Annotated in this window: 50 protein-coding genes (2 of these 50 cut by a window edge); 26 read left to right on the top strand and 24 right to left on the bottom strand. The window is 71.9% G+C overall.

Annotated features, from left to right (window positions below; translation table 11 throughout):
* Positions 1–238 carry the 5' end (the start) of a DNA helicase PcrA gene (gene pcrA, locus CHC11_RS28155; protein ID WP_218826282.1) on the bottom strand. It extends 2,018 nt beyond the left edge of the window, so the window shows 238 of its 2,256 coding nt (coding positions 1–238); its start codon is at positions 236–238; its stop codon lies off the left edge, out of view.
* 362 nt (positions 239–600) lie between these two features.
* Here pcrA and CHC11_RS28160 point away from each other — a divergent pair, with 362 nt between their 5' ends.
* Both CHC11_RS28160 and CHC11_RS28165 read left to right on the top strand, forming a co-directional pair.
* Positions 601–2,046 carry a gluzincin family metallopeptidase gene (locus tag CHC11_RS28160; protein WP_089314859.1) on the top strand — a complete coding sequence of 482 codons (1,446 nt, stop codon included), beginning with the start codon at positions 601–603 and terminating at the stop codon, positions 2,044–2,046.
* Positions 2,047–2,127: 81 nt separating this feature from the next.
* Positions 2,128–2,448: a protealysin inhibitor emfourin gene (locus CHC11_RS28165; protein WP_089314860.1), complete on the top strand. Its 321-nt coding sequence runs from the start codon at positions 2,128–2,130 to the stop codon at positions 2,446–2,448.
* 70 nt (positions 2,449–2,518) lie between these two features.
* Here the strand turns inward: CHC11_RS28165 and dhaM are convergent, their stop codons facing one another.
* The 3 genes from dhaM to dhaK are packed head-to-tail and all read right to left on the bottom strand — an operon-like array spanning position 2,519 to position 4,552.
* Complete coding sequence (gene dhaM, locus CHC11_RS28170) at positions 2,519–2,905, bottom strand: dihydroxyacetone kinase phosphoryl donor subunit DhaM (RefSeq protein WP_218826283.1); 387 nt, start codon at positions 2,903–2,905, stop codon at positions 2,519–2,521.
* Between the two features lies 1 nt (position 2,906).
* Entirely contained in the window at positions 2,907–3,560 is a 654-nt protein-coding gene (gene dhaL / locus CHC11_RS28175) for a dihydroxyacetone kinase subunit DhaL (protein WP_179279045.1), read from the bottom strand.
* Positions 3,557–4,552 carry a dihydroxyacetone kinase subunit DhaK gene (dhaK, locus tag CHC11_RS28180; RefSeq protein ID WP_089314863.1) on the bottom strand — a complete coding sequence of 332 codons (996 nt, stop codon included), beginning with the start codon at positions 4,550–4,552 and terminating at the stop codon, positions 3,557–3,559. The genes dhaL and dhaK overlap by 4 nt, the downstream gene beginning before the upstream one ends.
* Positions 4,553–4,654: 102 nt before the next feature.
* Here dhaK and CHC11_RS28185 point away from each other — a divergent pair, with 102 nt between their 5' ends.
* From CHC11_RS28185 to CHC11_RS28205, 5 genes are all read left to right on the top strand, one after another.
* Positions 4,655–5,635, top strand: coding sequence for a nucleoside hydrolase (locus CHC11_RS28185; RefSeq protein WP_245919884.1), 981 nt, complete (start codon positions 4,655–4,657; stop codon positions 5,633–5,635).
* A gap of 112 nt (positions 5,636–5,747) precedes the next feature.
* Positions 5,748–6,503 (top strand): PIG-L deacetylase family protein, encoded by a 756-nt coding sequence (locus CHC11_RS28190; protein WP_089314992.1) that lies wholly within the window; start codon positions 5,748–5,750, stop codon positions 6,501–6,503.
* Between the two features lie 174 nt (positions 6,504–6,677).
* Positions 6,678–7,133: an SRPBCC family protein gene (locus tag CHC11_RS28195; RefSeq protein WP_089314864.1), complete on the top strand. Its 456-nt coding sequence runs from the start codon at positions 6,678–6,680 to the stop codon at positions 7,131–7,133.
* A 363-nt stretch (positions 7,134–7,496) separates the two neighbouring features.
* Positions 7,497–8,201: a serine hydrolase gene (locus CHC11_RS28200; RefSeq protein WP_089314865.1), complete on the top strand. Its 705-nt coding sequence runs from the start codon at positions 7,497–7,499 to the stop codon at positions 8,199–8,201.
* Positions 8,192–8,395: a hypothetical protein gene (locus CHC11_RS28205; RefSeq protein ID WP_089314866.1), complete on the top strand. Its 204-nt coding sequence runs from the start codon at positions 8,192–8,194 to the stop codon at positions 8,393–8,395. Before CHC11_RS28200 ends, CHC11_RS28205 begins: the two co-directional genes overlap by 10 nt.
* Positions 8,396–8,537: 142 nt before the next feature.
* Here the strand turns inward: CHC11_RS28205 and CHC11_RS28210 are convergent, their stop codons facing one another.
* From CHC11_RS28210 to CHC11_RS28220, 3 genes are all read right to left on the bottom strand, one after another.
* Positions 8,538–9,290, bottom strand: coding sequence for a DUF4190 domain-containing protein (locus tag CHC11_RS28210; protein WP_143227351.1), 753 nt, complete (start codon positions 9,288–9,290; stop codon positions 8,538–8,540).
* Positions 9,291–9,419: 129 nt separating this feature from the next.
* Positions 9,420–10,061: a LuxR C-terminal-related transcriptional regulator gene (locus tag CHC11_RS28215; protein WP_089314993.1), complete on the bottom strand. Its 642-nt coding sequence runs from the start codon at positions 10,059–10,061 to the stop codon at positions 9,420–9,422.
* Positions 10,062–10,128: 67 nt separating this feature from the next.
* Positions 10,129–11,346, bottom strand: a complete 1,218-nt coding sequence (locus tag CHC11_RS28220) for an ATP-binding protein (RefSeq protein WP_425427351.1) — start codon at positions 11,344–11,346, stop codon at positions 10,129–10,131.
* A gap of 150 nt (positions 11,347–11,496) precedes the next feature.
* Between CHC11_RS28220 and CHC11_RS28225 the strand changes: the two genes are divergently transcribed.
* The 3 genes from CHC11_RS28225 (at position 11,497) to CHC11_RS28235 (ending at position 14,132) form a co-directional block, all read left to right on the top strand.
* Positions 11,497–12,996 carry a PspC domain-containing protein gene (locus tag CHC11_RS28225; RefSeq protein WP_143227352.1) on the top strand — a complete coding sequence of 500 codons (1,500 nt, stop codon included), beginning with the start codon at positions 11,497–11,499 and terminating at the stop codon, positions 12,994–12,996.
* A gap of 96 nt (positions 12,997–13,092) precedes the next feature.
* Complete coding sequence (locus tag CHC11_RS28230; protein WP_089314869.1) at positions 13,093–13,317, top strand: hypothetical protein; 225 nt, start codon at positions 13,093–13,095, stop codon at positions 13,315–13,317.
* A gap of 77 nt (positions 13,318–13,394) precedes the next feature.
* Positions 13,395–14,132, top strand: coding sequence for a TetR/AcrR family transcriptional regulator (locus tag CHC11_RS28235; RefSeq protein ID WP_179279046.1), 738 nt, complete (start codon positions 13,395–13,397; stop codon positions 14,130–14,132).
* Positions 14,133–14,313: 181 nt separating this feature from the next.
* Here the strand turns inward: CHC11_RS28235 and CHC11_RS28240 are convergent, their stop codons facing one another.
* Positions 14,314–14,748, bottom strand: a complete 435-nt coding sequence (locus CHC11_RS28240; RefSeq protein ID WP_089314871.1) for a cysteine dioxygenase — start codon at positions 14,746–14,748, stop codon at positions 14,314–14,316.
* 721 nt (positions 14,749–15,469) lie between these two features.
* Between CHC11_RS28240 and CHC11_RS40620 the strand changes: the two genes are divergently transcribed.
* From CHC11_RS40620 to CHC11_RS28270, 7 genes are all read left to right on the top strand, one after another.
* Positions 15,470–15,685 (top strand): hypothetical protein, encoded by a 216-nt coding sequence (locus CHC11_RS40620; RefSeq protein WP_143227353.1) that lies wholly within the window; start codon positions 15,470–15,472, stop codon positions 15,683–15,685.
* Complete coding sequence (locus tag CHC11_RS28245) at positions 15,682–16,389, top strand: peptidoglycan-binding protein (protein WP_089314872.1); 708 nt, start codon at positions 15,682–15,684, stop codon at positions 16,387–16,389. The genes CHC11_RS40620 and CHC11_RS28245 overlap by 4 nt, the downstream gene beginning before the upstream one ends.
* A 184-nt stretch (positions 16,390–16,573) precedes the next feature.
* Entirely contained in the window at positions 16,574–17,077 is a 504-nt protein-coding gene (locus tag CHC11_RS28250) for a (2Fe-2S)-binding protein (protein WP_089314873.1), read from the top strand.
* A complete protein-coding gene (locus CHC11_RS28255) occupies positions 17,074–19,473 on the top strand; it encodes a xanthine dehydrogenase family protein molybdopterin-binding subunit (RefSeq protein ID WP_089314874.1) in 2,400 nt (799 codons plus the stop codon). Before CHC11_RS28250 ends, CHC11_RS28255 begins: the two co-directional genes overlap by 4 nt.
* Positions 19,470–20,324 (top strand): FAD binding domain-containing protein, encoded by an 855-nt coding sequence (locus CHC11_RS28260; RefSeq protein ID WP_089314875.1) that lies wholly within the window; start codon positions 19,470–19,472, stop codon positions 20,322–20,324. Before CHC11_RS28255 ends, CHC11_RS28260 begins: the two co-directional genes overlap by 4 nt.
* Positions 20,325–20,522: 198 nt before the next feature.
* Positions 20,523–21,458, top strand: coding sequence for an SRPBCC family protein (locus CHC11_RS28265; protein ID WP_089314876.1), 936 nt, complete (start codon positions 20,523–20,525; stop codon positions 21,456–21,458).
* 102 nt (positions 21,459–21,560) lie between these two features.
* Positions 21,561–22,262, top strand: a complete 702-nt coding sequence (locus CHC11_RS28270) for a class I SAM-dependent methyltransferase (protein WP_089314877.1) — start codon at positions 21,561–21,563, stop codon at positions 22,260–22,262.
* Between the two features lie 19 nt (positions 22,263–22,281).
* Here CHC11_RS28270 and CHC11_RS28275 read toward each other — a convergent pair whose 3' ends face one another.
* From CHC11_RS28275 to CHC11_RS28295, 5 genes are all read right to left on the bottom strand, one after another.
* The gene (locus CHC11_RS28275; RefSeq protein WP_089314878.1) at positions 22,282–25,869 is read right to left on the bottom strand and encodes a bifunctional glycosyltransferase/CDP-glycerol:glycerophosphate glycerophosphotransferase; all 3,588 of its coding nucleotides are present in this window, start codon (positions 25,867–25,869) and stop codon (positions 22,282–22,284) included.
* Between the two features lie 57 nt (positions 25,870–25,926).
* Entirely contained in the window at positions 25,927–29,361 is a 3,435-nt protein-coding gene (locus CHC11_RS28280) for a bifunctional glycosyltransferase/CDP-glycerol:glycerophosphate glycerophosphotransferase (protein ID WP_089314879.1), read from the bottom strand.
* A gap of 150 nt (positions 29,362–29,511) precedes the next feature.
* The gene (locus tag CHC11_RS28285; RefSeq protein ID WP_089314880.1) at positions 29,512–30,438 is read right to left on the bottom strand and encodes a hydrogen peroxide-inducible genes activator; all 927 of its coding nucleotides are present in this window, start codon (positions 30,436–30,438) and stop codon (positions 29,512–29,514) included.
* Positions 30,439–30,625: 187 nt separating this feature from the next.
* Positions 30,626–32,116, bottom strand: a complete 1,491-nt coding sequence (locus CHC11_RS28290) for a carotenoid oxygenase family protein (RefSeq protein WP_218826284.1) — start codon at positions 32,114–32,116, stop codon at positions 30,626–30,628.
* A gap of 154 nt (positions 32,117–32,270) precedes the next feature.
* A complete protein-coding gene (locus CHC11_RS28295; protein WP_089314881.1) occupies positions 32,271–32,705 on the bottom strand; it encodes a hydrolase in 435 nt (144 codons plus the stop codon).
* 474 nt (positions 32,706–33,179) lie between these two features.
* On the opposite strand from CHC11_RS28295, the gene CHC11_RS28300 reads away from it, so the two are divergent.
* Positions 33,180–33,734: a peroxiredoxin gene (locus tag CHC11_RS28300; protein WP_089314996.1), complete on the top strand. Its 555-nt coding sequence runs from the start codon at positions 33,180–33,182 to the stop codon at positions 33,732–33,734.
* 100 nt (positions 33,735–33,834) lie between these two features.
* Positions 33,835–34,377: an alkylhydroperoxidase, AhpD family gene (ahpD, locus tag CHC11_RS28305; protein ID WP_089314997.1), complete on the top strand. Its 543-nt coding sequence runs from the start codon at positions 33,835–33,837 to the stop codon at positions 34,375–34,377.
* Positions 34,378–34,551: 174 nt separating this feature from the next.
* Here ahpD and guaA read toward each other — a convergent pair whose 3' ends face one another.
* Positions 34,552–36,138 (bottom strand): glutamine-hydrolyzing GMP synthase, encoded by a 1,587-nt coding sequence (gene guaA / locus CHC11_RS28310; protein ID WP_245919886.1) that lies wholly within the window; start codon positions 36,136–36,138, stop codon positions 34,552–34,554.
* Positions 36,139–36,642: 504 nt separating this feature from the next.
* Here guaA and CHC11_RS28315 point away from each other — a divergent pair.
* On the top strand, positions 36,643–37,422 hold the full coding sequence (locus tag CHC11_RS28315; RefSeq protein WP_245919888.1) for a zinc metalloprotease: 780 nt from the start codon (positions 36,643–36,645) through the stop codon (positions 37,420–37,422).
* A 75-nt stretch (positions 37,423–37,497) separates the two neighbouring features.
* Here the strand turns inward: CHC11_RS28315 and CHC11_RS28320 are convergent, their stop codons facing one another.
* Positions 37,498–38,253, bottom strand: coding sequence for a DNA alkylation repair protein (locus CHC11_RS28320; RefSeq protein WP_179279048.1), 756 nt, complete (start codon positions 38,251–38,253; stop codon positions 37,498–37,500).
* Positions 38,254–38,422: 169 nt separating this feature from the next.
* On the opposite strand from CHC11_RS28320, the gene CHC11_RS28325 reads away from it, so the two are divergent.
* Positions 38,423–39,370, top strand: coding sequence for a zinc metalloprotease (locus CHC11_RS28325; protein WP_179279049.1), 948 nt, complete (start codon positions 38,423–38,425; stop codon positions 39,368–39,370).
* A 55-nt stretch (positions 39,371–39,425) separates the two neighbouring features.
* Here CHC11_RS28325 and CHC11_RS28330 read toward each other — a convergent pair whose 3' ends face one another.
* Complete coding sequence (locus CHC11_RS28330) at positions 39,426–41,177, bottom strand: FAD-dependent oxidoreductase (protein WP_089314885.1); 1,752 nt, start codon at positions 41,175–41,177, stop codon at positions 39,426–39,428.
* A 9-nt stretch (positions 41,178–41,186) separates the two neighbouring features.
* Complete coding sequence (locus CHC11_RS28335; RefSeq protein ID WP_089314886.1) at positions 41,187–42,830, bottom strand: succinic semialdehyde dehydrogenase; 1,644 nt, start codon at positions 42,828–42,830, stop codon at positions 41,187–41,189.
* Between the two features lie 264 nt (positions 42,831–43,094).
* Between CHC11_RS28335 and CHC11_RS28340 the strand changes: the two genes are divergently transcribed.
* Positions 43,095–43,727, top strand: a complete 633-nt coding sequence (locus CHC11_RS28340; RefSeq protein ID WP_089314887.1) for a TetR/AcrR family transcriptional regulator — start codon at positions 43,095–43,097, stop codon at positions 43,725–43,727.
* Positions 43,728–43,743: 16 nt separating this feature from the next.
* On the opposite strand, the gene glpD is transcribed toward CHC11_RS28340, so the two are convergent.
* From glpD to guaB, 3 genes are all read right to left on the bottom strand, one after another.
* Entirely contained in the window at positions 43,744–45,483 is a 1,740-nt protein-coding gene (glpD, locus tag CHC11_RS28345; RefSeq protein WP_089314888.1) for a glycerol-3-phosphate dehydrogenase, read from the bottom strand.
* A 99-nt stretch (positions 45,484–45,582) separates the two neighbouring features.
* Entirely contained in the window at positions 45,583–46,698 is a 1,116-nt protein-coding gene (locus CHC11_RS28350) for a GuaB3 family IMP dehydrogenase-related protein (protein WP_089314889.1), read from the bottom strand.
* A gap of 84 nt (positions 46,699–46,782) precedes the next feature.
* Positions 46,783–48,279 carry an IMP dehydrogenase gene (guaB, locus tag CHC11_RS28355; RefSeq protein WP_089314890.1) on the bottom strand — a complete coding sequence of 499 codons (1,497 nt, stop codon included), beginning with the start codon at positions 48,277–48,279 and terminating at the stop codon, positions 46,783–46,785.
* Positions 48,280–48,525: 246 nt separating this feature from the next.
* On the opposite strand from guaB, the gene CHC11_RS28360 reads away from it, so the two are divergent.
* Positions 48,526–48,915 carry a DUF5319 domain-containing protein gene (locus CHC11_RS28360; protein ID WP_089314891.1) on the top strand — a complete coding sequence of 130 codons (390 nt, stop codon included), beginning with the start codon at positions 48,526–48,528 and terminating at the stop codon, positions 48,913–48,915.
* 69 nt (positions 48,916–48,984) lie between these two features.
* Here CHC11_RS28360 and CHC11_RS28365 read toward each other — a convergent pair whose 3' ends face one another.
* The 4 genes from CHC11_RS28365 to groES all read right to left on the bottom strand — a co-directional run bounded on the left by CHC11_RS28365 (position 48,985) and on the right by groES (position 52,830).
* Positions 48,985–49,821: a hypothetical protein gene (locus tag CHC11_RS28365; protein ID WP_089314892.1), complete on the bottom strand. Its 837-nt coding sequence runs from the start codon at positions 49,819–49,821 to the stop codon at positions 48,985–48,987.
* Positions 49,818–50,510, bottom strand: a complete 693-nt coding sequence (locus CHC11_RS28370) for a sigma-70 family RNA polymerase sigma factor (RefSeq protein WP_425427352.1) — start codon at positions 50,508–50,510, stop codon at positions 49,818–49,820. The genes CHC11_RS28365 and CHC11_RS28370 overlap by 4 nt, the downstream gene beginning before the upstream one ends.
* A 297-nt stretch (positions 50,511–50,807) precedes the next feature.
* Positions 50,808–52,436 (bottom strand): chaperonin GroEL, encoded by a 1,629-nt coding sequence (gene groL, locus CHC11_RS28375; RefSeq protein ID WP_089314893.1) that lies wholly within the window; start codon positions 52,434–52,436, stop codon positions 50,808–50,810.
* Positions 52,437–52,521: 85 nt separating this feature from the next.
* Positions 52,522–52,830, bottom strand: coding sequence for a co-chaperone GroES (gene groES / locus CHC11_RS28380; RefSeq protein WP_089314894.1), 309 nt, complete (start codon positions 52,828–52,830; stop codon positions 52,522–52,524).
* Positions 52,831–53,096: 266 nt separating this feature from the next.
* Between groES and CHC11_RS28385 the strand changes: the two genes are divergently transcribed.
* The 3 genes from CHC11_RS28385 to CHC11_RS28395 form a co-directional block, all read left to right on the top strand.
* Positions 53,097–54,332 carry a class I SAM-dependent methyltransferase gene (locus CHC11_RS28385; protein WP_089314895.1) on the top strand — a complete coding sequence of 412 codons (1,236 nt, stop codon included), beginning with the start codon at positions 53,097–53,099 and terminating at the stop codon, positions 54,330–54,332.
* A gap of 684 nt (positions 54,333–55,016) precedes the next feature.
* Positions 55,017–56,666 (top strand): apolipoprotein A-IV repeat region-like domain-containing protein, encoded by a 1,650-nt coding sequence (locus tag CHC11_RS28390; RefSeq protein WP_089314896.1) that lies wholly within the window; start codon positions 55,017–55,019, stop codon positions 56,664–56,666.
* Positions 56,667–56,852: 186 nt separating this feature from the next.
* Positions 56,853–57,671: the 5' portion of an aminoglycoside phosphotransferase family protein gene (locus tag CHC11_RS28395; RefSeq protein WP_089314897.1), read on the top strand. It continues 120 nt past the right edge of the window; the window shows 819 of its 939 coding nt (coding positions 1–819); it begins with the start codon at positions 56,853–56,855; its stop codon lies off the right edge, out of view.

Below are 57,671 nucleotides of genomic sequence, written 5' to 3' on the forward strand. Positions count from 1 at the left end.
GGGCGTCCACCCGCTCCTTCATCTCGGCGGCGGCCTTGTTGGTGAAGGTGATCGCGAGGATCTGGCCGGGGTGCACCTCCCGCTCGCCGAGCAGGTGGGCGATGCGGTGGGTGAGCACCCGGGTCTTGCCCGAGCCTGCGCCGGCGACGATCAGCAGGGGGCTGCCGGAGTGCACGACGGCGGCGCGCTGCTGCGGGTTGAGGCCGTCCAGCAAGGGGTGAGCTTCGGTCTTCGACATCACGTGCGAGTCTACGGCGCCGCACGGACGTTTTCGGCGCGTCCGCCGAGCCGGGGTGTCCCGTCCCCGCCCGCCCGCGCTCGGGACGACCCCCTGCGCGGCCCTCGCCCGGCGCCCGGCGGACACCCCCGGTCACCTTGATCGGGGGTCCGGCGGCAGCATGTGGACAGATGGGGTGCCTTTTGGACACGGTGGGTTGACTCGATCTCACGTTCCGGCGGACGTTGGAGACGAAGCGGATACCGGTCGGGCCCCGGCCCGTTCTCGGAGTGCAAGTGCTCCGTATTGCATCCCCGCATGTCCGCGTACAGCGGCGCAGAGTCAGCAGGGACTCGCGCACTGTCACAGGGGAGGTGGCTTCAATGACCCATCCGCAAGAGCTCCAGACGCAACTGGACGCCGAGGTCGTGATACCCGCGCAGTGGCCGGGACGGGCATCGCAGGCGGCGGCTCCGCCGCTTCCGCAGTCCGTCCCGCGGCCGGTGCCGGTTCCGGTTCCGGAACAGCCCGGCCACAGATTCCTGATCTACAAGCAGGACCCGTCGGTCGCCGAACTGGGCGCGCGGCTGACCTACCTCCCGACGGTGGTGCTGAACGGCCCTATGGACGTGCGCGTCCAGACCGAGTTGCAGGGCGTCACCCCGGTCGCGCGCAACATCAGCGGCGACTTCATCTTCACCCCCGGAACCCCGCAGTTCGACTGCGCGCACACGTTCGCCGTCGTCCGGGAGACGATGGCCATGTACGAGCGGCACAACGGCGGAGTTCCGATCCCGTTCGCGTGGAACGTCGGGGGCAACACCGAGCGCATCACCGTGTTCCCGCACGCCGCCGAGGGCGCGAACGCGTTCTACACGCGAACGGCCAAGGCGTTGAAGTTCCTCTTCTTCACGCCGAAGGGGCAGCCCACGTCGAACGTCCTCTTCACGTGCCAGTCCCTCGACATCGTCGCGCACGAGACGGGCCACGCGATCCTGGACGGGCTCAAGCCCGGCTGGCTGTCGGCGGACGCCCCGCCGCAGACCGGCGGCCTGCACGAGGCGTTCGGCGACATCACGGCGATCTTCCTGGCCCTGGCCCAACCGGACCAGGCGGAGGCGCTCGTCTCGCTCACCAAGGCGAACCTGCACGACAGGTCGTTCCTGGCGGACCTGGCCGAGCAGTTCGGCAAGGCGCTCGGCATGCCGGCCGGGCTCCGCAACGCCGACAACGACCTCAAGCTCAGCGAGGTCGGCAACGAGGTGCACTCGATCTCGCAGGTGTTCACCGGCGCGATCTACGACATCCTCGCCGACGTCTACACCTTCGAGCTGAGCCGGCAGCAGCGCACGAAGGACGCCACGATCGTGCTGATCGAGACGGCGTCCGCGCTGTGCAGACTCGTGTTCGACGCGATCGTCGCGTCCCCCGCGACCGGCGCCCGGTACGTGGACGTGGCGAACAAGATGCTGCAGGCCTCGGCGACCCGCGGCGACCCGGCCGTCTACCGGACGTTCATCCGCAACCGGTTCGCCGTCCGGGAGATCACGACGGCGGCGACGCCGCTGCGCGACCTGATGAGCGGGCGGATGGCGATGACCGAGGCCGCCTACACCGGAGACGGTCAGGACGTCACCGAGGTCGAGCCGCACGACGAGAACTCGGCGAGCCTGCTGGCCGCCCAGGACAGGTCGCGCTGCTGCGGGACGATGCAGATGCCCGAGTACCAGGCCATCTCCGCGGAGAAGCTGGCCCAGGGCGGCTCGCTGGAGGACGACGACATCCTCCGCAGCCAACTGGACGAGCTGCGCAGCGCGTTCAGCAAGTAGCACCGCCCACCGAGCAGGGAGGTAGCGACCCGCGCAGGCGGGTAGCGAGAGAGCAGGCGAGTCGACGGGGAGGTGCGCGGCATGCGCGTGACGATCGAGAGCACCGGCGGTTTCAGCGGGCGCAGCGCGGTCGTCGCGCAGTACGACACCGCGGCCCTCCCCGCCGGGCAGGCCGGCCGCGTCCGCGAGGCCGTGGACGCGCTGGCCGCCGCGCACGCCCGCGGCGAGCCGGGCGAGATCGGCGCCGACCTGCCCGCGTACCGCATCACGGTCTCCGGGGACGGGGCGGAGGAGTACGGGGCGGCGGGGGAGTCGCGCGTCTTCGAGGTACGAGGCGACCCGACCACGGGAGTCGCCTCCGTCCTCGGCACCCTCCTCGAAGGCCCCGACGCCACCCCCTAGCTGTACTGCCCGCGGGCGGCCGGGGCCGCGTCATGGCGGCCGGGGCCGCTGGCGGCCCGGGGCGCGGAGGTCAGTTCGTCTTGCGGTGGTCGCGGGCGGATTCGGCCGCGGCGTGGACGGCGGCGAGGTCCGCGCCGGTCGCGGCCATGGACGCGGCGGCCACCGCGCCCTCGACCAGCGGGGCGTCCGCGAGCAGCACGTCCTCGCCCTCGGCGTCCTCGATGAGCATCTTGGCGGTCAGCACGGAGCTGCCGAGGTCCGCGAGCAGCACGACCCCGTCGCCGCCGTCCGCCGCGGCGACCGCCTGCTCGACGAGGTCGATGCTCGTCCCGAGGCGTCCTTCGGAGTCGCCGCCGGCGGGTTCGACGACGGCCTTGCCGACGCCCATGGCGCGGGCGACCTCGGCGACGCCTTCGGCGAGCGTCCGGCTGTGGGAGATGATGACGATCCCGACCATGTCACCCCTCCCCCGCGGCGCCGGATCCCGCGACATCGGCGAGGGTTTCGAGCAGCAGTGCGGTGGACGAGGCGCCGGGGTCCATGTGTCCCTCGCTGCGCTCGCCCAGGTAGCTGGCCCGGCCCTTGCGCGCCCGCATCGGGACGGTGCCTTCCGCGCCCTTCGCGGCGGCCTCGGCGGCGGCCCGCGCGCATCCGGCGAGGCCGGAGCCGTCCGCCAGGGCCGCCTCGTACGCCGCGACGGCCGGAGCCAGCGCGTCGACCATCGTCTTGTCGCCCTCGGCGGCCTTCCCGAGATCCTGGACGCCCCCAAGGGCGGCCCGGAGCGCGGCGCCGAGCGCGGCGGCGTCCACATCGGCGGCGTCGCCGAGCACCTTGCCCGCGCGGCGCAGCGCCGTCCCGTAGAGGGGGCCGGACGCGCCGCCGGTCTTCGACACGACGGCCCGACCTGCGGCGATCAGCACCTTGCCCGGCGGCACGTCCCCGGGGAGCGCCTCCACGGCCGCGCGAAAGCCCCGGTCGAGGTTGAGGCCGTGGTCGCCGTCGCCGATCGCCGCGTCGAGCCGGGTCAGCCGCTCGGCGTCGGCGGACACCCGTTCGGCCGTAAGCCTGATCCAGGCCGCGAAGTCCCCCGCGTCCATCGGACCCGCGCTCATCGGCCCCACCGCAGCCCCGGAGTCTCGACGGGCGCGTCCCACAGGCGGATCAGCTCGGGCGTCACCCGGCACACGCTGATCATGCAGCCCGCCATCTCCAGACTGGTCACGTACGGCCCGACCAGGCGGCGGACGACGGTCGCGCCGTGCCCCTCCAGCCATTCGGCCGCGGCCGCGTAGGCGACGTACTGCTCGATCAGCGGGGTGCCGCCCATCCCGTTGACCAGCACGAGCAGCTCCGAACCCGACAGCGGCATGTCCGCGTCGATCGCGCTGAGGGCGGCGTCCACGATCTGCGCGGCGGTGCCGACCCCGACGCGTTCGCGGCCGGGCTCGCCGTGGATGCCGATGCCGAGCTCCATCTCGTCCTCGCCCAGGTCGAACGTCGGCGTCCCGGCCGCCGGGACCGTGCAGGACGACAGCGCCACGCCGAACGACCTGCTGCGCTCGTTCACCTCCCGCGCCACGGCCGCCACGTCCGCGAGGGACCCGCCCTCCTCGGCGAGCGCCCCGGCGATCTTCTCGGCGAACAGGGTGGCGCCGGTGCCGCGCCGGCCGGCGGTGAACGTGCTGTCCTCCACCGCGACGTCGTCGTCGACGATGACGGACACGACCTCGATGTCCTCGTCCTCGGCGAGTTCGGCGGCCATCTGGAAGTTCATGACGTCGCCGGTGTAGTTCTTCACCAGGTGCAGCACGCCGGCGCCGCCGTCCACCGCCATCGTCGCGGCGATGATCTGGTCGGGGACGGGAGAGGTGAAGACCTCGCCGCAGCAGGCCGCGTCCAGCATCCCGTGGCCGACGAAGCCGGCGTGCAGGGGTTCGTGACCGGATCCGCCGCCCGAGACCAGGGCGACCTTCCCGGTGCGCGGGGCGTCCCCCCGTATGACGGTCCCGTTTCCCGGGTCGACCTTCAACGACGGGTGTGCGGCGGCCAGTCCGCGCAGGGCGTCGGACACCACGTCCGCCGGAGCGTTGATGAGTTTGCGCATGTCTCAGCTCTACCCCGGCGGAGCGTCCCGTCCCAGACCCAATCGCCGATCATGCGATTCGGGGGGGTGCCCGGACGGTCCGCGCCCGCATAGGTTGCCTCCGTGACGAAGGCACCGAAGATTCTTTACGACTGCGACACCGGCATCGACGACGCGATGACGCTGCTCTACCTGGCCTCGCTGGTCCAGGCGGGGGAGGCGGAGCTGGCGGCGGTCGGCACGGTGCACGGCAACATCGACCCGATGACCGGCGCGCTGAACACGCTGCGCGTGCTGGAGGCCGCGGGAATCCACTCGGGCGGGCGGGAGGCGGACGGTCCGGTGGTGCCGGTCGCGGTCGGCGCCGCCCGGCCGATGGCGCAGGACGTCCACTACGCGCTGGACTGGCACGGCACCGACGGCCTCGGCGACACGCGCCTTCCCGAGCCCGCGGGACGCCCGGTCGCCGAGCCCGCCGCCGCGCAGATCGTCCGGCTGGCCCGCGCGATGCCCGGCGAGCTGACCCTGCTCGCGACCGGCCCGCTGACCAACCTCGGCTCGGCGCTGCTGCTGGACGGCGAACTGCCGTCGCTGATCCGCGAGGTCGTGGTGATGGGCGGCGCGTTCGACCACCCCGGCAACATCACCACGCACGCCGAGGCGAACATCTGGCACGACCCCGAGGCCGCCGACCTGGTGTTCGCGGCGGACTGGCCGATCGTCCTGGTGCCGCTGGACGCCACGCACCCGACCGCCGTCCACGACGACTGGCTGGACCGGCTGGCCGCGCACGACACCCCCGTCGCCCGGTTCGCCGCGAGCATCCTGGAGTTCTACGCGGACGCCTACACGCCCACCCTGAAGCGCCGGGGCGCGGTGATCCACGACGCCCTCGCGGCGATGCTGGTCGTCGACCCGGACCTGGGCGAGTACGTCCAGCGTCCGGTGCGGGTGGAGCTGCGGGGCGAGCTGACGCGGGGCACGACCGTGTGGGACGCCCGGTCGCTGCCCGCCGAGGACACCCGCCGCCCGGTGAAGGTGGCCGTCGGCAGCGACGTCGCGCGGTTCCAGGAGCGCCTGCTGTCGGCCCTCCTCACCTTCTGAGCAGGGCGCGCATCCCGCCTGCCTTCGCCCCCGGCCCCCGGTGCGGGCGCGCGGCCGTCCGACGCACCCGGAACGTTCGCTGAAAGCACGATATCCGGGTATGCCGGAACCGATGTCCGACCTTATTGTTGAAGATGTGACCAACCTTCTGGACGACAGCGAAGTGCAGCGGATCCTCGCCGTGATGGCCCATCCCGACGACGTCGACTTCGGCGCGGCCGGAACGGTGGCGGGCTGGACGGATCGCGGCATCGAGGTCGCCTACCTCATGGTCACCGACGGCGACGCGGGCGGCTTCGACGACGGCGTCACCCGCGAGGAGATGGCCGAGCTGCGCCGTGAGGAGCAGCGCGCCGCGGCCAAGTGCGTCGGGGTGAGCGACGTCCGGTTCCTCGGCTACCCGGACGGGCGGGTCGAGGTGAGCTTCGATCTGCGCCGCGACATCGCCCGCGTCATCCGGCAGGTGCGCCCGGACCGGGTGCTGATGCCGAGTCCCGAGCGCAACTACGAGCGGATCTACCCCAGCCACCCCGACCACCGGGCGGTCGGGGCGGCCGCGCTCGACGCCGTCTACCCCGACGCCCGCAATCCCTACGCGTTCCCGGAACTGCTCGCCGACGAGGGCCTGGAGGCGTGGACGGCGCGGGAGGTGTGGCTGTCCGGCGGCCCCGTCGTCGACCACTACGTGGACATCACCGACCGGTTCGACCGGAAGGTGAACGCGCTGCGGGCGCACGCCAGCCAGACCGCGCACATGGGGGACGGCCTGCTGGAGATGCTGCGCGGCTGGCTCGGGGGCAACGCCGCCGCCGCGGGGCTGCCCGAGGGACGTCTCGCCGAGTCGTTCCAGGTCATCGACACCGCCTGAGCCCCGCCGCTCGCGCGGACACCCGACCGCGAGGCAAAAGGCGCCCTCGCGAGGGCGCACCGGAGCGGCCAGGTCGCCCAAGTATCGGTCACGCAGCAAATACAGTCTCTTACAAGCCGTAATCGGCCTCCGAGCGGGCATGTACCCCCTTGTGACAGAACTCGGGGGGTCGTCATGCCGCGTGAGATCGAGGCCACCGCCACATCCGCCGCCGCGCCTGAGGTGATCTTCAAGCACCTGTGCGTGCCGGAGGCATGGGACGAGTGGGGCGGTTTCTGGACCAGGGTGCGGCGGGAGACCGCCGGTCAGGAGCACCCGAACGGGCTCGGGGCCGTCCGGTACGTCCGGTCGTGGCGCGAGGAGGTCGTGGCCTGGGATCCGCCACGCCACTACGGCTACATCGCGCTGGCCGGCCACCCGGAGCGGCGCCTTCGGGCGGACGTCACGCTGGAGCCGCACTTCGCGGGAACGCTGATCCGCTGGCGCGGCGAGGTGGACGGCTTCCCGGGCACCGGACCGCTCACCAGCGCCGTCCTGCGCCGCCGGCTCGACACCTACGCACGCCGGGTGGCGCGGCATTCCGAGCGCTGCGAACCGGGCTGCCCAGCCCGCCTACCGGGCGCCCTCTAGGCCCCGCCCGCACCCGGGCGCGCACGGCCGCCGGGACATGCGCGCCCGCCGGGTGAAGCACCACCCGCGGAGTCGTGCACGCCGCCAGGTCATGCACGCCCAGTGGGCCGTTACGCGTCCATCAGGTCATGCACGGCCAGGGGGTCACGCACGGCTGGGGAGCCGTGCGGGGCCGTCCGGTGAATGCACGCCCGCCAGGTGATGAGCGGCCGGTGAGTGATGCACGGCCGGTGGGTCACGCACGGGGCCGGCAGGTCACGCGTGCGCGTGGGGGCGCGGCGCGGGGGTGCGTGCGCTCGGCTTGGGCGCTCGCCGGTTCGGGTCGGACGTTGGTTTCGGGTCGCATGACATTCGGGGGAATCGATGCGGCGTCATCTGATCGTGCTCGCTCTGGTGGCGGGCGGCGGGGCGGGGTCGGCCGCCTACTGGTTCATGGCGGACGGGGAGCCGCGTGGGCGCCGGGTCGTCGCGAGCGCGGGAGAGTCCGCGGCGGCGGGACGGGACGTGTCCACGGTCCGGCTGGCGCTCCGCCCGTTCGACTCCGAGGCGCTGCGCCGGGACCTGCGGGCCTATATCCGGAAACGTCCGGGCAGGGCGGGGGTGATGGTGACGGACCTGCGGACGGGGCGGTCGTTCGGCGAGAACGCGGACGGCCGGTTCGTCACCGCCAGCATCATGAAGGTCGACATCCTGGCGAGCCTCCTCCTGCGGCGGCAGCGCGACGGGCGGGGGCTGACCGGCACGGAGCGGGCGCTGGCCGGAACGATGATCCGGGAGAGCGACAACGCGGCGGCGAACGCCCTGTACGCCGAGGCCGGGTACGGTCCCGGCGTCACCAGGGCGAACAGGGCCTTCGGGCTGAAGCACACGAAACCGTTCCCCACCTCGTGGGGTTCGTCCGTGACGAGCCCCACCGACCAGGTGCGCCTGCTGACGAACCTGGTGTCGGACGGGAGCCCGTTGAAGGCGCGCGGACGCCGCTACGTCCTCGGCCTGATGGGTTCCGTGCTGGACGAGCAGGCGTGGGGCATCAGCTCGGCGGCGGGCCGGGAGAGAGGGTGGCGCTGAAGAACGGCTGGGTACCGCTCCGCTTCCAGGGGCACGGCTGGGCGGTCAACAGCATCGGCCGCGTCAGCGGACGCGACCACGACTTCCTCATCGCGGTGTGCAGCAGCGGCAACCCGACGATGGAGACGGGGGTGTCCACCGTCGAACACGTCGCCGACATGGTCGTCGACGGCTTCCGCGCGTCGGGGCCGTGAGCGGGTTCGTGCGGCGTGAGTGCACCCGTAAGGGGCTTGTGATTCGGGGAAACCGGCAGGGAAATCGGCGGGGTGCGCAGAACCGGGGAGCCGCGCTCCCGGACCGGGCGGCGGGCCGGCCGCCCAGCGTGCGCCGGGAACGTCAGCGGTGCAGGGGCCGGGTGAGCTTCTTGCCGTCGGCGGCGGCCACGGCGACGCAGGTGACGGTGCGGTCGCCGGACTTCCACGAGTCGGCCGTCGGGTAGTAGTAGGAGTTCGCGATGCCCCGCGCGGCCGGGTCGCGCCGGATCCGCGCCTGCGTGCGGAGCTTGCATCCGTTCGAGGCGAGCTGCTGGAGCCGCGACTCGGGCGGGATGACGAAGCCCTTCAGCCGGAAGACGGCCATCACCTCGCCGTCATGCGGCCCCGCGCAAGGGACGATCTTGACGCTCTCCACCTCGACCGGTTCCTCGGTCGCGGAGCTGGCGGCGCCCGAGTTGTCGTTGATGCAGTCGCCGACCTTCATCTTCTTGGCGTCCACCTCCTTGGGCTTGGTCTGGGTGACCTTGGGCGTCGCCCCGGCGCCGTCGGACGAGCCGTCCCCGCTCAGCACGAAGCCGACGATGCCGCCCACGATCCACAGGCAGGACAGGACGATCCCCGCGATCGCGAGGCCGCGGCCCTTGCCGCCCTTCTTCGCGATCTGGTTGAGGGAGATGGCACCGAGGACGAGGCCGACGATGCCGAAGCATCCGAGGAGGCCGGTCACGAACGCGGCGATCGCCATCCCGTTGGTCTTGTCGGCGCGGGATCCGTACGGGGAGCCGGGGCCGTGCTCGCCCGGCATCGGCGGGGACGGGGACGGATAGGGGGCCTGAGGGCCCTGCGGCGGGGGCCCGGTTGGGGGATATGTCATGACGAGCGACTGTTCCACACCGGGGGGTGGCCCTGATCATGATGCACGGCAGCCGAGGATTACGATTCGCTCACGACTACAGTGAGAACGTTTACTCCGAGCCCGGTAGAGGACGTTCTCACCGCGCCATCAGACGAGACGGCGGGCGGCGGCCCAGCGCGACAGCTCGTGCCGGTTCGACAGCTGGAGTTTCCGCAGGACGCTGCTGACGTGCGTCTCCACCGTCTTCACCGAGATGAACAGCTCCTTGGCGATCTCCTTGTAAGCGTAGCCGCGCGCGATCAGCCGCAGCACGTCGCGCTCCCGCTGGGTGATCTGGTCCAGTTCCGGGTCGACGGCCGGGACGTCCGAGGCGGCGAACGCGTCCAGGACGAATCCAGCGAGACGCGGCGAGAACACGGCGTCCCCGTCGGCGACCCGGCCGATCGCGTCCGTCAGCTCGGGGCCGGAGATCGTCTTGGTGACGTACCCGCGGGCCCCGCCCCGGACGACGCCGATCACGTCCTCCGCCGCGTCCGACACCGACAGCGCGAGGAACTTGGACGAGACGGCGCCGTGCAGCCGCCGCAGCACCTCGATCCCGCCGCCGCCGGGCAGGTGGACGTCCAGCAGCACCACGTCCGGCTGCGCCCCGCGGATCACCGCGACCGCCTCGTCGACGTCGCCGGCCTCCCCGACGATCTCCACGCCGCCGCCCAGCTCCGCCTTCACGCCGGTCCGGAACATCTGGTGGTCGTCGACCAGCACGACCCTCTTCAACGCCTCGCTCATGTCCACGTCCCGCTCATCTCGACGCCTCGCTCGTGCCCTGTCCTCGGGGACGCCCCGGCGGCCGCGCTCACGACTTCCTGATCTCCAGGCGCACCTCGGTGCCCTCGCCCGGCGCGGTGCGGACGGTGGCCTTGCCGCCGTGGCGCTCCATACGTCCGATGATGGACCCTCGGACGCCCATCCGGTCCTCCGGGACCTGGTCGAGAACGAATCCCTTGCCCCGGTCGCGGACGAAGATGGCGATCTCGTCGCCCTCCACCTCGGCGTACACCGACACCGAGGGCGCCTCCGCGTACTTGGCGGCGTTCACCATCGCCTCCCGCGCCGCCTGCAGCGCGGAGCCGAGCCGCTCGTCCAGCGCCGAGTCGCCCACGCAGACGACCTCGATCGGGACGTTGTGGTCGTCCTCGACCTCTCCGGCCACCTCCCTGATCGCGGCGGCGAACGTCTGGTCGGGGTCGGCGCGCGGCTGGTAGAGCCATGTCCGCAGCGTCCGCTCCTGGGACCGGGCGAGCCGCTGCACCTCGCGGGTGTCGTGCGCGTTCCGCTGGATGAGGGTCAGCGTGTGCAGGACCGAGTCGTGGATGTGCGCGGCCAGCTCGGCGCGCTCCTGGGACCGGACGCGCTCCTGCCGCTCGGCGTCGAGGTCCTGCCAGAGCCGCACCACCCACGGCGTCATGATCACCGCGACGCCGGTGAGAATGATCAGCATCGCGATGAGGACGGACCGCGCCTGGTCGGCCTCCACCTTCTGCGCCACGAAACCGCCGATGCCGCCGACGACGAGGAGCAGGCCGAGCAGGCTGCGCAGCCACCGCTGGCGCAGCGGCAGGGTCCAGCGCTGCCGCTGGTCGCGGTCGGCCTGCTGCCACAGGATCGCGGCGCCGACGCCGCCGACGATGAACGGCCACAGCGCCCACCGGACGACTCCGGCCGCGCCCCACGGCAGCGCCGCGAGTCCGCACGCGACGGCCGCGTAGGCGAGCAGCTGGCCCCAGTCCCGGCCGCGCCGCCGCCCGCCCGCCTCGGCCGGTGCCCTCTCCCGGACGGGGACGAGGATCCAGAGCGCGGCGTAGGCGGCGACGCCCAGCCCGCTCGCCATCGTGAGCAGGACGAACGCGCCTCGCACGAGGAACACGTCCACGCCGAGGTGCTCGGCCAGGCCCCGGCACACTCCGGCGACGAGCCGCCCTTCGGCCGCCCGTTCCAGCCGGGCGGGCCCGAGGGGTGTCGCGCCGACCGGTCCCGGCGGCGCCGCCGGCCGTCCCGCCGCCTCCTGGCTCACCGTCGCCCTTCCCAAGGTTCTCCCACGTCATCGATCGTCACATGCCCGGACATGATGCGCATCAGGGGCCCACCCGGGGCCGGTCTCAGGGTCGGAATCAGGGACGTCCCCGATACCGCGCCGTACGCGCGACAGGCGACCATGGTCGGCATGGGCGAGAAAGAGGACCAGAGCGAGGACCCCCGCGGCCGCACCGCCGGCGGGCCGGGTTCGCGAGAGCCCGGCGTGGGCGAGCCCGGCGTGAGCGAGCCCGGCGTGAGCGAGCCCGGCGTGAGCGAGCCCGGCGTGGGCGAGCCCGGCGTGGGCGAGCCCGGCGTGGGCGAGCACGGCCTCGGAACGCAGGGCCTCGGAGGGCACGGGGTCGGCGAGTCGACGGCGGGCGGCTACCGGCGCCTTGCGCGGGACGCCGAGCGGAAGGTGCTCGCCGGTGTGTGCACGGGGCTCGCCCGCTACACCGGCATCGACCCGGTCGTGTTCCGCGTCGGGTTCGCGATCCTCGTCCTCGCGCAAGGGCAGGGGATCTTCCTCTACATCGTGGCGGCGCTGCTGATGCCGGCGAGCCCGGGCGAGTCGTCGCTGGCCGAGCACTGGCTCAAGCGGTGGTTCGACGGGCAGGCCGTCCTGACGATCCTCGGTGCGCTGATGTGCGTGGGCGTCGCGTTCAACCTGTTCGGCGGGGTCCCCACCGACGCCATCGCGCCCCTGGTGGTACTCGGGCTGGTGCTGCTGGTCGCGCACTCGCGGGGCGTCGACCTGGTGTCCGCGGCGCGGACCGTCCCCGAACGGATCACCGGGCATGCCCCGCAGCCCTCCGCGAGGTGGACGCGGACGCAGACCGCGTCCGTCGGCGGCGTCTCGCTCGACAAGGACGTCCCTCTCGGTGAGCACGGATCTCCCGGTGAGCACGGGACGTCCCGGCCGGGGGCGGGCGGCCTGCCCGAGGGCATGATCGATCTCGCCGCGTACTCCGCCGCGTGGGCGGACACGCCCGATGCCGCGGTACCCCGTGGCACCGCGCCGGCTCAGCACGGCGGCGGCAGGACATCGCCGGTGACGGCGATCGCGCTGCTCGCGGCGATGGCCGCCGGCGCGGCGCTGATCCCGGTGGCCCGGCCCTACCCCGCCCCCGACTCCTGGTTGATCGTCATGGCGCCCGCGCTCGCCGTCCTCGGGCTCGGCCTCGTCGTCGGCGGCTGGTTCCGGACGCGCGGCCTCGCGGCGGCCGGGACCGTGCTGACCCTCGCCATGCTGACCACGGCGGTCGCGGGCGACGTCCCGCGCAACGCCGAGTACGGGGAGATCGACTGGCGTCCCACCGACACCTCGCAACTCGGCCGGGTGTACAAGGTGGGCGTCGGGCAGGGCGACCTCGACCTCACCGCCCTGCCGGTCGCGGCCGGCCAGCAGGTCACGGTCAACGCCGAGGTCGGGCTCGGGGGGCTGGAGGTCACGGTGCCGCCCGCCGCCCGCGTGCTGGTGGACGCGCGGATCGGTCTCGGCGACGTGCGGGTCGACCACCGGACGACGAGCGGGCCCGCCGCCAAGGTCGTGCGGACCCTGGAACCGGCGGACGCGCGCGCCGCGAACCCGCCGGTGATCGTCCTGCGGATCCGCGGGAAGCTCGGAGACGTGGACGTGCACCGTGTCTGAGCGCGGGCAGGCCCGCGTGACGGGTCACGGCGAGACGGGGCAGAGCGGGACGGGGCACGGCGAGACGGGGCACGGCGGATGAGGGCGGGCGGGGAGATGGCCGGTAAGAAGGCGGCGGGTCAGAAGCGGTTCCGGTTCGATCCGGCGGGGCCGGTGACGGGGGTGTTCTTCCTCTTCCTGGCCGGGCTGTTCCTCGCGGACGGCCTGACGGACGGGGACGTCCTGCCCGTCACCACGATGGTCCCGGTCGTGCTGATCGGGCTGGGGCTCGTCGGGACCGTCCGGGTGCTGACCCGCTCCCGGCGCCGCCACCTGCGCTGACGCGCCGGCGCCGCGGGACCGCTGTGACCCGCGCCGCACGGCCCGGGGCCTCCCCCGCGCAGGGAGCGCCAAGTAACGTGACCTCGACGGCAGGTGACGGATCGGGGGCCGATGGCGGGGAAGACCGGGACACCGGAGACGGGCTGCGCCGACGCGCTGCCCGGTTCCCGGTCCGCGCTGGACCGGGCCGCGCCATCAAGCCGGGCCGCCACGGGCTCTCCCCCGAGACCGTCGCCGGGATCCAGCGCGAGCGGCTGATCGACGCGTTCGTCCACGTCGTCTCCGAGCGGGGCTTCGCGCACACGACGATCAGCGCGGTCACCGAGGGCGCGGGCGTCACGAAGAAGACGTTCTACGCGCACTTCCCCGACCTGGACGAGTGCTTCCTCGCCGCCTACCAGCGCGGCATGGCCATCCTGCTCCGCCGCATGACGGAGGCCTACGAGGCCGCGCCGTCCTGGCCGGACGGGATCCACGCGGGCCTGCGCACGCTGCTCGCCGCCCTCGCCCGCGAGCCCCGGTTCGCGCGGGCGTCGCTGGTGGAGGTGAACGCGGCGGGGCCGCAGGTCAGGCAGGCGCGCATCGACGACCTCACCCGGTTCCGCTCCTTCTTCACCGATCCGTCCCTGGCGTCCGTCCCGATCCCGGTGGTGGACGCGATCGTGGGCGGCATCCACAGCGCGATCCACGTCCAGATGGAGACGGGCGAGGCGGAGGAGTTGCCGTCACTGCTGCCGTCCCTCACCTATTTCGCGCTGCTCCCCCTCGTCGGCCGCGAGGCCGCCTCCCCCTACCTGACCGGCGACCCCGGCTGACCTGCCATGACCCGGACGTGTTCGCCGCCTCGCCGGCCGGATGCAGCGGTTCGGCCGAGCCCGTAGCCGGGCTTTTGCACCGGCACCGTGGACGCGAAGGGCCGGATCAAGCTGAGCTGCGCGAACGGCTCCCGTGACCGGCTCGACGGACGCGCCGCACTGCGCTCGGGGAAGCTGGTGGTCACGTGGACGGGAGGACCCGAGGACGTCCTGCATCGGCGTGCAGGCTGACCGCGAACGCCGGCCCCGGATTCGTCAGCGCGTGCGGGCCGCCGTGCACCCGGACCCGGTTGGCCCGCAGCGGTCGCTCCGTGACGCCGCGCGCGGTGATCGTCACTTCCGCCAGCTCGCCCGCGATCAGGGTGCTGACCTGGGCGCGGATCGTCTCGCCGTGGTCGGGCGGCCAGGTGGTCAGCCAGGTCTGGCCGTCCAGCGGGACGTGCACCGGCCCCGAGGCGTCGAAACGGACGAGCCGCCACCACTCGGCGGGGCGGCCGGCGAGGTCGCGGACGCGGGCGGCGAGCTGTCCGACGGTCGCGGGACGGACGGCGGCCGCGCGGCCGTGCGGATCGTCCTGACCGCGCATGGTGAGGTCGGGAACCACGGAAAGGTCCACGGGAAGTCCTTCGTGCAGGTGTGCCGGCTGGAAAGGGATCGTCAGCGAGAGCGGCGATCGCCCGGAACGGGGATCAGCGACAACACGAAGGACACAGCGCGCTGGCCACGCGGCCCAGGGCCACGGGGCTGTCCGTCAGCACGCGCTTCGTCACGCACACAAGGAGACACTCGGTAACCGAACCTTGTCAAGCTGATCACCCAGAGTCGACCGGAATCTGTCCGCCGGGGGCCCGGCCACCCCCGGCAGGTCCTCGCCTCCCCGTCGCGGGCTCAGCGGCTGAGGAACACGTAAACGACCCAGGTGAGCACCAGGGTCACGAGCAAGGACCCCAGGCAACCCAGCCGAGAAGAGAAAAAGAAGAACATAGGCGGCCCCTACCCCGGAAACGGCGAATATCCCCTGCTCAGAACGCCACAGCCCGCCCGGAACCACCCATTTTGCCTGGCCACGCTCTCCGCTTCGCCCTTCCGCCATGGAACGTTCCCAGCCGCCACCGTGAGGCGCCTCGGCCTCCGCCCCTCCGAGGGATCGGCCACGGAAGGCACGCTCCGGCCGATCGGCCGTCTTCGCTGGTGAACGGTAGAAATCCAGCGAGCGCGTGTTTTCGCGCAAAATCCGGAGAAAGTGGGGTTGTTCCCATTACGGTCGGCCCGGAGCCGCTTATGAAACGGAGGAGGCTCCCGACCGATCGGACAGTCCGACGCTGCGGAGAAGCAACGTGACCCCCCAGAGCGAAACAGACGCCGCGGAAGCGGCCCACATGGACGAGGTGGACCTGAACCCGGACGTCCACCGGGCCACCGAACCCGACGAGGAGCAGGTCCTCCGGGAGCTGTACGGGGAGCCCGACGCCGACGGGATCTTCCGCGGGCAGGGTCAGTCCCTCCAGGACGACCCCGAGCTGGACGGCACCGAGCAGGAGGGCCCGGCATGAGCGCCGCGGGGTTGATCGCCGAGGCCCGCAAGTCGCTCGGGATGTCGGGCCGGCCGAACACCATCACCCGGGAGTACGCCTCCAGGCACGGAAGCGAGTTCCTCAGCGCGCCCTGGTGCGACATGGCCATCACCTACTGGGCGCGGCACAGCGGCAACGCCAGCGTCGTCCTGCCGGGAGGAGACCGCGCTTACACGGTGAGCCACGCGGAGGACTTCAAGAAGGCCGGGAGCTGGCACAGCGGGACGACCGCGAGCGTCGACCAGGCGAAGCCCGGCGACATCGTGTTCTTCGACTGGGGCGCCACCAACAGCATCGGCGCGATCGACCATGTCGGCGTCGTCGAGAAGGTCCTCGGCGGCGGGCGGCTGCAGACGATCGAGGGCAACACGAGCGACTCGGTGAGGCGCCGCGTAAGGGGCTCCAGTGTCATCGCTGGTTACGGACGGCCCGCGTATGGCGGGGGCAACTGGACGGAGGACATGGTGAAGAAGCTGCCGGAGCTGAACAAGGGCGACTCCGGGGAGCACGTGGAGACCCTGCAGGGGCTCCTCCTGGCGCGCAGCCACCCCGAGGTGACCATGACCGGGAAGTTCGACGACACGACCGAGTCGGCCGTCAAGGCCATGCAGCGGTGGGGCGGCGTCGACGACGACGGGATCGTCGGGCCGAAGACCTGGCCGGTTCTGCTCCGCGTGCACTAGCGGCCATCAGTCCCCCAGACGTCGGTAAATAAGCGACGTCGGGGACTAGTACGGCATTCAACCCCGGCATAGGTTCGGAGGGTCGCCTTCCACGGAGGTGGCCCCGATGACGTGGCCGGATCAGCGCGCTCCTCCCAGGGACGCCCCTCACTGTCCACCCCGAGACGTCCCTGGGAGATAGCGCATGCCACGTATCCGTATGGAGGTCGACGGAGCGACGTACGAAGACGACGTCGAGCCGCGCCTCCTTCTCGTCCACTATCTGCGCGAACGGCTGGGAAAGGTCGGGACCCCGGTCGGGTGCGACACCAGCAACTGCGGAGCCTGCACCGTCCTGATGGACGGGATGAGCGTGAAGAGCTGCTCCGTGCTCGCCGTCCAGGCCGACGGCCAAGACGTGACGACCGTCGAGGGGCTCGGCGTCGAACCGTCGACGCCAGGCGGCACGCACCCGATGCAGCGGGCCTTCCACGAGGAGCACGCGCTGCAGTGCGGCTACTGCACGCCCGGCATGATCATGGCGTCGCTCGACCTGCTGAGGGAGAACCCCGACCCGTCCGAGGACGAGGTCCGGGAGGGGCTGGAAGGCAACCTGTGCAGGTGCACCGGTTACCAGAACATCGTCAAGGCCGTACGGCGGGCGGCGAGCGAGATGCGCGAGCCCGGCCGCCAGGAGGTGACGCCGTGACCGTGCAGGAGGTCGGCACCCCGCGCAAGCGGTCGGAGGACGCCCGGCTCATCACGGGCCGGACGCGGTGGACCGACAACATGACCCCGGCGGGGACGCTGTACGTGGCGTTCCTGCGCAGCCCGTTCGCGCACGCCCGGATCACGGGGGTCGAAACGGCGCCGGCGAAGGAGCGTCCCGGGGTCGTCGCCGTGTTCAGCGGCCAGGACTTCGCGGCGGAACAGGGTTCGCTGCCCTGCGCGTGGGTCGTGACCGAGGACATGAAGCATCCGGCCCATCCGCCCATGGCGGTGGACGAGGTCCGCTACGTCGGCGAGCCCGTCGCATGCGTCGTGGCCCGCGACAGGGCCGCGGCCGTCGACGCCCTGGAGGAGATAGACGTCGACTACGAGCCGCTGTCCGCCGTGGTGGACATGGAGGCGGCCATAGCCGGGGGCGCCGATCTGGTGCACGAGGACCTCGGCACGAACAAGTCCTACACGTGGGTGTTCGAGAACGGGGATCTCGACGCCGCGATGCAGGACGCGCCGGTCGTACTGGAGCGCCGCTACGTCCAGCAGAGGCTCATACCGACGGCCATGGAGCCGCGGTCGGTGCTGTGCGTCCCCGAGGGGGACGAGTTCACGCTGTACTCGGCCACGCAGATCCCGCACATCCTGCGGTTGATGCTGGCCACGGTCACCGAGATCCCCGAGCACCGGATCCGGGTCGTCGCGCCGGACGTCGGCGGCGGCTTCGGCTCCAAGCTGCAGGTGTACGGGGAGGAGGTCCTCGCGCTGCTGCTCGCCCGCAGGCTCGGCCGTCCGGTCAAGTGGACGGAGACCCGCAGCGAGGGCAACATGACCGTCCACCACGGCCGCGACCAGATCCAGCGGCTCACGCTCGCCGCCGAGCGCGACGGCCGGATCCGCGGCCTGAAGGTCGAACTGCTGGCCGACATGGGCGCGTACCTGATGCTGGTCACCCCCGGCATCCCGCTGCTGGGCGCGTTCATGTTCAACGGCATCTACAAGATGGACGCGCTGTCGTTCACCTGCACGGGGGTCTTCACCACCAAGACGCCCACGGACGCCTACCGGGGCGCGGGCCGCCCAGAGGCCACCTACGCCATCGAGCGGATGATGGACGAGCTGGCCGCCGAGCTTGGCATCGACCCCATCGAGGTACGGCGCCGCAACTGGATCGCTCACGAGGAGTTCCCGTACGAGACGATCGCGGGCCTCACCTACGATTCCGGCAACTACGAGGCGGCCACCGACAAGGCGCTGGAGCTGTTCGAGTACGACAAGCTCCGCGCGGAGCAGGCGGACCGGCGGGAACGGCGCGATCCGGTGCAACTGGGCATCGGGGTGTCCACGTTCACGGAGATGTGCGGTCTCGCCCCGTCCCGGGTCCTCGGGTCGCTGTCGTACGGGGCCGGGGGCTGGGAGCACGCGGCGGTGCGGGTGCTCCCGTCCGGCAAGGTCGAGGTGGTCACCGGTTCGTCCCCGCACGGGCAGGGCCACGCGACGGCGTGGGCGCAGATCACCGCCGACCGGCTCGGCGTGCCGTTCGAGGACGTGAAGGTCCTGCACGGCGACACCGCGATCTCGCCCAAGGGAATGGACACCTACGGGTCCCGTTCCCTGGCCGTGGGAGGCGTCGCACTGTTCTCCGCCTGCGAGAAGGTGGTGGACAAGGCCCGCAGGGTGGCCGCGCATCTGCTGGAGGCGTCCGAGCAGGATCTGGAGTTCTCCGGCGGGCGGTTCAGCGTCCGCGGCGTCCAGGAGGAGGGCAAGACGATCCAGGAGGTCGCGCTGGCCGCGTTCGCCGCGCACGACCTGCCGGACGGCGTCGAACCGTCCCTGGACTCCGACGCCACGTTCGACCCGGAGAACTTCTCCTTCCCGCACGGCACGCACCTGTGCGCGGCCGAGGTCGACACCGAGACCGGGATGGTGAAACTGCGCAAGTACGTGGCCGTGGACGACGTGGGCAAGGTCGTCAACCCGCTCATCGTGGAGGGCCAGGTCCACGGCGGGCTCGCGCAGGGCATCGCCCAGGCCCTCTACGAGGAGGCCGTGTACGACGCGGACGGCAACCTGACGACGACCACGATGGCCGACTACCTGGTCCCGTCTGCCGCCGACCTGCCGACGTTCACGACCGACCGGACCGAGACGCCCGCGACGTCCAACCCGATGGGCGTGAAGGGCGTCGGCGAGGCGGGCACGATCGCCTCGACCCCGGCGGTCGTCAACGCGATCGTGGACGCGCTGCGCCCCTACGGGGTGCACGACGTGCCGATGCCGTGCACGCCCGAGCGCGTGTGGCGCGCGATGCGCGCGGAGGAGAAGCCGGCGGCCGCGGAACCGGGCGCGGGCGGCGGGCTCGGCTCGGCCGGAGGTGACCAGTGATCCCCGCGACGTTCGACTACGTCCGCCCCGCCTCGGTGGACGACGCCGTCCAGGCGCTGTCCGACGGGGGCGAGGACGCCAAGGTGCTGGCGGGAGGGCAGAGCCTGATGCCGCTGCTGCGGCTGCGGCTCGCCTATCCCGACTCGCTGATCGACCTGGGCCGGCTCGACGCGCTCCGGGAGATCCGCGACGAGGGCGACTCGCTGGTCATCGGTTCCATGGCGACGCATTACCAGGTGATCCGCGATCCGCTGGTGCGCGAGCACCTCCCGCTGATCGTGCAGGCGACGGAGACCGTCGCCGATCCGGCGGTCCGGCACCGCGGCACCTTCGGCGGGTCGCTCGCCCACGCGGACCCGGCGGGCGACCTGCCCGCCGTCGCACTCGCGCTGGACGCGGTGCTCCTCGTCCGGTCCTCGCGCGGCGAGAGGGAGATACCCGCGTCGGAGTTCTTCGTCGACTGGATGACGTCGGCGATGGAGCCGGACGAGCTGCTCGTGGGCGTGCGCGTGCCGAAAACGGGTGCGGGCTGGGGCGTGCACTACGAGAAGTTCCACCGGACGGCGCAGGCTTGGGCGATCGTCGGGGTGGCCTGCGCCGTCCACCGCAACGGTGACGGCATCGAGGAGGCACGCGTCGCGCTGACCAACATGGGCGCGTCCCCGGTCAGGGCGAGCGCGGTGGAGGCCGCCGTCAGAGGGGGACCGGCGACGGAGGACGCGTTCCGGACCGCCGCCGCGCAGGCCGCTGCGGGCACGGAGCCGCCCACGGACCTGCACGGGTCGTCGGAGTACCGGGCCCATCTGGCGACGGTGCTGACGGCGCGCGCGCTGGCGGCCGCCGCGGGCTGACCCGCCCGCGCGGCGGGAACACGCGGCCGGGCCCCGTCGCCCCGGGGCCCGGCCGCGTGTTCTCCCGTGCCGCATGATCACTGCGGGGCGGGGTACCGGTGCCTGAGGCGTACCGAGGAGCCCGGGGGCCACTGGCGACGCGGCGGGCGGCCGCCGTAGGGTCGCGGGCAAGGTCTCCGGACGATAAGGACACTGATCATGGAGCTCGACCACGATTTCACCGTCCCCGTGCCGGTGGATCAGGCCTGGTCGGTGCTGCTCGACGTGGAGCGCGTCGCGGCCTGCATGCCGGGCGCGACGCTCGACTCGGTCGACGGCGAGGAGTACTCGGGCCGGATGAAGGTGAAGGTCGGCGCGATGACCATCACCTACCGCGGCACCGCGCGGATCGTCTCGGCGGACGAGTCGTCCCGGGTCGTGACGATGGAGGCGTCCGCCAAGGAGGCCCGCGGTTCCGGGACGGCGGCGGCGACCGTGCAGGCGAGGCTGCACGGGGAGGACGGCGTCACCCGCGTGACCGTCCACACCAAGCTGAACGTGACGGGCCGCCCGGCGCAGTTCGGCCGCAACATCCTGTCCGAGGTCGGCTCCAAGATCATCGCGCGGTTCGCCAGGCAGCTGGCGGCCGAGCTCGAGGCGCCCGGCGAGACCGCCGCCGAGGCCCCGGCCGCCGCTGCCGCTCCCGTCGAGAAGCCCACCGAGAAGCCCGTCGAGAAGCCCACCCGGAAGCCCCCCGGTAAGCCCGCCGGCAAGCCCGCCGAGGCCACTGCCGATACACCGGTGTCCGCGGCCGTGGCGCCCGCGGACACGCCTGCCGCCGCCCGGAAGGGCCCTGAGAAGGCCGCCGAACCGGAGGCGGAGGCGGAGACCGGTGCGGCCCCCGCGGCACCGGAGGAGCCCGCCGACAAGCCCGGCCCCGTCGAGGCCGAGCCCGGGGAGCGTCCGTCGCTGCACGTGGCGGGCGACCACGAAGAAGGCGGGCGTGTGCAGCCGGTGGAGGAGAAGGACGACGCGATCGATCTGCTGGAGTTCGTGGGCCCGTCGATCGCCAAGCGGGCCGTTCCGGCGGTCGGTGGCCTGGTCGCCGCCCTCCTGGCCGTCCGCTTCCTCGTGCGCCGCCGCAAGAAGCGCTGACGGGCGCGCACCTCCGGGACGGGGTCAAGCCGGCGTCAACGATCCGTGCGCGGGCGGCGGCGTCGATGGAACGCGCCCTCGCCGGTGCGGTCGGCTGGTCCGGTGGACACCATCGAGCTCCAGCGGATCGCGCGGATCGAGAACGACAACTGGTGGTACCGCGAGCGCCGCGAGATCCTGTCCGCGGAGCTGCTGCGGTTCAGCGTGCCCGGGGCGGCCGTGGAGATCGGCGCCGCGTCCGGGGCGTCCTGCCGCGTGCTGGCCGGCCACGGCTGGAGCGCCACCGCGATCGACCTGAGCCCGGACGCCGTCGCGCTGGCCCGCGCCTACGGCGTCGAGGCCTACGTGGGCGACGCGCGTTACCTGCCGCTGCCGGCATGCGAATACGACCTGGCGCTGGCGTTGGACGTGCTCGACCAGGTGGAGGACGACGAGCGAGCGGTCGCGGAGGTCGCGCGGGTGCTGCGGCCGGGTGGGACGGTGCTGGTGTCGGTGCCCTGCGACATGGCTCTGTGGTCGGCGCATGACGTGGCTCTCGGACGCGTCCGCCGCTACTCCCGCCGGACGCTGGTCGAACTGCTGGAGGGCGCGGGGCTGGTGCCGGAGCGCGTGTGGAGCAGGGGCGTCCTGCACCGTCCGCTCCTGCGCCTGCTCAGGAACCGGACGGTGCGGCGCGAGGATCTGGCTCCGCTGCATCCGCTCGTCAACGAGGCGCTGCGCCTGTCCGCCTCGCTGGAGCGGCGCCTGCCGGTCGCCTCGTGGCCCGGCGTCTGGCTGTTCGCGCGGGCCCGCCGCCCAGGCTGAACGGCGGGCTCCGCCGCCGTCAGGCTTCGCCGAAGACGCGGTCGACCACCCTGGACGCGGCCTGGCCGTCGTCGTGCGGGCAGTACTTCACGAAGAAGCGGTCGTAGGCGTCCGCGTAGCGCTGCTCGCACGCGGGCGCCGCCCGCACCGCTTCGGCGACCTCCGCGGACGTGCGCACGACCGGGCCGGGCGCTTCGGCCTCCAGGTCGAAGTAGAAGCCGCGCACGTGGTCGCGGTACCAGTCCAGGTCGTAGGTGTAGAGGACGATGGGGCGGCCCAGGATCGCGTAGTCGAACATGGCGGACGAGTAGTCCGTGACGAGCACGTCGGCGGCCATGTACAGCTCGGCGATATCGGGATACCGCGACACGTCGATGACGAAGGGGCCGGAGTCGCCCCCGGCGGGTCGAACCGCAGCGGAGCGGTTCGCGACGGCTCCGCCTGTGGATATGCGGTCCCGGTCGGTGATGAGGTGGTGCGTCCGAAGGAGGAGGACGTAGTCGTCGCCTAGGGCCTGCCGCATGGTCTCCACGTCCAGCTCCAGCGAGAAGCCCTGCCTGCCTTCTGCGTGGTGCCGGTCGTCACGCCATGTCGGCGCGTAGAGGACGACTTTCTTGCCCTGCGGGACCCCCAGGCGCTTCCGGATGCGGGTTCCGATGCGTTCCCACTCGGGCGTGCTGAGGATGTCGTTGCGCGGGAACCCCGTCTCCAGGATTTCGCCCTCGTACCGGAAGGCCCGCCGCATGACCTGGGTGGCGTACGGGCTGGAGGACAGCAGGAGGTCCCAGCGCGGCACCTCCTGCTCCATCCAGTCCAGCCGCTCGGTGCGCTGGTACGGCATGTCCTGCAGGTCGTAGGCGAGGCGCTTCAGCGGGGTGCCGTGCCAGGTCTGGAGGTAGATCTGGCCCGTGCGCTTGAAGAACCAAGGCGGCATCGCGTGGTTGGCGACGACGTACCGAGCGCGCGCGAGGGCGCGGTAGTGCTCGCGGCTGCCGGCCAAGACGGTCGCGGCCTTCCCGTCCACCGCGAACTGGTCGTCCCCGGAGACCCACACGCATTCCAGGTCGGTGTCGCGGCGGATGAGTTCCTCATAGACGGCCCGCGGGCTGCAGCTGTACTGGGAGCCGTCGTAGCTGCTGAACACGGCCATGCCGGCCAGAGGGCTCCGCAGGTAGACGGAGTAGTCCCTCTGCTGGAGGAGGCTCTGCGCGTGCACGCCGCGCTCGTCGTCCTCCAGTGACACGCGGCTGTGCAGCATCAGGGCGTCGATCTGGTGGACGCCGATCTCGAATTCGTGCGTGCCCGCGCGGTGTCGGTCGGGCAGGTCGGGGATGGCCTCGCGTTCGACGACGACGGCCACCTCACCGGAACGCGTGTGCGCCACCAGGTCCCAGGTTCCGCTGCTCAGCGGCAGGTCCGTCCCGAAAACCGAGACCGTCGCGGGGGCGAACGAGGCGGCGAACCGGTGTCCCTCCCAGGTGACGGGGACGCGATGCTCGTCACCGGACCGGCGCCGCCGCAGGACGAAGTGGTCGCAGCGGTGCTCCGGGTCGGCGAAGTCGCCTCTCAGCGTGAGAAGCCCGTTGGCGTCCCACTCGGCGGCCGTGACGACGGGACGGAAGCTGCGCTCGACCCCGCGCAGGTTCCCGAACGCGGTGCGGCTGACGGCGAACTCCCGGCCGCGCCCCACGCTCTCCGGCAGGGCGAATCGGGCGGGACCGACGTTGCTCGCGACGGTGAGCCGCAGCGGGCCGCCTTCGCCCGTCAACCGGACGTCCCAGTCGATGGCGTCGCGCAGGTGCGTCCCGTACGGCTCGCCGTTCGGCACGGACGCCAGGTACTTCAGCGGCAGCCGCGCCGTGAAGTCGAACCCGGTGCCCTCCGCCATCCGCAGGACGGCCGCCTGCCGCAGCGTCACCTCTCCGCGGACCTCGTCTCCCCCGTGCCTGCGGACCGCGACCATCGCGGCCCCGGCGCCGAGCGCGCGCCGCGTCCAGCCCGACAGCACCAGCACGTCGCCGTCGAGACCGATCGCGGTGAGGACGGCCTTGGCCCGCTTGACGTGGACGACGAACACGTCGTCGTCGCCTGCCGCCGGCTGGACCGCCACGTGCTCGTCCACCTGCCGCGGCAACGTCCACCGGACGGCCGGAGCCATCGCGGTCAGCCGCTGCACCGCCCTGCGCCCGGCCGTCGTCACCTCGGCGAACAGCTCGTAGGTGGCCGTCCGCCACTCGTCGTTGTCGAGCAGGTACTCGGGCTCCACCCGTACCGTGAAGCCCGACCAGTCGAGGGAGACGTTCGCCTGCCCGGAGCGCACCGTGACCTCCGGGACGTACCGGCGCTCCACCGGCAGCCGGATCTCCTTGCCGGTCCGCACGTCGCGCATCCAGACGCGGATCCGGGAATCGGCCACCGTCGCGACCGCGAACCGGTCGAAGTAGGCGTGCCCCTCGACGATGAGGGTGTCGACGTCCCACTCCACGCGGTCGACGTCCGCCCACAGCGCCAGCTCGTCGGTGACGTCGTACACGTCCTCCGGGACGCCCCGGTCGGCGTCGCCGAAGAAGGGGTAGCGGGCGTACCAGCGCTGCCGGAGGCGGCCGCGCGACACCAGCGGGACGTCCCGCAGACCGTTCTCCTCGAAGCGCAGCACCTCCAGCAGTTCGGGCAGCATGCACTCGCCGAGCAGGTACGTCTCCAGCCGCCTGATCGCCTCAAGGCCGGCGGTGGCCCGGCGCCCGGCGCCGATGACGGCCCTGGCGCCCAACTCGACCAGGTGTTCGCGCTCCTCCCAGGTGGCCGCGGGCAGGGCGAGCATCAGTTCGCGCACGTCCAGGTCGAGCGCGTACATGTCGTGGACGGCCAGCAGGTCCGGCTCATGCGTGCCGACGAATTCCCGGATCCTCGCGAGGATCGCCATGCGTTCGGTGATGTCGGCCGGGTCGGGGCGTGTGCGCAAGGCCGTTCCGGGACGGTCCCGCCAGAAGTAGACGGTCGCGTCCAACACGTCCACGGCGGAGGCCAGCACATGGCTCTGCACGGCGAGGAGGAGGTCTCCGCCGGCCCCGAACTCGAAGCCGTAGGCGTCCCAGAACGAGCGCCGGTAGACCTTGTTCCATACCGTCCTGTCTTGCAGGAGGGCGGGGTGCCGGGTCACGTGCGTCGACAGCATGGTCTCCGCGTAGGGGTCGCTGTGGAGCGGCGACTGCCACGCCTGTTCCTCGTCCAGGCACATGACGTTTCCGCCGGCGAGGTCCGATCCGGTGCCGTCCAGCGTCCCGACCAGCAACTCGTAGGCGTAGGGCGGCACCGCGTCCTCACCGTCGGCGAAGGCGAGGTAGCGGCCTTTCGCCTGCTCGACGCCCGCGTCGGCCGCCGTCGTGCCGGGGGCGGGCTGCAGGAGGGCGAAACGGTCGTCGCGTCCCGCGAACTCCTTGGCGACGGCCGTGTCCTCGGTGTCCGCGGCGTGCTTGGCGGCCCTGCCGTCCTCCACCATGAGCACCTGGATGTCGCGCAGCGTCTGCCCGGCGATCGACTCCAGGCACTCCGCCAGGCGGCCGCCGGTGTTGCGGATGGGGACGACGATGCTGATCTGCGGGGACACGAGCGGCTCCGTACTGGGCTTTCGGGGATCAGTGGGGTCTCGGCGGTCGGGGCGGGTTCAGCGCAGGACGCGGTCGAGCACGCGGGCGCCGGCGTGGCCGTCGTCGTGCGGGCAGTACCGGGCGGCGAATGCGGCGCGCGCGTCCCGGAACCCGGTCTCCAGCGCGGCGGGCTCGCGCAGCGCCTCGACGACGTCCTGCGTGGTGGCGAGCAGCGGCCCCGGCGCCTCGGCGTCGAAGTCGAAGTAGAAGCCGCGCACGTGGTCGCGGTAGCGCTCCAGGTCGTAGGTGAAGAACACCATCGGGCGGCCGGTGACGGCGAAGTCGAACATGGTCGACGAGTAGTCGGTGACGAGCACGTCGCTGATGAGGAACAGCTCCGAGATGTCGGGGTAGACCGAGACGTCCATGACGCAGTCGCCCGGCCGGAGCCTCGGACGGTCGGTGACGAGGTAGTGCGTCCGCAGGAGGAGGACGTGGTCGCGGCCCAGCGCGGCCCGGAACCGGTCGGTCTCGAATTCGAGGCGGAACGCGCGCTTGCCGATCGCGTGGTGGAAGTCGTCCCGCCACGTCGGCGCGTACAGGACGACCCGCTTGCCCTCCGGGATGCCGAGCCGGCGCCGCACCGCCGCGGCGATCTCGTCGCGGTGCGGGCTGCTCAGCACGTCGTTGCGGGGGTAGCCGCTTTCGAGGACGTCCCCGGCGTAGCCGAACGCGCGCCGGAACAGCGGCACGGAGAACGCGTTCTGGGCGAGCAGGAGGTCCCACTGGGGGACGTCGTGCTCCATCCAGTCCACGCCCTCGGTGCGCTTGAAGGGCATCTGCTTGACGTCGTATCCGAGCTTCTTCAGCGGCGTCCCGTGCCAGCACTGCACGTAGGTCTGGTCCTCGCGCCTGATGAACCATTCCTGCTGCGCCCAGTTACCGAAGATGTAGCGCGCGCGGGCGAGCGCCTCGTAGTGCTCACGCGTCCCGGCCAGGACGGTGCGGGCGCCAGAGGGCTTGCCGAACTGTCCGTTCTCGGTGACCCACACGCATTCGAGGTCGGTTTCGCGGCGCCGGAGCTCGTCGTAGATGCCGCGCGGGTTGCACGAGTACTGGCGTCCCTTGTACGCGTCGAACACGGCCATCTCACGAACGGGCAGGTTCAGGTGGCGCCGGTAGTGCCCGGACCGTATGCGGCTCTGCGCGTAGGCTCCGCGCTCGTCGTCGTCCAGGGCCGTCTCGACGCGCAACTGCAACTGGTCGGTCTTCTGGGCCCGGACGGTGATCCGGTGCAGGCCCGCTTCGAACGGCTCGGGCAGGTCGCGGAGGGTGTGGCGGCGGACGACCACCGGCTGCTCCCGCCCTCCGACGGTGGCGACGGCGTCCCAGCGGCCGGAGACCAGCGGACGCGACAGCCCGAGCACCGGCATGCGCGCGGGCGAGAGCACGGCGGTGAACCGGTCGCCTTCCCAGTGCAGCCGGACGGCGTGCTCCTCGCTCGACCGCCGCCGCCTGAGGATCAGCGCGTCCGGCCGCCCGATCCGGTCCGAGCACGTGCCCGCCAGGTGAAGCACGCCCTCGGGCGACCACGACACCTCCTCGACGGCGAGGACGCGGCCGCGGGAGACGATCCGCAGGGTGCTGCGCCGCGTCCTGGCGATCTCCAGTTCGCCGCCGGGAATGGGGAAGGCGGCGCCCGCCGGGTCCTCGTCCAGGTACGGGCGGACCCCCTCCGAGAGGGTGATCTCCCAGTCGCCCGGCCGCCGGGCCAGCCCGGCGACCGGCAGCCGCGCCCGGAACCCGTCGGCGCCGACCGGCTCGACCGGCCCGAGCACGGTGGCCCGCCCCGCCCTCGGGGTGGCGGTGACGCGCGGCTCGTCCCCGAACGGGACGCGGCTCCAGCCGTCCAGCCACAGCTCGCCGCCCTCCAGGTGGCAGCCGACGACCGCCGCCGGCGTGCGGCGCACCTGGATCACGAACCGGTTCCGTCCCGCGACGCCCTGGACGAGCACGCCCGGCGCGCACTCGCGGTCCCGCGGCCACTGCAGCCCGGTGAACCGCGGGCCCGCGAACGACGACCGGCGCCGCAGCCCCCGGTTGACGATCTCGACGCACGGCACCCAGTCGACGTTCCGCCAGCGCCCGAACATCCGCAGCGCGGACGGATCGATCTCCGCGACGAAGCCGGACCAGTCGTAGGAGACGTTCGACTGCCGCGACCCGGCGGTCACGTCCGGCCGGCGGACCCTCCTGACCGGGACGCGCATGAGGCCCCGCTTGTTGGCCGCGACCAGCCAGATCCGGATGCGGGACCCGTCCTCGCTGGAGGCGTCCAGATGCCGGATGTAGGCGTGGCCCTCCAGGCGGAGCCGGCCGTCCGACCAGGTGGCGCGGTCGATCGCCGCGACCGGTTCGAGCTCGTCGGTCACGTCGTAGACGTGCGCCGGGACGCCCCGGCCCTCGTCCTCGAAGAAGGGGTACTCGGCGTACCAGCGGTGCCGCAGGCCGCGCCGCACGCGCGGCGCGTCCGCCGCCTGGCGCAGCTGGGCGAAGCGCAGCACCTCCAGCAGTTCGGGCAGCATCCGCCGGCACAGAAGGTGCAGTTGCAGGCGCGTCATCGCGGGCTGCCGCTTCAGCACGCGCGCGCTCACGTGCCGGGCCAGGGCCGCCCCCATGGCGACGAGTTCCCCGCGGTTCTCGTCCTGCGTCCTGGGGAGGGCCTCGAACAGGACGCGAAGCTCGATGGGGATCAGGACGTGCTCGTCGTAGGCGTTCAGGAGCTGCGGCGCGTAGCCGGCCAGACCGTCCCGTACGGCCCGCGCGGAGCGCATGCGCTGGCTGAAGTTGTCCCAGTCGTAGCGGTCCTCTGTGATGGACCCGGGGCGCCTGCGCCAGAAGTAGACCGTCTCGCTCAGGACGTCCACGGAACGGGCCAGGGCGTGCGCGCGCGCCGTGACGGGCGGGTCCTCGTAGTAGCCCGGAGGGAACTCCAGTCCCGTCCGGGTCCAGAACGCGCGCCGGTACACCTTGTTCCACGGCGTCCGGTCGCGCATGAGCACCGGCATGGACGACACATGCGTCTTCGAACGGGACACCGTGAACAGGCCGTCGTGCAGGTGCGACTGCCAGGTGCGGTCGTCGTCCATCCGCTGGACGTTCCCGGACGCCAGGTCCGACCCGGTCCGCTCAAGGGACGCGACCAGCCGCGCGTACGCCTCGCGCTCCACGACGTCGTCGGCGTCGGCGAACGCCAGGTACTCGCCCCTCGCCTGCCGGACGCCCGCGTTGCGGGCGGGCCCCGGACCCTCGTTCTCCCGCGTGAGCAGCCGGAACCGCGGGTCGCGGCCGCACATGTCCTTGGCGATCACGGCGCCGTTGTCGGTGGACCCGTCGTCCACCATGATCACTTCAAGGTCGTCCAGCGTCTGGCCCGCCAGCGACTCCAGGCACTCCTGGAGAAACTCCTCGGTGTTGTGGAACGGCACGACGACGCTGAGCTTCGGGGACATGGGGCCTCCTCCTCGCCCCCGAGCATGGTGAGGTCGCGCCGCCGCACGAACGCGCATCGCGATTGCGAGGCCGTCCCCTGACGCAGACTTGACCTCGCCTGGCGGCCACTTGACCTGGGCGTTAATCCACCAGGCCAGGAATCCCGCAGATCAGGCGGGGCGGATGCCCGGGGCCACGCCCGACTCGGCGACGGCGGCGCGCAGGCTCGCCGCGAGCTCCTCGAACTCGTCCGCGCGCGGCGACGTCGACCGGAAGCCCAGGCCGATGCGGCGGAAGGGCGCGGGTGCCGCGAACCGGTGCAGGCCGAGGTTCGGCGCCCGGCGGGTCTCCACGGGCAGCGCCGTCTCGGGGACGAGCGTCACGCCCAGCCCGCCCGACACGAGCTGGACCAGCGTCGCCAGGCTCGTGGCGTACGTCGCCGCGGCGGCGCGCGCCCCCACCTCCCGGCAGACGTCCAGCGCCTGGTCGCGCAGGCAGTGGCCCTCGTTCAGCAGGATGACGTCGAGGTCGTTCAGCGCCTCCCGCGCGACCCCGGTGGCGCCCAGCTCGAACCCGGCGGGCGCGACGAGCACGAAGTCCTCGTCGTACAGCGGCAGCTCCGTCACGCCCGACGCCGGCACGGGGAGCGCCAGCAGCACCACGTCCAGTCGTCCGGCGAGGAGTTCCGCGACGATGTGGCCGGTCTGCTCCTCGTGAACGGACAGCTCCAGGTCGGGGAACTCCTTGGCGAGCCTCGGCAGGACGAGGGGCAGCAGGTAAGGCGCGACGGTCGGGATGACGCCCACCCGGAGCGGCCCGACGAGCACCCCTCGGACCGCCCGGACCTCCTCGACCAGCCGGTCGAGTTCCGCCAGGACGGCCTCGGCGCGCCGCGCGACCCGCTCCCCGGCGGGCGTCAGCAGGACCTTCCGGGTGGTCCGCTCGACGAGCCGCGCACCGAGCGCGTCCTCAAGGGCGGCCACGGCCCCGGACAGCGCGGGCTGGCTCATGCGGAGGGCCGCCGCGGCGTCGCCGAAATGCAGATGCCCGGCCAGTGCCCGGAAGGCCCGCAACTGGGCCACCGTCGGCCTGCTCATCGTCGGTCCGCTGGTCGCCATCCCGACCGGAACACTACCGAACGGCGATCACGGACCGTGAGGCGTCCCAGGTCACACGATCATGCGATTCATCACAGCATGTTCCCGGTCACGCCCGCCGGCGACCCGCCCGCCGTGGTCACCTCGCGGGGGCCCTGCCGCACCGGCGCCGGAGGGAAGACGCCGGTCAGAGGACGGGGAGGCGGTCGGGGTGGGGTATCGGGGCGCCGGGGTCGGCGATGCGGGGTGTGAACGTGCCATGGAAGCCGAACGGGAGGTGGTGCGGGAGGTGGAGGTCCGCGACCGGGGCTAGGTCCCGGGCGTCCAGGACGGTGAGCCGCGAGCGGTGCTCTGCGGCGAGGTACACCACGGATAGGAGCCACCCGTCGTCCTCGGCGGAATCCGGCGCGCGGGGCACGAAGATGGGCTCGCCCACATAGGTGTGCGGGCCGACCTCGTGCACCTGCGTGCGGCCCGTGTCGTTGTCGACTTTCAGGACGCTGTCGTACGCTCCGCTCGGGCCCGTCCGTCCCGTCATGTAGGTGTAGCGGTGCCTTCGCGTGGAACGGCGCCAGTCGTACTGGGGGAACTCGCCGGGCCGGTCGGACAGCGGCGTCTCGATCACGCGTCCCGCCGGGGTGATCCGGTAGCGCATGAGCCTGCTGGACGGCAGGTCGGTGAAGCGCGTGCGGAACTCGGACAGGTCACGCCTGATCGCTTCGAAGTCGTCGAAGAGCACCAGGTCGACGACGGTGTCGGCGCCGTCCTCGAAGGCGTTCGCCAGGTGGACGTGCACGAGCGCCTCGTGCTCCACGACCCGGGCCGGGCCGCCGTCGCGCGGCACCAGCACGAACCGCGTCCCCTTCTCGGGGCGGTGCCGGATCGCGTCGAACACCGTCCCGCCGCCGCCGAACATCGTGCGCAGGTCGACCATGTACGGGTCCAGGACGAACACCATGTGCTCGGTCGTCAGCGCCACGTCGTGGTTCCACGGCATGTTCAGCATCCGGACCCGGGCGAGCCGCCGCAGCCGGCCGCGCCGGTCGACCTTCCAGCAGTTCAGGGACGGCAGCGGGCTGAAGTCCTGACCGAAGTTGAACATCTCGCCCGTCGCCGGATCCCACTTCGGGTGGGCGGAGAACGCCTTGAGCGCGCCGCGCAGCCGTCCGTCGAAGTCGTACGTGCCGAGCGTCTCCAGGGTGTCGGGGTCGAGGCGGTGCGGCGGGCCGCCCTCCCACAGGGCCAGCAGCCGGTCGGCGTGCAGCGCGACGCCGGTGTTGGCGGCGTTCGCCGGCCCCTTCCCCTTCACGAAGTTGGCCCAGAAGCCGCCGGGAAGCGGGGTTCCGACGCCCGGATGGACCGGCCCGCCGGAGACCATGCCGTGTTTGAACTGCGGCGTCCGGACGTACCGGTTGCGGAACCGCACGGACCGCCCGTCGAAGGCGAACTGGGAGACCATTCCGTCGCCGTCGAAGAGGTGGTGCATCAGCGTGCGCCCGACCTCCCACTTGCCCGGGCCGATCCGGTACAGCGTCCCGGTGAGGCCGGACGGAAGCTCCCCGTCGATCTGGTCGACGACGTAGTCGTGCTCGCGCATCAGCGGCGCGAAGACGCGCGCCATGTCCGGCTCGGCTTCGGGAGGCTCCGCGGTCCGGCCGGTCTCGCTGATCTGAGGCACGGGGCCTCCCCATCTGGCTACGCCTGTTGCCAGAAAAATAGGTTCCGGCAACGGCCGTGTCAAGATTCGCCGGTGCCGCACACGTCCGCCGGGACGACGACGGCCGCGGGGATGGGCGCCTGTCGCCTGTCGCCCGTCGCCGGAGACCCGATGCCTAGGCCGGGCGGACCTGCCGGATGACGCGCTTGATCCCGATGACGGTCCGGTACCGGTCACGGGCGGCGAACTCGTCCATGCGCCACACGACCGGGCGCCCGACCTCGGAGCAGAGATGAAGAACCTGGTCGTCATCGGTCCAGACGCCGACATGGGCGCCCCAGGGGTCTCTCGTGGCGTTGAAGAGCACCAGATCCAACGGCCGGGCGTCCGAGACCGACGTCGTCGCCGCCGTGTCCGCCCACAACTCGCTCGACCGCAACTCGGGGACCTCAAGCCCGAAGTACCTGAGCACCTCGTACGCGAACAACTGGCAGTTCGCGCCGTCGGCGATGCCGGGGTGCTCGACGACGGCCTGTGATCCCGGATACCGGGCTCCGACGTACCGGACGACCCAGAAACCAGGGGGAAGCCGAGCCAGGAGACCGCTCACGAGCCACCGTCCAGGCACTCCCATGACCGAAGGCACCACCGAAGGGATATCGCTGCAGGCATATTGGGAGGATCTCGGAGGTCCCGGTCCATCGGCAAGAGCGGGGAATATGCCGAGAAGTCGGATCCTGCACGCAATCACCGACTTCGAGGTATTGGTCACAGCATGCGTATTGTGGCACCGGTGGCCCTACACTGACTCGCCACCGAGTGTGAAGTCCGTTTTGGGCGACTCGATGTGACGTACATCTACTGCCCGGCTTCCCATCCGCGCCATACATTCCTTCCGGCGCAGGTCAGAGGGCCTTTGAGGGCGATTGATAAGAAGCTCCTATAGATCACTTGGGATCGATCGATTTCTCTTGGGATTCGGGCCGCGGCACGCTGAGTGACACGGCCGCCGAGGCGGAAGCCCGCGGCCCTCCCGCGCCTCTTACGGCGAGGCGATTCCTTTCTCATGACGAAGGAGCATTCGTTGCTTACTGTCGGTGACAAGTTCCCCGCGTACGAGCTCACCGCCTGCGTCTCGCTGGACGCCGACAACGCGTTCAAGACGATCGACCACAAGACCTACGAGGGCAAGTGGCGCGTCGTCTTCTTCTGGCCGAAGGACTTCACGTTCGTCTGTCCGACCGAGATCGCGGAGTTCGGCCGCCTCAACGAGGACTTCGCCGACCGCGACGCGCAGGTGCTCGGCGCGTCCGTCGACAACGAGTTCGTGCACTACGCGTGGCGCAAGGACCACCCGGACCTGCGGGAGATCCCGTTCCCGATGCTGTCCGACCTCAAGCGCGAGCTGTCGGAGTCGCTCGGCATCCTCACCGAGGACGGCGTCGCGCAGCGCGCGACGTTCATCGTCGACCCGAACAACGAGATCCAGTTCGCCATGGTGACCGCCGGTTCCGTCGGCCGGAACGTCAAGGAGGTCCTGCGGGTGCTGGACGCGCTGCAGAGCGACGAGCTGTGCCCCTGCAACTGGAACAAGGGCGAGGACACGCTCGACGCGGCCAGGCTGCTCGCCGGGGCCTGAGCCTCTCGCCGGGCCCGGCCCCGGCGGAGCCCGAGCACGGACCGACGGCGGCCGGCCGCGCGACCCGCGGCCGGCCGTCCGCACGAAAGGACGCATGATCATGAGCGTTGACGCGCTGAAGGGCGCCCTCCCGGGCTACGCCAAGGACACCAAGCTCAACCTGGGCTCGCTGACCTCGACCTCCCAGCTCAGCGACCAGCAGCTGTGGGGGACGGTCCTGGCCTGCGCCCTCGCCACGCGGAGCACCGTCGTCATCCGGGAACTGGCCGAGGAGGCGGGCGGCAACCTGTCCGCCGAGGCGTTCGAGGCGGCCAAGGGCGCCGCGTCGATCATGGCGATGAACAACGTGTACTACCGCGCCACCCACCTGATCGGGGACGAGGCGTACGCGACCCTCCCGGCCCGGCTGCGGATGTCGATCATCGGTAGGCCCGGCGTGGAGAAGGTCGACTTCGAGCTGTGGTGCCTCGCCGTGTCGGCGATCAACGGCTGCGGGCGGTGCCTGGAGTCGCACGAGAAGGTCGTCCGCGAGGCCGGCCTGTCGCGCGAGCTCGTCCAGGAGGTGCTGCGGATCGCCGCCGTGGTGAACGCGACCGCCGCGACCCTGGAGGCGGAGGCCGCACTGGCCCCCGCCGCGGTCTGACGGCCGCCGCGTCCGACGGCAGGCGAAAGGCCCGGACGGATCCCGTCCGGGCCTTCGCCGTGCTCACCTCTGAGTGCTCACCTCTCAGTGCTCACCTCTCAGTGCTCACCTCTGAGTGCTCACCTCTGAGTGCTCACCTCTGAGTGCTCACCTCTCGTGCTCACCTCGCCGTGCTCACTCCCACTCGATGGTGCCCGGGGGCTTGGAGGTGATGTCGACGGTGACGCGGTTGATCTCGCGGACCTCGTTGGTGATGCGGGTGGAGATCCGCTGCAGGACGTCGTAGGGCAGCTTCGCCCAGTCGGCGGTCATCGCGTCCTCGCTGGTCACCGGACGCAGGACGATCGGGTGCCCGTAGGTGCGGCTGTCGCCCTGCACGCCCACCGACCGCACGTCCGCGAGCAGGACGACCGGGAACTGCCAGACCTCCCGGTCGAGGCCGGCTCGGGTGAGCTCCTCGCGGGCGATGGCGTCGGCGTCCCGGAGGATGTCCAGGCGGTCGCGCGTGACGGCGCCGATGATGCGGATGCCGAGGCCGGGGCCGGGGAACGGCTGCCGCCAGACGATCTCGGCCGGCAGGCCGAGCTGCTCGCCGAGCGCGCGGACCTCGTCCTTGAACAGCGTCCGCAGCGGCTCGACCAGCTTGAACTGGAGGTCTTCGGGGAGGCCGCCGACGTTGTGGTGCGACTTGATGTTGGCCGCACCGGTGCCGCCGCCCGATTCGACCACGTCCGGGTAGAGGGTCCCCTGGACGAGGAACTCGACCGGTTCGGCCGGTTCTCCGGCCGCACCCGCCCCGCCGTGCACGATCTCGCGGGCCGCCTCCTCGAACACCCGGATGAACTCGCGGCCGATGATCTTGCGCTTCTCCTCCGGGTCGGTGACGCCGTCGAGGGCGGACAGGAAGCGCTCCTGGGCGTCCACGACGTGCAGGTTCACCCCCGTGGCGGCGACGAAGTCCTTCTCGACCTGTTCGGGCTCGCCCTTGCGCAGCAGGCCGTGGTCGACGAACACGCAGGTCAGCTGGTCGCCGATGGCCCGCTGGACGAGCGCGGCGGCGACGGCGGAGTCGACCCCGCCCGACAGCGCGCAGATCACCCGCTTCTCCCCGACCCGCTCCCGGACGGCCTCGATCGACTCGTCCGCGATGTTCACCATCGTCCAGTTCGGCCGGCACCCGGCGCCCTCGTAGAGGAAGCGCCGCAGGATCTCCATGCCGTGCTCGGTGTGCAGGACCTCGGGGTGGAACTGGACGCCGAAGAAGCCGCGGTCCAGATCCTCCATGCCCGCGACCGGGGTGACGTCCGTGCTGGCCGTCACGGTGAAGCCGGACGGGGCGCTGCTCACGAAGTCGCGGTGGGACATCCACACCGCCTGCTCGTGGGGCAGGCCCGCGAACAGCATGCCGGGGGACGCGACGGCGACGGTGGCGCCGCCGTACTCGGCGACGTCGGAGTTCTCGACCGTCCCGCCGAGGGCCTGCGCCATCACCTGGTGGCCGTAGCAGATGCCGAGCGTGGGGACGCCGATGTCGAACAGGCCGTCGGGCACCACCGGCGCGCCCTCGGCGTACACCGACGCCGGGCCGCCCGACAGGATGATCGCCTTCGGCCGCCTGGCGAGCATCTCCGCCGCCGGCATGGTGGACGGCACGATCTCGCTGAACACATGGCACTCGCGGACCCGTCGTGCGATCAGCTGCGCGTACTGCGCGCCGAAGTCGACGACGAGGACGGTGTCAAAGGATTGGTCTGCGACCACCAACTACGCCTTTCGCCCGGCCGGAAGGGACTCCCCAGTCTACGGGCCGCTGCCTGCGCCGATGCGCCGCACCCCGAACGTGATCGTTACAGACTGCGACTGGCCGATAACGGTCAGCGTCCGTTTACCCTGATCACACGCTCAGGATGACTGCGGTCTGATATCAGTTGATGACGCCCTGTATTCGGTGAAGCGCTGTTTTCCTCGGGAACGCCGTGCTCGCCACGACACCGTGCTCGCCGAGATAGCCGTGCTCGCCGGAACGCCGTCCCTAGGAGTGCCGTGAAGCTGCTCGCCGCCGCCGCTCTGCTCGCCGCCCTGGTCCCCGCCGCGCCTTCCGGGCAGTCCGCGCCGTCAGCGAGCACAGGACCGTCAGCGAGCACAGGACCGTTCGCGAGCATAGGACCGTTCGCGAGCACAGGGCAGGAACGCCGGGGCGACTGCGCGCACCCCCCTGCGGCGCCTGAGGCGCGCCACCGTGCCGACGGCCATGCCCGGGATCAGATGGATCTGAGCCCCGCCGAGGCCGCCGCCGTGGAGACGCGCCTGAACCGGATTCTGGACGGTCTCCTCCAGGGCGGGCATGGGGCTTCGAAGAGCGCGAGCCTGCGCCGGGCCGCGCCGATCACCATTCCGGTCTACTTCCACGTGATCCACGCCGGCGCGAGGGGCGAGGTGTCCGACGCGATGATCCAGCGCCAGATCAGCACGCTGAACACGTCCTACGGCGGAGGAAACGGAGGCGCGGACGCGAACGTCTCCTTCACGCTCAAGGCCGTGAGCCGTACCGACAACGCGGCGTGGTTCGGCGACCCGGAACGCTACGAGGGCACCTACAAGCCGAGGCTGCACAAGGGCGGCAAGTCGACGCTGAACCTCTACAGCACCTACATCGGCGGCGACCTGCTCGGCTGGTCGACGTTCCCCTGGAAGTACAAGTCCGACCCGACGATGGACGGCGTGACAGTCCACTACGCCAGCATGCCGGGCGGTTCCATCGAGAACTTCAACAGGGGCTTCAGCGCGACCCACGAGGTCGGGCACTGGCTGGGGCTCTACCACACGTTCCAGGACGGCTGCAGCGGCCAGGGCGACCGCGTCGCCGACACCCCCGCCGAGCGCGATCCCACGAACGGCTGCCCGTCCTCCAAGGACACCTGCCCCGCCCCCGGGGAAGACCCCGTGCACAACTACATGGACTACAGCTACGACACCTGCATGACGTCCTTCACCCCGGGCCAGGGCACCCGCATCCACGACGTGTGGACCGCCTACCGCGCCTAGAAGCCGCTCCGAGCCCCGGGCTCGCCCCCACCCCGACTTTGCTGCGGCCCCGCGTCTCCCGGCCGCGATGTCGCCTCAGCGCGCGGGCTTGGGTCTGGGGCCTTTCCTGGGAGCGGGCTTGAGGCGGGTGGCGGCTTCGGGTGGGAGGTGGCGGAGGGCCTCGCGTAGCGTGACGCCTGAGAGGGCGTCCACGCGTGGCTCGACCCAGGCGGCCACCCACTCGGGGTCCTTCTTGGACAGCTCTCGGAGCACCCATCCGAGGGCCTTGCGGATGAAGAACTCGCGCTCGCCTCTGAGCGCGTCCCCGTAGCGGTCGATGCGGTCGAGGTCGGGGTCGCCCGTCCGGACGCCCGCCAGGAGCGCCAGCACGGCCGTGCGCCTCACCCACATGTAGGGATCGGCGACCCACGCGTCCAGCACCTTCGCCAGGTCCGGGTGGCGGACGACCAGCGCCCCGACGACCTTCTCCGCCAGCTGGTCGACGTACACCCAGCTCGCCGAGTCGCGGATGAGCCGTTCGGCCAGGCCCACGTCGCGCGGTTCCAGCAGCGCCGCCCGCTTCACGAGGACCTCTATGGCGGCCATGCGGGCCTCGTGCACCGGGCGGCCTTGTTCGGTGACGTCCCAGAGCGTCCCGGCGAGGGCGACCAGTTCCTCCCGTGCCGGCCTGCTCTTGACCGCCGGCAACGCGACCTTGCGCAACGCGGGGACGGGCACTCCGATATGGACGAGACCGCTCTTCAGGTAGCGCTTCTCTCCCTCGGCCCGCACCGGATCCGCCTGCGCCCTCAGCTCGGCCAGGATCCGCGCCGCCTCCCCCTCCACGTCCATGGGAGACACGCTACGCCGCCGCGCTACGGTGCCGTATTCAGTAATACTCACCCCTGTTCGTCCAGGTTTGCTAAAGACGCACTGTTCCTTCGCATTCACCCTGGTTCCAGCGATGACTCCGCTCCCACGCGCGCGCTCCCCCGCACGCGCCGCACCCCCAAGGAGTTCCATGAAACGCGCCGGAATCGCCGCCGTCCTCGGCATGGCCGCCGCCTTCACGGCGTACGCCCCCGCCGCCCCCGCCACCCTGGCCGCCCCGCCCGCCTCGTCCGCCCGGTCAGCCTCGCCCGCCCGGTCAGCCTCGCCCGCCCGGTCAGCCTCGCCCACGGTGTGCGCCGACCAGCCCGCCCAGGCCCGCGTCCGCGCCGGGGCCCACGCCACCGAGCGGAACCAGCCCGGAGCGGCCCAGGTCTCCGCGATGGAGAAGGACTTCCAGAACCGCCTCGGCAAGCTGAGGAAGGCGAGCACGGCGGCGGCCATCACCGTCCGCGTGCACTTCCAGGTCGTCTACGGCAGCGCGGGCAACGTGTCCGACTCGGCCCTGACCAAGCAGCTCAGCGTCCTCAACAACGCCTATGCGGGCAGCGGCGTCACGTTCACCCTGGCCGAGACCAGGCGGACGAAGAACGCGGCCTGGTTCTCCGACCCCGAGGGCTACGAGCGGCAGATGAAGTCCGCCCTGCACACCGGCAACGCGCAGGACCTCAACTTCTACACCGCCGACCTCGGCAGCAGCCTCCTCGGCTGGGCCACGTTCCCGAGCGGCTACCGCTCCCAGCCGTCGATGGACGGCGTCGTCATCCACTACCAGAGCCTGCCGGGCGGCTCGCTCGGCAACTACAACGAGGGCGACACCGGAACCCACGAGGTGGGCCACTGGATGGGGCTCTACCACACGTTCCAGGGCGGGTGCGGCAGCACCGGCGACGGCGTCTCCGACACGCCCGCCGAGCAGAGCCCGGCCTCGGGGTGCCCGACCGGCCGCGACACCTGCTCCACGGCCGGCGCCGACCCGATCCACAACTTCATGGACTACAGCTACGACTCGTGCATGTACGAGTTCACGCCTGGCCAGTCCACGCGCATGAAGAACCAGTGGGCCGCCTACCGCGCCTGATCCCCGCACCCGGCGCCGGAGCGGGTCACCGCCCCGGCGCCGGACTCGTCCACCCTCAGGTGATGTCGACGATCGGGAGCCTCAGGGCCGCGGGGGCGTCGGCCGGGACGACCGGGTTCTTCGGGACGACGGGGGCGAGGCGCCGGTAGGCGTCGCCGAGGGCGGGACGCGGGTCCTCCTCCGAGCGGTTCGGCCAGAAGGCCATGGCGCGCTCGGCCTGGGCCGTGATCGTGAGGGACGGGTTGACGCCCAGGTTGGCCGAGACGGCGGAGCCGTCCACGACGTGCAGGCCGGGGTGCCCGTAGACGCGGTGGTAGGGGTCGATCACCCCCGTACCGGCGGAGTCGCCGATGGCGCAGCCGCCGAGGAAGTGCGCGGTCATCGGGACGTCGAACAGGTCGCCCCAGGAACCGCCCGGGATGCCGCCGATCTCCTCGGCGATCCGGCGGGTCGCCTCGTGCCCCTCGGGGATCCACGTCGGGTTCGGCTCGCCGTGCCCGGCTGCGGCGCGGACGTCCCAGCCGAACGGGCCCCTCTTCGGGCTCAGCGTGATCGAGTTGTCGCGGGTCTGCATGACCAGGGCGATGACCGTGCGCTCCGACCAGTGGCGGACGTCGAAGAGCTGGAGGAGGTCGCCCGGCCGGCGCGCCACCTCGCGGACGAACTTGCGGATCCGGGGGGTGTGCCGCTCACCGGGCCGGTCACCGTCCACCAGGAGGGTCTGCAGGGAGGCGAGCAGGTTCGAGCCCCGGCCGTACCGGACGGGCTCGATGTGGGTGTCCGGCGTCGGGTGGAACGACGACGTGATCGCCACGCCCTCGGAGAAGTCCGGGCCCGGCCTGCCGCCCCGGCGCCCGCCGCCGAGGATCGCCTCGGAGTTGGTCCGGGTCAGGGTCCCGAGCCGGTCGGACAGGCGCGGCAGCAGCCCGGTCGACTTGAGCTTGTGCAGCAGTTTCTGGGTCCCGTAGGTGCCGGCGGCGAAGACGACCTGCTCGGCGGTGAGCGTCCTGCGGTTGCGGCCGAACGAGCCCGTCCGGACGATCTCGACCTCGTACCCGCCGCCGGCGCGCGGCCGCACCGAGGTGACGCGGCTGAGCGGCATCACCCGGGCGCCCGCCTTCTCGGCCAGGTACAGGTAGTTCTCCGTCAGCATGTTCTTCGCACCGTGGCGGCAGCCCACCATGCACTCGCCGCACTCCAGGCAGCCGCGCCGGCGCGGGCCCGCCCCGCCGAAGTAGGGGTCGGCGCTCTCGACCCCGGCGCCGCTCCCGAAGTAGACGCCGACCGGGGTCTTCACGAACGTCTCGCCCTTGCCCATCCGGTCGGCGACCCGCTTCATCACCTTGTCGGCCGCCGTCGTCGTCGGGTTCTGGACGACGCCGAGCATGCGCTTCGCCTGCTCGTAGTAGGGCGCCAGCTCGTCCCGCCAGTCGGTGATGTGCGCCCACTGCCGGTCCTTGAAGAACGGCTCCGGCGGGACGTACAGCGTGTTGGCGTAGTTGAGGGACCCGCCGCCGACGCCCGCACCCGCCAGCACCATCACGCGGCTCGACTTCGCGCCCCGGATGAGGTGCATCCGCTGCATGCCGGTCAGGCCGAGCGCGGGCGCCCACAGGTAGCGGGCGATGCGCCAGTTCGTCTTCGGCAGTTCCGGATACCGGGCCCCGGGCGCGCCGCCCGGATCGGTGTCGAAGCGGCGGCCGGCCTCGATGACGCCGACCCGGTAGCCCTTCTCGGTCAGCCGCAGCGCCGAGACGCTGCCGCCGAACCCCGACCCGACGACGAGCACGTCGAAGTCATGCTTCACAGGCGATCCCTACTTGATCCGCAGCTTCTTCATGAGCTTGATGCCGGTGGCCATGTAGTCGGCGAACGTGTCGTAGCCGATGGCGCCGGGCGGCTCCAGGTCCATGATGTGCTGGCTCGCGACGGTCTGGACCTCGGTGAACTTCAGCAGCCCCTCGGACCCGTGGCGGCGTCCCACACCGGACTGCTTCATCCCGCCCATCGGGGAGTCGTAGGAGGCGTAGGCGGCGCCGTAGCCGTCGTTGATGTTGACCGTGCCCGCCTGGATGCGGGCGGCGAGGCGGCGGCCCCGCGCCGGGTTCTTCGTCCACACCGACGCGTTCAGCCCGTAGGACGTGTCGTTGGCGCGGGCGACGACCTCGTCCTCGTCCCGGTACCTGTAGACCGCGACGACGGGGCCGAACGTCTCGTTCGCGCACAGGTCCATGTCGCCGCTGACGTCCGCGAGGACCGTCGGCTCGTAGAACAGCGGGCCGACGTCGGGACGGGCCTTCCCGCCGGCCAGGACGGTCGCGCCCTCCTTGACGGCCTGGTCGACGTGCGCCGTCACCGCGTCCAGCTGGCGCTGGTGGGTCAGCGAGCCCATCTCGGCGTCGAAGTCCAGGCCGGTGCCGAGCCGCATGCCCTTGACCAGCTCGACGAACCGCGGCACGAACCGGTCGTAGACGTCCTCGTGCACGTACATCCGCTCGATCGAGATGCACAGCTGACCGGCGTTGGTGAAGCACGCGCGGACGGCGCCGCGCGCGGCGCGCTCGACGTCGGCGTCCGGCATGACGATCATCGGGTTCTTGCCGCCGAGCTCCAGCGAGTAGGCGACCAGGCGCGGCGCCACCCTCTCCGCGATCGCCTTGCCCCCGCGCGTCGAGCCGGTGAACGAGACGTAGTCGGCGTTGTCCACCAGCGGGTCGCCTATCTCGGCGGGATCCCCGACGACGATCTGCCAGAGGTCCCGGGGCAGCCCCAGCGAGACCAGCAGGTCCAGCACCCACAGGCTGGACAGGCACGTCTGGGTGTCCGGCTTGTGGACGACCGCGTTGCCCGCCATCAGCGCCGGCGCGATGTCGCTGGCCCCGAGCGCGAACGGGTAGTTCCACGGTGCGATCAGCGCCACGACGCCCTTCGGGTGCCGCAGTTCCTGGACGCGGGTCAGCCCCGGCACCATGCCTTTGCGGCGGCGCGGCCTCAGCAGCCGCGGGGCCCGCCGGGCGTAGTAGAGCGAGCACAGCGCGACGTCGAGGAACTCCTCCATCGCGTGGCGGCGCGCCTTGCCGGTCTCCAGCTGGATGATGTCGAGGATCTCCGCGCGCCGGTCGACCAGCGCGTCCGCGAGCCGCAGGAAGGGCTTGACCCGCTCCCCCGCGGGCAGCGCCGCCCAGGCCCGCTGCGCCTCGCGCGCCCGCTCGTAGGCGGCCCGGACGTCCTCGGGGCTCGACAGCGGAACGGTCGCGAGGGGCTCGCCGGTGAAGGGGCTCGGGATCGTCGCGGTCCCGGCACCGTCCGAGGCGACGTGCGAGACCAGCCGGTCGACCAGCGTCTGGGGAAGTGAGTGCTCTGCCGCGCCTTCGGCCGAATCCGCCGCGCCCTCGGCAGGGCCCGGTGCGCCTTCGGCAGGGTCTGCCGCGCCTTCGGCAGGAACCGTCGGGGATGCCATGCAGGCAGGGTATGACCACCCGCCCAGTTTGGCTACCCGCAAGTAACGCGCTACTTGCAGTGATATGCCCCACTAGGGCCTGTTAGCTCCGTCAGTGCACCCGGCTTCTCCGTCCGCCACTGACAACCCCCGCCAAACGGACCGTTCCAAGCCAGGTGGAGTTGTGCAAGTCGAGGACTGGCCGCCCCCACCCGGTGTATCCCGAAGCAGAAGGAGAATCTCAGCGCCGTCGGGGGGCGGCACTGCCCAGGGGAGGGGACAGCGATGACGGACGCCCGCGGCCAGAGGCCCGAGAGCGGCTCCGGCCGCCCCGGAGCGCGCGGGGACCGGCGCGAGCAGACCCGCGCCGCCCTGCTCGCCGCCGCCGAGCGCCTCTGGGCCGAACGCGGCATCCACGGCGCCTCGCTCGACGACATCGCGGCGGCCGCCGGCCTCACCAAGGGCGCCGTCTACTCCAACTTCGCCGGCAAGACCGACCTGCTGCTCGCCCTGATGGAGCGCATCACCAGCGCCCGCACCCGGACCGACGTCTGCGACGAGCTCCGCGCCGCCGCCGAGGACGCCGACCGCACCGGCCGCCCGTCCCGCCGCGACTCCGACGAGGCCCCCCGCCGCCTCGCCCTGCTCCTGGTCGAGTTCTGGCTCTACGGCATGCGCGACTACGCCGCCGGCTGGCGCATCGCCGACTGGTACGCCGAACGACGCGCCCAGCTGGCCGAGGAGCTGGAACCCGCCGACGGCCCCGCCCCCGGCGGGCTCGCCCCCGGCGACCGCGCCACCCTGACCATGGCCCTCGACTTCGGCCTGGCCTTCCAGCACCTGCTCGACCCCGTCCGGGTCCCCGCCGACCTCTACAGCACCGGCAAGACCCTCGTGCAGGGCCGCCCCCGGCCCTGAACCGCGGGCGTCCGGGTCAGGGGGTGGCGATGGGGACGATGTCGGGAGCGCCGCGGCGGTGGGCGTCGGCCTCCTGGTCGTCCTCCTGGGTCTGGGAGGCGCGTTCGGCCTCGACGCGCTTGCGGTAGTACTCGATCTCGCGGTCGCGCTGCTTCTTGGACCAGCCGAGGACGGGCGCGAGGAGGTCGGCGGTCTCCTGGGCGACGCCGACGCCGCGGTCCCAGGTCTCGATGGAGATGCGGGTGCGGCGGGCGAGGACGTCGTTGAGGTGGCGGGCGCCCTCGTGGCTGGCGGCGTAGACGACCTCGGCGCGCAGGTAGTCGTCGGCGCCGCTCAGCGGCTTGGCGAGGTCGGGCTTGTCGGAGACCAGTTCGAGCAGGTCGTCCAGGAGCGTCCCGTAGCGGCGCAGGAGGTGCTCGATCCGGGCGACGTGCAGGCCGGAGCGCGCGGCGAGGCGGTGCCGGGCGTTCCACATCGCCTGGAAGCCGTCGCCGCCGACGAGCGGGATGCGGTCGGTGCAGGACTCGGCGACCTTGCCGTCGAGGCCGTGCGCGACGGCGTCGATGGCGTCCTTGGCCATGACGCGGTACGTCGTGTACTTGCCGCCCGCCACGAGGACCAGGCCCGGGACGGGGTGCGCGACCACGTGCTCGCGGGAGAGCTTCGACGTCTCCTCGGTCTCGCCGGTGAGGAGGGGGCGCAGGCCCGCGTAGACGCCCTCCACGTCGTCATGGGTGAGCGGTGTGGCGAGGACGGAGTTGACGTGGTCCAGGACGTAGTCGATGTCGGCCTTGGACGCGGCGGGGTGGGCCCGGTCGAGGTCCCAGGCGGTGTCGGTGGTGCCGATGATCCAGTGGCGGCCCCACGGGATCACGAAGAGCACCGACTTCTCGGTGCGCAGGATGATCCCCGTCGAGGAGTGGATGCGGTCCTTCGGCACGACCAGGTGGATGCCCTTGGACGCCTTCACGTGGATCTGGCCGCGCCCGCCGACGAGTTCCTGGATGTCGTCCGACCACACTCCGGTGGCGTTGACGACCTGCTTGGCGCGGACCTCGCTGGTCGTGTTGCCCTCCAGGTCGCGGATGCGCAGGCCGGTGACGCGCTCCCCCTCGCGCAGGAACCCCAGGCACTGGGTGCGCGAGGCGATCTGGGCGCCGTACTCGGCGGCCGTCCGCAGGACGGTCATGACGTAGCGGGCGTCGTCGACCTGCGCGTCCCAGTACTGGATCGCGCCGGTGAAGGCGTCCTTGCGCAGGGACGGCGCGAGGCGCAGCGCGCCGCGGCGCGTCAGGTGCCGGTGGTGCGGGACGCCGCGCGTGCTGCCCATCTGGAAGGCGAGGAGGTCGTAGAGGGCCACGCCCGCCCCGAAGTACGCGCGCTCCCACACGCGGTGCGTGGTCGGCAGGATGAACGGGACGGGCTGCACCAGGTGCGGCGCGATCTGCTGGAGCAGCAGGCTGCGCTCGGTCAGCGCCTCCCGCACGAGGTCGAAGTTGTACTGCTCCAGGTAGCGCAGCCCGCCGTGGATCAGCTTGGACGACCGCGACGACGTGCCGGACGCGAAGTCGCGGGCCTCGACCACCGCGACCGACAGGCCCCTGGTGGCCGCGTCGAGCGCCGCGCCCGCGCCGACGATGCCGCCGCCGACGACGACGACGTCGAACTCCTCGCGGGCCATGCGGTCGAGCGCCGCGGCGCGCTCGGCCGGGCCGAGCCGCGAGCTTCCAAGGCCGGTCACCGGTGATCCCGTCATCGCGCATCCCCCCACAGCGGTTCGGTTTCCGAACGGTTCTTACCCAAGAGTAAGGACCGGTTCACACCGAGATGCGAAGGAACGGACGTGGGGTCGCTCTCAGTCGGTGGACTGACCGGGGGCCACGACGACCTGGACCCGCTGGAACTCCTTCAACTCGGTGTATCCCGCGGTGGCCATCGAACGGCGCAGCGCGCCGATGAGGTTCATGGAGCCGTCCGCGACATGGGAGGGGCCGTGCAGGATCTGCTCCATCGTCCCGATCGTCCCGAGCTCGATGCGGGTGCCGCGGGGCACGTCGCCGTGGTGGGCCTCGCTGCCCCAGTGGTGGCCGCGCCCGGGCGCCTCGGTGGAGCGGGCGAACGGGGAGCCGACCATCACGGCGTCGGAGCCGCAGGCGAACGCCTTGGCGATGTCGCCGCTGTTGACCATGCCGCCGTCGGCGATCACGTGGACGTAGCGGCCGCCGGACTCGTCCATGTAGTCGCGCCGGGCGGCGGCCACGTCGGCGACCGCGGTGGCCATCGGGACCGCGACGCCGAGGACGGTCCGCGTCGTGTGCCCCGAGCCGCCGCCGAACCCGACCAGCACGCCGGCCGCGCCGGTGCGCATCAGGTGCAGCGCCGCGGTGTAGGTGGAGCAGCCGCCGACGATCACGGGGACGTCGAGGTCGTAGATGAACTGCTTGAGGTTCAGCGGCTCGGCGCGCCCCGACACGTGCTCGGCGGACACCGTGGTCCCGCGGATCACGAACAGGTCGACGCCGGCGTCGATCACGGCCTTGTGGAACTCGGCGGTGCGCTGCGGCGACAGCCGCGCCGCGACCGTGACGCCCGCCTCGCGGACCTCCTCGATCCGGCGGCCGATCAGCTCCTCCTTGATCGGCTCGGAGTAGATCTCCTGGAGCCGCTGGGTGGCGCGGGCGTCGTCCAGCGAGGCGATCTCGGCGAGCAGCGGCCCGGGGTCGTCGTAGCGCGTCCAGAGCCCTTCGAGATCGAGCACGGCGAGGCCGCCGAGCCGTCCGACGGCGATCGCGATGGCGGGGCTGACGACGCTGTCCATCGGCGCGACGACCAGCGGCATGTCGAACCGGTAGGCGTCGATCTGCCAGGCGACGCTGACCTCCTCGGGATCGCGCGTCCGGCGGGACGGCACGATGCCGATGTCGTCGAAGGCGTACGCCCGGCGGCCGCTCTTGCCACGGCCGATCTCCACCTCAGCTGCCACTGCGCGCTTCCTCCACCTGAATCGGTCCTCCCGCGGTTCGCGGGACCAAGCCCCGGAAGAGCTTACGTCAGGTCAGCGGCCCTGGTAGTTGGGGGCCTCCACGGTCATCTGGATGTCGTGCGGGTGGCTCTCGCGCAGGCCCGCGACGCTGATGCGCATGAGCCGGCCGCGCTCCTGGAGTTCGGGGACGGTGCGGGTGCCCGCGTACCACATCGACTGGTGCAGCCCGCCGACGAGCTGGTGCGCGACGTTGGCGAGGGGCCCCCGGAAGGGGACCTGGCCCTCGACGCCCTCGGGGATCAGCTTCTCCTCGGCGTTGACGTCGGCCTGGGCGTAGCGGTCCTTGGAGTAGGAGGCGCCGCGCTCGCGGTTGCGCATCGCGCCGAGCGAGCCCATGCCGCGGTAGGACTTGTACTGCTTGCCGTGGACGAAGATCAGCTCGCCCGGGGACTCCTCGACGCCGGCGAGCAGGCTGCCGAGCATCACCGTGTCGGCGCCCGCGACCAGGGCCTTGGCGATGTCGCCCGAGTACTGCAGGCCGCCGTCCCCGATCACCGGGACGCCCGCCGCCTTCGCCGCGCGGGCCGCCTCGGAGATCGCCGTGATCTGCGGGACGCCGACGCCGGCGACGATGCGGGTGGTGCAGATGGAGCCGGGGCCCACGCCGACCTTGATCGCGTCGGCGCCGGCGTCCACCAGCACCTGGGCGCCGGCCTCGGTGGCGATGTTCCCGCCGACGACCTGGACGGACGAGTTGCCCTTGATCGCGGCGATCGTGTCGGCGACGCCCTTGGAGTGGCCGTGCGCCGTGTCCACGATGATCACGTCGGTGCCGGCGTCGATGAGGGCGCTCGCGCGGCGCAGGGCGTCCTCGCCGACGCCCACCGCCGCGGCGACGAGCAGGCGGCCGTCGGCGTCCTTGGTGGAGTCGGGGTACTGCTCGCTCTTGGTGAAGTCCTTGGTGGTGATCAGGCCCTTGAGGCGGCCCTCGCCGTCGACGAGCGGGAGCTTCTCCACCTTGTTGCCCGCGAGCAGGCGGAACGCCTCCTCGCGGGACACGTCCACCGGGGCGGTGATGAGCGGCATCGGCGTCATGACCTCGCGTACGGGGCGCGTCAGGTCGGTCTCGAAGCGCATGTCCCGGTTGGTCACGATGCCGACCAGCACACCGCGCACGTCGGTGACCGGCACACCGGAGATCCGGTAGCGGGCGCACAGCGCCTCGACGTCGGCGAGGGTGGCGTCCGGCAGGCAGGTCACCGGATTGGTGATCATGCCGGCCTCGGAGCGCTTGACCCGGTCGGCCTCCGCGGCCTGCTCCTCGATCGACATGTTGCGGTGCAGCACGCCGATGCCGCCCTGGCGCGCCATCGCGACCGCGGTGCGGGCCTCGGTCACGGTGTCCATCGCCGCCGAGACCAGCGGGATCCGCAGCGAGATCTCGCGGGTCAGCCGGGTCGTGGTGTCGGCCTCGCCGGGCTGCAGGTCGGAGTAGCCCGGCAGCAGGAGCACGTCGTCGAAGGTCAGGCCCTGCGGAAGGAACTTGTCGGGCTCGGCGGCGGGGTTCATGACAACCTTCCCGTGGTAATGGCGGCATCGGGCCAGGTCACAAGCGACCCTGTCCCCATGGTAGGGGCCTGAGCCCGCGACCGGCCGGGCTTTGCGCGCGGCGGCCGCGTGGTCTTGGTGACATCTCCCAACACGCCGGGCGGCCCGTCGAATTCCCCTTCGCGCCCGCACGCCTCGCGCTCGTTCGCGCATGGAGGAGACTCCGGGGGGTGCACCTCTTGGGGCGTCGCGCAGTAGCGTGGGTACGTGCACGACGATGCTCCGCTCGACCCGTTCGCCGGAGATCCGGAGGATCCGGCGGCGGCGCTCGGCGACCCGGGCGACGAGACCGCTCCGCTCAGCGTGACGGAGCGGGAGGACGTGCTGGCCGACCTCGCCGACCTGGAGGTCTTCCGCGCCCTGCTGGAGCCGCTCGGGGTGCGCGGCCTCACGGTCGACTGCGGCGACTGCGGCAAGATGCACTACATCGACTGGGACCTGCTGCACGGGAACCTGCGCCACCTGCTGGACCAGGGCCTCCCCCGCGTGCACGAGCCCGCGCTCTCCCCCGATCCCGTCGACTACGTCAGCTGGGAGTACGCCCGCGGCTACGTCGACGGCGTGATCGACAGCGAAGAGGGCCGCGAGGAGAACTGACCGCGCCGACCGCACCGGTCTCGACGCGGAGGACGTGAAAGACCTGGAGGGCCGCGGAGGACGCGGCCGTCAGTCGTCGGCGGGGCGGTTCTGGTAGTCGAGGGCCCGCTTGCGGGCCATCCGTCGCAGGTCGTCGAGGCGGGTCCGCGGGCCGGCGACCGGCTTCGCGTCGGGCCTCTCGAACGGCTCCGTGAACATCGTCGGGGCCTCCTGCCTGTGGGGAGGGCGACGCGGCAGGTGACGGGGGAAAGGCTTCTCCAGGCGCCGCTTGAACCGCCGGTCCTCTCCGCGGCCGGGGTCGCCGGACGGCGTGCGGGCGGCGGGACGTCCCGCCTCCGGAGCCGGGCGCACGGGCGGGCGCGGGCGGGCGCGGGTGCCGGGGTCGGTGTCGGCCGCCCTGTCCGCGTCCTCCGCCACGCCGGACGCGCTCGGCGCCGGAGAGGCGGTGCCGCGTTCGGCGACGCCGCCGCCCGCGGCCGCGACGCCGCTGCTGGCGAGGACGGCGCCCGCCACGCCAAGGGCCACGATGGTGCGCGGCCCGCGGCGGCGCGGGCCGGGGCCCGAGGGGGCCGGCGGCCCGGGGGCGTCACGGGTCTGCTCGTCGACGTCGACGATCAGCGCGCGCAGCAGCCGCACCGCGGGGTCGCGGTCGTCGTCCTGCGGGGCGGCGCGGCGGGCTTCGGCGGGCATCTCGGCGGAGCCTTCAACGGGGGCCGCGGAACCGGCAGCGTCCCGTGCCGCCAGCGACTCGAAGAGCGCGTCGGTACGGCGCACCGCGGACAGGTCCACGGGCGGGACGGCGGACAGGCGGGCCTGCGGCGCCTGCGCCGGGGCGTCGCCGTGGGGGGCGGGCTCGTCCGGATTCGGGGCGCCCCGCAGGCCGGTGAGGGGGCCGCGCTCCGTCAAGCGATCGACTCCTCTCTGGCCATCGCACGGAGCCGGGCCAGGGCCCGGTGCTGCGCGACCCGTACCGCCCCCGCGGACATGCCCAGCACATTACCGGTCTCCTCCGCCGACAGGCCCGCGACGACCCGCAGCAGCACCAGTTCGCGCTGGTGCTCGGGCAGCCGGGTGAGCAGGTCGCGGGCGCGCTGCGCCTCGATGTAGCGGACCACCGTCTCCTCGGGGCCGGGGCGGTCGTCCGGACCGTCCGGCAGGTCCTCGGTGGGCACGGCGGCGCGGACCGCGCTGCGCAGCGCGTCCGCGATCTTGTGTGCGGCGATGCCGAAGACGAAGGACGCGAACGGCCGGCCCATGTCCCGGTAGCGGGGCAGGGCCGACAGGACGGCGATGCAGACCTCCTGCGCCACGTCGTCGGCGATGTGGTACTGCCCGGAGACCCGGCCGAGCCGGGCCCGGCAGTACCGGACGATCATGGGGCGCACCTCGGCGATGAGGATCTCGATGGCGCCCGGGTCGCCCTGCACGGCGAGATGGGTCAGCTCCCTGAGGTCGCCGTCGCCGGCGTCCGCGGCGCGCAGCGCCCGCGCCGCACGGGCGGTGTCGCGGGGGGCGGGAGGGGCCGGCCCGTTCGAGGGGTCGGCGGCGCGCGCGGTCACGGTCCCGGCGAAGCATCCCTCGGTCACGTCAAGCATGATGCCCAGCACCCCCGGGCGTGTCTCCACTGTCCTCTACAACGGAATGGTCACAGTGCGGGAGCGAACCTGGAGTTACTACGCGTCGTGGTCATCTCACTGCCGGGGGTGGCGGACTCTTCCCGGCGAGATGGTGCCTTCTCCGGCGGGAACGCACCATCCGTCGTGTCCCCCGACACAGCGCCTCTGGGGGGACACATGGACACAGCGCCTCCGGACACAGCGAGACCCCCGCCCGGACGGACGGGGGTCTCGCCTACGCTCCCCGGACGGGACGAGCCCGCCGGTCGGCCGATCTCAGTGGCCGTGACCGTGGCCGTGGCCGTGGCCGCCGCCGGCGGCCTCGTCGGCCTCCTCGGGCTTTTCGACCACGAGCGCCTCGGTGGTGAGCAGCATGCCCGCGATGGAGGCGGCGTTGGTGACCGCCGAGCGGGTGACCTTCACCGGGTCGATGACGCCCTGGGCGATCAGGTCGCCGTACTCGCCGGTGGCGGCGTTGTAGCCGTGTCCGGCCTCCAGCTCCTCCACCTTGGAGACGACGACGTAGCCCTCCTGGCCGGCGTTCTCGGCGATCCAGCGCAGCGGCTCGGGCAGAGCGCGGCGGACCGCCTCGGCGCCGGTCGCCTCGTCGCCGGACAGGCCGAGGGCGCCGAAGCCCTCCTTGGCGACGTGCACCAGGGCGCTGCCGCCACCGGAGACGATGCCCTCCTCGATCGCCGCGCGGGTCGCCGAGATGGCGTCCTCCAGGCGGTGCTTCTTCTCCTTCAGCTCCACCTCGGTGGCGGCGCCGACGCGCAGCACGCAGACGCCGCCGGCCAGCTTGGCCAGGCGCTCCTGCAGCTTCTCGCGGTCCCAGTCGGAGTCGCTGTTCTCGATCTCCACCTTGATCTGGTTGATCCGGGCGGTGATCTCGTCCGCCGCGCCCTCGCCGTCGACGACGGTGGTGGCGTCCTTGGTGACGGTGATCCGGCGGGCGCGGCCGAGGTCCTCCAGCCCGATCGAGTCGAGCTTGAGGCCGATCGCCTCGCTGACGACCTGGCCGCCGGTCAGGGTGGCCATGTCGCCGAGCATCGCCTTGCGGCGGTCGCCGAAGCCGGGAGCCTTGACCGCGACGGACAGGAAGGTGCCGCGGATCTTGTTGGCGACGAGCAGCGCCAGCGCCTCGCCCTCGACGTCCTCGGCCACCACGAGCAGCGGCTTCTTGGTCTGGGCGACCTTCTCGGCCAGCGGCAGGAACTCCTGCACGTTGGAGATCTTGCCGTCCACGATGAGCACGTAGGCGTCCTCCAGGACGGCCTCCATGCGCTCGTGGTCGGTGACCATGTGCGGCGACAGGTAGCCCTTGTCGAACTGGAGGCCCTCGGTGAACTCCAGCTCGAGGCCCATGGTGTGGGCCTCCTCGACGGTGATGACGCCGTCCTTGCCGACCTTCTCGAACGCCTCGGCGATCAGCTCGCCGATCTGCGGGTCCTGCGCGGAGATGGTCGCGACGTGCGCGATCTCGCCCTTCTCCTCGACCTCGCGGGCCGTCTTCAGCAGCTGGTCGGAGACGTACTGGGCGGCGGCGTCGATGCCGCGCTTGAGGGCGAGCGGCGAGGCGCCGGCCGCCACGTTGCGGGTCCCTTCGCGGACCATCGCCTGCGCGAGGACGGTCGCCGTGGTGGTGCCGTCGCCCGCGATGTCGTTGGTCTTGGTCGCCACTTCCTTGGCGAGCTGGGCCCCGAGGTTCTCGTAGGGGTCCTCCAGCTCCACCTCGCGGGCGATGGTGACGCCGTCGTTGGTGATCGTCGGCGCGCCGAACTTCTTGTCGATGACGACGTTGCGGCCGCGCGGGCCGATCGTCACCTTGACGGCGTCCGCGAGAGCGTTGACGCCGCGCTCAAGAGCCCGGCGAGCGTCCTCCTCGAATTCCAGGATCTTCGCCATGCGGATACTCCTCTTTCACGCGATCCGCCCCGGCGGGCCGCCCGAAGGCGGCGCCGACCGGGGCGGGTGCATCACGTCTCGGTGATTACTTCTCGATGACCGCGAGCACGTCGCGGGCCGAGAGGACGAGGTAGTCCTCGCCGTTGTACTTGACCTCGGTGCCGCCGTACTTGCTGTAGAGCACGACCTCGCCGACCTTGACGTCGACGGGGACGCGCTCGCCCTTGTCGTCGACGCGACCCGGGCCAACGGCAAGGACGGTGCCCTCCTGGGGCTTCTCCTTGGCGGTGTCCGGAATCACCAGGCCCGACGCGGTGGTGGTCTCGGCCTCAAGCGGCTGGACGACGATGCGGTCCTCAAGCGGCTTGAGAACAACCTTGGTGGCGGTCGTCACGATCTGACCTCCCCTTCGATTGGTCCTCGGCCGGCCATGGATGACCGACCAGCACATGTGACAGAAGAGGCGACCCTGGACCGGCCTGCCGTCGCGGGTGCCAGACCGACCTTCGTCGCTGTATTTGGCACTCTACCCTTGAGAGTGCCAGTCGTGAGACTATTCCGTGCCCGTTGGCCCGTCAACACGGACACGAGTCCGCCCGGGGGCCGTCTCCGGACGTTCACCGGCCGCCGGTCTCCGGCTCTGCCGCTAACTTCCACCCTATGGACATCGCGTCGTTCCGGGACCTGCGCACCCCGTCCGGTCAGGCGCTCCTCAGGGAGGCGGCCGAGGCGGACGTGACCGAGGACGGCCTGCTCGCCACGGCGTCGCGGCTCCGCGAACGGCACGATTCTCCGCTCGTGGCCGCCGCGCTGACGCAGGTGCGGTTGCGGCAAAGGGCCCGGGCCAAGTTCGGGGCGGACGCCGACCGCATGTACTTCACGCAGGCGGGGCTTGAGCAGTCGACCCGCAGGAGCGTGGCGGCCTACCGTGCCGGACGGTTCGCGGACCGGCTGCCCGGCGCGAGCGTGCTGGAACTGGGATGCGGGATAGGCGCCGACCTCATCTCCCGAGCGCGCGCGGGCCTGGCCGGGGAAGGCGTGGAGCTGGACCCGTTGACCGCTGAGGTGGCTCGCGCCAACTTGGCCGCCTTCGGACTGGACGGTCTCGCCTCTGTACGGGTCGGGGACGCCGCCGAGGAGGACCCGTCGGGATTCGATGCGGTCTTCGCCGATCCTGGACGGCGCACGGCGCGGGGCCGTGTCTTCGACCCCCGTTCGTATGAGCCGCCGCTCGACGTCGTCCTGGCCATGGCCGGCCAGGTGCCCTCGGCCTGCGTGAAGGTCGCGCCCGGCATTCCGCATGAGGCCGTCCCGGACGGCGCGGAGGCCGAGTGGGTCTCGGTCGGGGGCGACGTCAAGGAAGCGGCCCTGTGGCTGGGCGGGCTCGCAGGCGACGTGGGCCGGCGGGCCACTCTCCTCTCCTCCGACACCCATCTCTCGGAAGCAGAGCCCCGCGTGTGGACCCTGACGCCCCAAGGGCTGGACGACCCAGACGTACGCGCGTGGGGCCGTTACCTGTACGAGCCTGACGGCGCCGTGATCCGAGCCCACCTTGTCGGCGAAGTCGCGGAACTGGTCGGCGGCGGCTTGGCGGACCCCCGCATCGCGTACGTCACGTCCGACGAGCTGCGTCCGACGCCCTTCGCCTCCGCGTACAAGGTGGAGGACGTGCTGCCGTTCTCCGTGAAGCGGCTGCGCGCGGAGTTGCGCCGCCGCGAGATCGGTGTGCTGACCGTCAAGAAGCGCGGCTCCGCCGTCGACGTCGACCGGCTCCGCCGCGACCTCGGCTTCGGCGGGCGCCGCGCGGGACGCGGCGCCAAGGAGCTGACCCTCGTGGTGACGCGCGTGGGACGCGACCCCGTCGCCCTGCTGACGCACCCTGTCGCCGGGGGCTGACCGGCCTTCCACCGGGGGGCCTGGTCGGCCGGCCACCGGGGCATGACCCGCCCGGACGAGCGCGGCCCGGCAACCCTGCCCAAAGATCTTCCACTCGGCGGCGCAATGCCAAGCGGGACCGGGCGACGCGCCACGGCGGTGCAAATCATCGACACTTTCCGGCATTGCGCGCACCAGGGATTGCGGCCGCCCGGCAAGGGCACGGCGCGGCGCGAGAATCGGCGGGCCGAGATCAACCGGCGGGAAAACACCAAGGCAGGTTCACCGGGCGGGACGCCGGCTCCCCAAAAGCCTCCCGAAAAGGCCCGGACCCCGCCCCGCGGCATCACGCCCGCCGCACACGCGTCGGGTCGATGTACCCGCCCGGGGGGTTCGGCAACTGCCGATGTTGGACGAGATGTACGGACAGAACGGCACCCGGAACGCCGGACCCGTCCCGCACCGCCCGCCAGCGTCCACCCCACTTATCCCCCCAAGCAGGGCAATCGCCATAAAGCGGGAAAGTCACCATGCGCTCGGCGATATCTCGCTATCCCACCTAGTCGGATAACAGGCACATTCCGCAGAACTCGCAATCTTCTCTGCTACCCGTTTTGGCCGCGCTCTACACGCACTACAGTGGCCACTCCAGAGATTCATTTGCCGTGCGTCATTTCGTCGCGCCGGCACACGAAGGAGCATCGGGTGGAAACGAATCACAACTTCCTGCAGACAGGGGGTCAACCGGTCTCGGATCGGATGCGGGAGTTGCTCGCCCGTGCGGCGCAGGACCACGTCTACGAACAGCGCTCACAGGGGCAGGTCCTGGACGAGATCCGCCAGCGCCTGGAAGGCATGGAGTGGCTTCTCCGCGAGGTCCGGGAGCGGGAGCTCACCGGGCTGACCGGGCAGATCGAGAGCGTCCGCGGGCAGGTCGACGACCTGTCCGGCAAGCCCCCTGAATGGGCCGAGGGCCTTGCCGAGCACATCGAGGCGTTCGGCGAGCGGGTCAAGCCCGTCGCCGAACTGCCCGCGCTGTGGGCCGACGTCGGCGTGGTGGCCGAGAACGTCGACGAGGGCCTGACCCGCATCCAGGCCGTCCTCGACTCCGCGCAGCAGATCACCGACGCGACGCAGCAGGCGTCGCAGCGCATGGACGAGATGACCAAGCGGCTGGACAAGCTCCAGGGCAGCATGGAGGCCGGGTCCGTCCGCTTCAACCGGCTCGACAAGTCGCTCGCCGAGCTCGGCCACCGGTCCGAGCGGCTCGAACACTCGGTCAACGGGGTCACCTCACGGGTCGACCAGGCGCTCGGCGAGATGGCCGAGCGCATGGAGCAGGGTCTCGAGGCGGTCAACGGCCGCGTCGAGGGCGTCGGCGGCCGCCTCGACGGGCTCGACGGGCGGCTGGACGGCGTCGACGGCCGCCTCGAAGGCGTGTCGGGCAAGCTGGGCGGGCTGGACGGCCGGTTCGAGAGCCTCGACGGCCGCCTCGACGGGCTCGGCGAGCGGATCGGCCGGCTGCCCGCCACCCTGGAGATCGCCGAGGTGCACCGGCTGCTGACCGAGCTCGCGCGGCGCCCCGCGGCCGAGTACGGCGACCGGTTCGACGCGCTGGAGAAGCACCTCGCCGAGGCCGTCGACCCGCTGATCGAGGAACTGCGCGCCCGGCCGGACCGCGACGAGGTCAAGGCCACCATGGCGCAGATCGCCGAGACCGCCTACAGCGACGTCGCCAAGCGCATGGACGAGTTCTCCCGAAGGTTCGAGGACGTGCACGACGACGTCCGCAAGCGCATCGAGAACATCCACGAGGAGGTCGCCAAACGGGTCGACAGCGCGCTGGAGGAGTTCACCACGCAGGTCGACATCGTCTCCCGCCGCGTCGAGTCGGTGCACGCCGACGTCGCCAAGCAGGTCGAGTCCGTGCACAGCGAGATGTCGCGGCAGGTCAGCGGCGTCCATCACGACTTCGGCAAGCGGATCGGCGACATCCACCAGGACGTCACGCGGCAGGTCGGCAGCATCCACGACGACGTCGCCAAGCATGTCGGAACCATGCAGGAGGACGTCGCGCGGCAGGTCGGCGGCGTCCAGGCCGAGTTCGCGAGGCGGGTGGAGAGCATGCAGGACGAGGCGGCGCGGCGCGCCGACGCGGCGCAGGCCGATGTCGCCAAGCGGTTCTCCCATGTCGAGGACGAGGTCGGCCGGAAGATGGACGGTGTCCACGACGATGTGTCCAAGCAGGTCAACGCGGTGCACGAGGATGTGCTGAAGCGGCTGTCCACCTTGGAGGAGACGATGCTCGCGCTCGCCGAGGCGCTGCTGCGTCCCCGCCGCGAGACCAAGGACTGACGAGCGTCCGGGTGGGGCCGGCGCGGGCCCCACCCGGCATTCGGATACCTCCCGGTATCCGCGGCATTCGTCCCGCGAACCGCCGGGACGACCGAAGATGCTTCCTTCATGTCACCCCGATGACGTGCGTTTTGTTACTTTCCGTCTTCGCAAAATCACTCCCAATACCCTTCGGAATCCGTTTTCATGGATCAGGTGACCCACCTACCGGCTCCCTGCCTGCCGACCGGCGTCCCGCCCGGGCACACCACCCTGCGTTGGGTGGAGGAGTGCCTCGGCAAGGGCGCCGAGGTCCGCATGGTGCGGCCCCTCGCCGGCGGCTCCGCACACGCCAACCACGCCCTCCTCGTCGAGAGCCGCTCCGGCGAGGCGCACCATCTCGTCCTGCGCCGCTGGACCTCCCGCGAGGCCGCCCCCCGCCGCTGCTACGGCGACGCCGAGTTCTCCCCCGAGCGCGAGATCGCGGCGCTCGCGCTGCTCGCCGGCTGCGAGATCCCCACACCGTCCCTGGTGGCCGCCGACCCGTCGGGCGCCTACTGCGACGTCCCCGCCCTGCTCATCTCCCGGCTCCGGGGCCACCCGCCGCGCCCGTCCCACGACGACCTGCCCGAGTACCTGATCCAACTGGCCGCCGCGCTGCTGTCGGTGCACGAGCTGAACGGCGCGTCCACGATGCCGCCGTACGTCCCGCACAACCGCCTCGACGTGCGGCTCCCGCCCAGGCACGCGCTCCGCCCCGACCTGTGGGAACGCGCCTACGAGGTCGCCGCGCGGCCCGCGCCGGAGGCGCCCGCCCGGTTCATCCACCGCGACTACCACGCCGACAACACCCTGTGGTCCTACGGCAGGCTCACCGGAATCGTCGACTGGTCGGACGCCTCGTCCGGCCCCATCTCCGTCGACATCGCCTGCATGCGCCGCGGCCTGGCGCTGCGCTACGGCGCTTCCGTCGCCGACCGCTTCCTGCGCTCCTTCGACCAGGTCTCCGGCGGCCACGCGCACGAC

Origin of the sequence: Actinomadura mexicana (assembly GCF_900188105.1) — a bacterium.
Classification (GTDB): domain Bacteria; phylum Actinomycetota; class Actinomycetes; order Streptosporangiales; family Streptosporangiaceae; genus Spirillospora; species Spirillospora mexicana.

What these genes read in the sequence shown, in the direction of transcription:
- CHC11_RS28160 (WP_089314859.1), top strand. Translation starts at nt 601, where the DNA reads ATGACCCATCCGCAAGAGCTCCAGACGCAACTGGACGCCGAGGTCGTG.
- CHC11_RS28165 (WP_089314860.1), top strand. Translation starts at nt 2,128, where the DNA reads ATGCGCGTGACGATCGAGAGCACCGGCGGTTTCAGCGGGCGCAGCGCG.
- dhaM (WP_218826283.1), bottom strand. Translation starts at nt 2,905, where the DNA reads ATGGTCGGGATCGTCATCATCTCCCACAGCCGGACGCTCGCCGAAGGC.
- dhaL (WP_179279045.1), bottom strand. Translation starts at nt 3,560, where the DNA reads ATGAGCGCGGGTCCGATGGACGCGGGGGACTTCGCGGCCTGGATCAGG.
- dhaK (WP_089314863.1), bottom strand. Translation starts at nt 4,552, where the DNA reads ATGCGCAAACTCATCAACGCTCCGGCGGACGTGGTGTCCGACGCCCTG.
- CHC11_RS28190 (WP_089314992.1), top strand. Translation starts at nt 5,748, where the DNA reads ATGTCCGACCTTATTGTTGAAGATGTGACCAACCTTCTGGACGACAGC.
- CHC11_RS28195 (WP_089314864.1), top strand. Translation starts at nt 6,678, where the DNA reads ATGCCGCGTGAGATCGAGGCCACCGCCACATCCGCCGCCGCGCCTGAG.
- CHC11_RS28200 (WP_089314865.1), top strand. Translation starts at nt 7,497, where the DNA reads ATGCGGCGTCATCTGATCGTGCTCGCTCTGGTGGCGGGCGGCGGGGCG.
- CHC11_RS28210 (WP_143227351.1), bottom strand. Translation starts at nt 9,290, where the DNA reads ATGACATATCCCCCAACCGGGCCCCCGCCGCAGGGCCCTCAGGCCCCC.
- CHC11_RS28215 (WP_089314993.1), bottom strand. Translation starts at nt 10,061, where the DNA reads ATGAGCGAGGCGTTGAAGAGGGTCGTGCTGGTCGACGACCACCAGATG.
- CHC11_RS28225 (WP_143227352.1), top strand. Translation starts at nt 11,497, where the DNA reads ATGGGCGAGAAAGAGGACCAGAGCGAGGACCCCCGCGGCCGCACCGCC.
- CHC11_RS28230 (WP_089314869.1), top strand. Translation starts at nt 13,093, where the DNA reads ATGGCCGGTAAGAAGGCGGCGGGTCAGAAGCGGTTCCGGTTCGATCCG.
- CHC11_RS28245 (WP_089314872.1), top strand. Translation starts at nt 15,682, where the DNA reads ATGAGCGCCGCGGGGTTGATCGCCGAGGCCCGCAAGTCGCTCGGGATG.
- CHC11_RS28250 (WP_089314873.1), top strand. Translation starts at nt 16,574, where the DNA reads ATGCCACGTATCCGTATGGAGGTCGACGGAGCGACGTACGAAGACGAC.
- CHC11_RS28265 (WP_089314876.1), top strand. Translation starts at nt 20,523, where the DNA reads ATGGAGCTCGACCACGATTTCACCGTCCCCGTGCCGGTGGATCAGGCC.
- CHC11_RS28280 (WP_089314879.1), bottom strand. Translation starts at nt 29,361, where the DNA reads ATGTCCCCGAAGCTCAGCGTCGTCGTGCCGTTCCACAACACCGAGGAG.
- CHC11_RS28285 (WP_089314880.1), bottom strand. Translation starts at nt 30,438, where the DNA reads ATGAGCAGGCCGACGGTGGCCCAGTTGCGGGCCTTCCGGGCACTGGCC.
- ahpD (WP_089314997.1), top strand. Translation starts at nt 33,835, where the DNA reads ATGAGCGTTGACGCGCTGAAGGGCGCCCTCCCGGGCTACGCCAAGGAC.
- CHC11_RS28315 (WP_245919888.1), top strand. Translation starts at nt 36,643, where the DNA reads ATGGATCTGAGCCCCGCCGAGGCCGCCGCCGTGGAGACGCGCCTGAAC.
- CHC11_RS28320 (WP_179279048.1), bottom strand. Translation starts at nt 38,253, where the DNA reads ATGGACGTGGAGGGGGAGGCGGCGCGGATCCTGGCCGAGCTGAGGGCG.
- CHC11_RS28325 (WP_179279049.1), top strand. Translation starts at nt 38,423, where the DNA reads ATGAAACGCGCCGGAATCGCCGCCGTCCTCGGCATGGCCGCCGCCTTC.
- CHC11_RS28335 (WP_089314886.1), bottom strand. Translation starts at nt 42,830, where the DNA reads ATGGCATCCCCGACGGTTCCTGCCGAAGGCGCGGCAGACCCTGCCGAA.
- CHC11_RS28340 (WP_089314887.1), top strand. Translation starts at nt 43,095, where the DNA reads ATGACGGACGCCCGCGGCCAGAGGCCCGAGAGCGGCTCCGGCCGCCCC.
- glpD (WP_089314888.1), bottom strand. Translation starts at nt 45,483, where the DNA reads ATGACGGGATCACCGGTGACCGGCCTTGGAAGCTCGCGGCTCGGCCCG.
- guaB (WP_089314890.1), bottom strand. Translation starts at nt 48,279, where the DNA reads ATGAACCCCGCCGCCGAGCCCGACAAGTTCCTTCCGCAGGGCCTGACC.
- CHC11_RS28370 (WP_425427352.1), bottom strand. Translation starts at nt 50,510, where the DNA reads ATGCTTGACGTGACCGAGGGATGCTTCGCCGGGACCGTGACCGCGCGC.
- groL (WP_089314893.1), bottom strand. Translation starts at nt 52,436, where the DNA reads ATGGCGAAGATCCTGGAATTCGAGGAGGACGCTCGCCGGGCTCTTGAG.
- CHC11_RS28385 (WP_089314895.1), top strand. Translation starts at nt 53,097, where the DNA reads ATGGACATCGCGTCGTTCCGGGACCTGCGCACCCCGTCCGGTCAGGCG.